The organism is Neomelitea salexigens DSM 19753, from assembly GCF_000422345.1.
GTDB classification, from domain to species: Bacteria; Pseudomonadota; Gammaproteobacteria; order Pseudomonadales; family Spongiibacteraceae; genus Spongiibacter; species Spongiibacter marinus_A.
This window is the reverse complement of the sequence record NZ_AULP01000006.1, coordinates 115,343-172,873: the sequence shown is the minus strand read 5'-3', so window position 1 is coordinate 172,873 and position 57,531 is coordinate 115,343. Positions and strand designations below refer to the sequence as shown.

Here is a 57,531-nt window from a genome sequence, read left to right as displayed (position 1 = left end):
GGCAGCGGTATTGAATTACCCGCGCTGGAAGATTACGCCTACAAAATTTGGGACTACTGGGAACGCAACCTCGACCCCGACCTGTTTAAAGACCGCAGCCTGCGCGGCAATGTTGAAGGCAAGGTCATCGTTATTACCGGTGCCTCATCAGGTATTGGTAAAGCGAGCGCCCTTAAACTGGCCGAAGCCGGTGCAGAGGTTGTACTGGTCGCCCGAACGGTTGAAAAACTGAAAGAGACCCAGCAGGAAATTGAAGAGCTTGGCGGCACCAGCTACGCCTACACATGCGATGTATCTGACCTTGAATCCTGCGACGAACTGGTCGCTACGCTGCTGAAAAACCACGGCCACGTTGATGTGCTGGTGAACAATGCCGGCCGCTCAATTCGTCGCTCGCTCGAGCTGACCTTCGATCGCTTCCACGATTTTGAGCGCACTATGCAGCTCAACTACTTCGGTGCAATTCGCCTGATTATGGGCTTGGCACCGTCGATGCTGGAACGCAAAGCCGGGCATGTTATCAATATCTCGTCGATTGCGGTTATTGTAGGCACCTCGCCGCGTTTCTCAGCATACGCTGCGTCAAAGGCGGCCTTGGACGCTTTTTCTCGCAGTGCTGCGGCAGAGTTCTCCGACCGCAATATCGCCTTCACTACGATCAATATGCCGCTGGTACGCACACCAATGATAGGCCCCACTTCTATCTATAACGCTGTGCCGACACTGTCGCCAGAAGAAGCAGCGGATATGATCTGCGAGGCAATTGTGAAACGTCCTAAGCGTATTGCCACTGGCTTGGGCATCAGTATGCAAGTACTGAATGCAGTGATGCCGAAGGCAACGGAAATTATTATGAATACCGTCTTCCGCACCTTCCCGGACTCCGCCGCTGCAAAAGGCGAAGGGGAAGAAGGCAAAACCGAAGCCTCGTCAGAACAGGTCGCCTTGGCAGCGGTACTCAAAGGTATCCACGTCTAACATATACAGCATCACGCAGCGCGCAAACGCTCCGTAGTGAAACCGCTAAACCGCATTGCTCAACACACGGGCCATGCGGTTTTTTTACGCCTTGCAAATGGTGCAAATGTGCGTGGAATGAATAGCGATGCCCTGCCGCGAAATAGCGCGCCTGCGGCGGCGAATAGCGGCCTTTCTAACACACTTAATACGACGATATTCACGTCGCAAAAAATTCACTGTTTCCGTTTTTCATCGGCAAACTCAGCGCCCATAAGGCGCACTAATGAAAAATATTGAACTGTTTTTCTTAGCGCTGTCATATCCAGTAACGAAGCAACATGGAGACAGTATGCTAGGTTGGACATTGATGTTTCTCGTTATCGCACTGATCGCGGGCGCCTTGGGCTTTAGTGGTGTAGCGGGTGCAGCGACTGGAATCGCCAAAATTCTGTTTTTTATATTTATCGCATTATTGCTTCTCTCCCTTCTTGCGCGCGCCTTGCGCGGCAAACCTCCCCACATGTAGCGCCGCGACGCTCACATTGCGGGAGAAATCCACCGGGCAATTCGCCCAAAACTCTTCACTGCATCACCTTGTTCACCTAAGGAGAACGCTATGAACCGAGATATCGCTGAAGGCAAATGGAAACAACTGAAAGGTCGCATCAAAGAGAAGTGGGCTGAATTAAGCGACGACGAACTAGAGAGCGTGGACGGCAGCAGTGAACGCCTTATCGGTGCATTGCAAGAACGCTACGGCCTGGCCCGCGATGAAGCGAAACAGCAATTTGAAGAATTAAAGAAAAAGTGTCGTGAATCGGCACTACCGAGTCCATGACAAGTGACTCGCACCCGGCAACGATGCACGCATCGTATTTGATTAGAACCGAAATGGAGGTCAACTATGACTATCAAGAAGACGCTAATCACCAGCCTCACCTTGGGCGCTTTGACAACCACTCCCGTACTGGCTGACAGCTGGCAAGGCAAAACCAAAGATGCCTGGCTCGACGGGAAAGTCGAAACCGCAATTATGCTCAATGGCGAGCTCAATAACTTTGACATCGACACGGATGTAGACCAGGGCAAGGTTACTCTCGAAGGCACTGTGAGCAGTGATATCGAAAAGGACCTAGCTGGCCAGCTCGCGAGCAATGTAGACGGCGTTACATCGGTTGAGAACAACTTAAATGTTGAAGGGAGCTATCGCAGCAAGCTGGAGAAAACCAGCAATGACTTTGCCCGCAAGTGGAATGACTTGAGTACCACCGCGGCGATCAATATGAAGTTTGCCGCCAACGATGATATTGCGGCAACCAAGATTAATGTCGACACTCATCGCGGTGTGGTGACCCTGCGCGGCACCGTGAAAAGCGAGGCCGCACACGACTTAGCCATTGAGATCGCCAAGAGCTTCGACCACGTTTCCGAAGTGGAAGATAAACTCGACGTGACCAATAGCTAAGGTCCGGTATCGAAACTTATGATATCAACGGGCCGGTGCATACTCCGCCGGCCCGTTTGAGTAGCACCGACCCTCTAGCTGAGACTTAATGCCACAACGCTAGGACCTGTTAATCCGCCGACATCGCCGCCATGGCTTTGGCGAGGAATTTCTCAGTTTGCTTACTTCCCGCCTCTAGCGGCCGCTGCGCAGCTTCACTGGTAATGGCATCCCAGTTTTCCAGGATTGCCTCAGGCGTCTGTTGTTCAACACCCAAGAACACGCCTTCGGTTTCAAAGATTCGTGAACTCGCATAACCGCCGGCTCCAGCGCATAGAATATGGCGATTGGGTGCAGATTCATGGCACAGCACCAGCGCACCAGCCGTTACCGATTCCGGCGTGAGTAGATCCAGCACTTCCTTCGGTAGCAAGTCTTCGGTCATGCGCGTTGCCGCCGTCGGTGACAGCGCATTGACCCGCACATTCTTCTTGGCACCCTCAAGGCCCAGGGTATTCATAAAGCCGAGCACGGCCATCTTGGCGGCGCCGTAATTACTCTGGCCAAAGTTACCGTACATGCCCGACGACGACGTAGTCATCACGATGCGGCCATATTCCTGCTCGCGCATAATGTCCCACACCGCCTTGGTGCAATTCACCGAGCCCATCAGGTGCACATCCATCACTAAACGAAAGTCGTCCAGCGACATTTTGGCAAAGGTTTTATCGCGCAAAATACCGGCGTTGTTTACCAGAATATCGACGCGCCCCCACTTGTCCATTGCCTGGCGAACCATGTCCTCAACTTCTGCCATTACCGCAACATTGGCGCCGTGGGCGATCGCCTCGCCGCCATTGGCTTCTATGGTCGCAACCACTTCCCGCGCCGCCTCCGAGGACGCGCCGCTGCCATCGCGGGCGCCGCCCAGGTCATTCACCACAACCTTGGCGCCACGCGCCGCCAATGCCAGAGCGTGGCTACGCCCCAAGCCGTTTCCCGCGCCCGTTACAATAGCTACCTGACCATCAAATCTCACATCCATTTTTATTTCCTTTTATGTTTACGCCACTAGTTGCATGGTCAACCACTCTGCGATCAGAGCGGGTTTATCCTGACCCTCGATCTCTATTGTCACCTGAGTGGTGAAGCGAAATTGCCCCGGCTTGGTTTCGGTGATGTCGATAAACTTAGCGCGGGCGCGAATGCGGCTATCGACGGCTACAGGCGCGATAAAACGAACCTTGTCAAAACCGTAATTCAAGCCCATATGGGTGCCCTCGATCATCACCATAAACTCTTCTGCGAAATGCGACAGCATCGACAAGCTTAAAAAACCATGGGCAACCGTACCACCGAAGGGGGTTTGTTTCGCGCGCTCAGGGTCAACATGAATAAACTGATGGTCCAGCGTACAGTCGGCAAATTCGTTGATGGCCGCTTGATCGACTGTGTGCCACTGGGTCGGCGGTGTCTCCCTACCGACGTATTCCATCACCTTCGTTCTATCTACTGTTGTCGCCATTTTTCATCCTTATTGTTTGGGCTTATTAAAACCATTCATCACGCATCACAAAAGCGCTGTCTTCGCCTTGCTCTAACAGCGCCGACCAGCGCTTAGTATGTGGCAGCTCCACTGAGAAGAAATAACGCATGGCCTGCAGTTTGCCACGGTAGAAATTTTGCTCATCACTGTGCTCACTCTCGGCCAGTGCTGCGCTAGCCACAAGCCCTTGCTTCAGCCATAACCAGGCCACAACCACATGGCCAAACAGCTCCAGATATATAACCGAGTTAGCCAATACTTTATCGATATCGGTATCGGCCATGGCTGCCAATAGCGTCTCCGTTGTTTTCGCCAACCGTTGGATTGCCGCTTCAAGCTGCCCCGCCTGTTCCACCAAACCGCTAACATTACTTGCCTTGGCCACCGTTTCGCTCATTAACGCCAGACAGTAGCGGTAGCCTGCCATGCCCTGCATCGGTACCTTCCGTGCCAGCAGGTCGAGGGACTGAATGCCGGTAGTCCCCTCGTGAATGGGGTTCAGACGATTATCGCGGTAAAACATTTCAACGGGGTGTTCATTGATATAACCCGCACCTCCCAATACCTGAATGGCCAAGCTATTGGCCTGAGGGCCGTACTCAGAGGGCCAGGTTTTGATCATGGGAATCAAGAAATCGAGCAATAATTTAGCCTGACTGCGCTGCTCTTCGGTTGGTGCGGTGTGCTGGTCGTCAGCCAACTGTGCGCCAAACAAACAGAGGGCAAACGCGCCCTCGGCATAGGCCTTCTGGGCCAATAACATGCGGCGTACGTCGGCGTGTTCAATAATATTAACCGGTGGCGACAGCGGGTCTTTGCATGAGGGTAAGCGACCCTGCGGGCGCTCGCGGGCATAGTTTAGTGAGTATTGAAAGCCGGTGAGAGCAATGGTTGCGGCACCCGTGCCCACCATAATGCGCGCCTCGTTCATCATGTGGAACATGTAACTCAGGCCGCGGTTTTCCTCGCCAACCAAATAGCCGACCGCCCCTCCGCGCTCACCGAAGTTCAACGATGTAGAGGTTTGTCCGCGTCCCCCCATTTTGTGGAACAGTCCCGCCAAAGCCACATCGTTCTGCTCACCCAGGCTGCCATCGTCGTTAACCAGATACTTGGGCACAATGAACAGCGAGATGCCTTTGGTCCCCTTTGGCGCCCCCTTCACCCTAGCCAAAACCAGGTGCACAATATTTTCATTAAGCTCGTGATCGCCGCCAGAGATATAGATCTTATTTCCGGTAATGCGGTAACTGCCGTCCTCTGCGCGCTCAGCACTGGTAATGAGGTCTGCCAGGCCCGAGCCCGCACCGGGCTCCGTCATTGCCATGGTGCCGGCAAAGCGGCCACTGCGCTGGGGCACGGCCCACTTGGCAATCTGCTCTGGCGTGCCGTGCGCTTCTATCAAACTGGCGTTAGCGGTGGTTAAGCTCAAGTACCCCAGGGTCGTACTGCCTGCGGCGGTAAGGTACGCATTGGCGACCGTGGCCACGGGCAGGGGCAATTGCATCCCGCCCACTTCGTAGTCAGCCGTTGACGAGACAAACCCTGCCTCGGTAGCGGCATCGACCGCCTGTTTGATCTCGGGGAGCATTTCCACACGGCCATTTTCAAAACGTGGCTCATTGCGGTCGACCTTGCCGCGAATCGGCAGGAAGTACTTTTCCGCAACCTGCTTGGCAGTGGCAATCGCGGCATCAAAGCTTTCGCGATTGTGGTCTCGATAACGCTCGCGCGCACACATGCTCTCGCTGTCCAGAAATTCGTACAGCATGAAATCGAGATCGCGTTCGTTGAGTAGCGGAGCAGGCATGGTAGTACCTCATATCGAAAAAGAATTGTGACAGCAGTATGCCCAGCACCCCCAGAGCCAGCCACGACATCTGATGTCAGGCAGCGCCAGAACTAGTAGAACAGCAGCGGGTGACTGAGGTCGGTGTCAGCGAAGGCATCCACATTTAGCTGACGATCTTCCGGGTATAGCGCGGTAACGGTTAACTGAGGCTCGGAAACAAAGGCCGTTGGCCCCAGCGCTCCCACAGTGGTGCTCACACTGAAAAATCGCTGCATGACACCGTCTATCGCCAGCTGTACGCGAAAGCTCGCCATCGGTTCCACCGACGCGGCGCGCTGCTGCCAGTCGCTAGGTACGGAGGGATAACTTCGCAGCCGATCCAGGGTTGCCTTCACCGTTGGGTCATTACTGAATAGCGCCGATTGTTGGATCGACATAAGAATTGCCGACAGTGTGTCCTCCCAATTGCTCACGGCATTTTCGGCGGACTGGGAGCTGAACATAAAGTCGTAAAAATTGCTGATATTGTGCAGTTCATCGGCGGGCATCAGGCGGGAGTAGAACCCCAGCCAGCTGCGGTTAACCATGAGAATATTAGTGGAATTATCCACCAGGCAAGCGGGATAGGGGTCCAGCGCCTGCAGCGTCATGGTCATGGCGCTCCGCAACCACTTGAGTTCTGCTGAGTTAAAATCGACACGATCGTCGCGCGGCGCAAAACCGGCTGCAATCAGTAAATGGCTCTGGTCGCGCCGCCCCAATTTCAGCGCTTTGGCGATCTCCAACACCATCGTTTCGCTGGGGCGACTGCTGCCATTTTCAAGGCGGCTGATATGGCGCGGCGAACTGCCCAGCTCAAAGGCCAGCTGCTCCTGACTGAGGCGATGCACGCCGCGCCAAAACTTTAAAAACCGCCCAAAGCTCGATGCACTCTCTACCACACGCCAACCCTGAAGATATGATGCTCAAGGATACTACTCGCGATAGCCAGTGCGCTCAAACCCTTAGTCATCAATCCAACAGACGTTGCGGAATATCGACCTCCATTGAAAGCAGCATTTGCGCCAGCGCTTTGCCCTGCGAATCAACCCGCAGCGAGGCACTACCGCCCCCGCCCAGCGCGTCGCGCAACAAAAAATTAAAGGCGTGGAAACCCGGCACATCAAAGCGGTGTACACCGCCGCCGAGCAGATGCTCGAAGTACTCCGCCACCGCGCTCTCCGACAAGGCCTGGGCGATGTAGGGCAAATAGCGCTCGTGGCGCGCAATCACACCGATATTCGCGTTATTACCCTTGTCGCCGCTGCGCGCATAGGCCAACTGCTCCAGCGGTACGCGGCCGTCGACATCCTCGCTGACAGCCAGTGATGAGTAACGGCTACCGACCGCGGGGCTGGAACCTGGCGTTGGGTAGCTGCGCTCGCTTAAGCGCTGATCGCCCATTTGTACGGTGACGGGAACACGGTCTTTGGCGAGTAGCGACGAGTGAATGCGAATCAATGGGCCGGGCTTGGCTCGGCCAGCGCCAAAGCCACTCATGCCCGGTGCCGCCGAGGTCGCGAGATAGGCGAACTCGTTGGCGGCGAAGGTAAGCGCCTCGCGGCTGTTGTGGTGCAAACCGTATTTGGCCATCACCTCCCTGCTACCGGTATTGCGCGCGTGACGGCCATAGGTGTCCTCGGCACCGATGACCTCGATGCTGACATCGCGAAAGTCTTCCCAAGCGCGTTCTTTGAAGACGCTACTGCAGCGTTGCAACCAAGCATTAAGGCTACAGCGCGCTTTCTCGGCAGCGCGCAGCCCGCCGATAAAGGCGCTGCCCATTAAGCGATAGCCGTCTACCCAGGTTGCGCAAACCTTGTAGCTATCGCCCGGCGCGCGGCCCTTGGCATTGCTCACCTTAAGCCGGTTTTCTCCGACCTCCTCCAAGCGCACATCACTAAAATCACAGGCAACATCCGGCAGCAGATAGTTTGCCGGATCACCAATTTCATAGAGGATCTGCTCAGCGACAGTGGCGCGGTTGACCAAACCGCCGGTCGCCGGTGGAACGGTCACAATAAAATCGCCCTCTGCCGCAACCTCGGCAATGGGGTAGCTCATCGTGGAAAAGTCCGGCACTTGGTGCCAGTCGGTAAAGTTACCGCCGGTACACTGGGCGCCGCATTCCAGTACGTGCCCGGCCAAGGCCGCTTGCGCCAAACGATCGTAGTCCTGCCAGCTCCAGCCGAATTCATGCATCAGTGGCGCGATCACCACCGCACTGTCGACCACGCGCCCGGTCACCACGATATCGGCACCGGCGGCCAGCGCCTCGGCGATGGGCTGAGCCCCAAGGTAGGCATTCATACTGGCAAGCTTGTCGGGCAGCGGCGCGCCATTCTCCATGTCGCTCAGGCCCTCACGGGCAAATTCTTCCCTGCGTGACAGCACGTCGTCGCCATACACACCGGCAATATTGAGCTGCAGGCCCTGCTCCTCGGCCAAGGACTGCAGTGCGGCAATACAGCCGGGCACATTTACGCCACCGGCATTGGCAATAATCTTAATCCCTTTGGCAGCGCAGTCTGCCATCACATCGCGCATGGCAACGGTGACAAAATCCACGGCAAAACCCAGCCGTTCATCTCGGGCTCGCGCCTTGGCGAGAATCCCCATGGTCACTTCTGCCAGGTAGTCGAACACCAGGTAGTCCAGCTCGCCTTTGTCCACCAACTGCCGCGCCGCAAGCTGACTGTCGCCGTAAAACGCCGAGGCACAGCCAATATGTACTGACGAACGGCTCATAGCGCCTCCTCATTCAGCTCGACAAGCAACTGCCGCGACTTCACTTGATCGCCTGCTTGGCAGTGGATAGCCGCTACCGCGCCGTCCATATCTGCCTTTAGCGGGTGCTCCATTTTCATCGCCTCCAACACAACCAAGGTTTGCCCACAGCTAACCTTCTCACCCTCGGCAACGAGCACCTCCACGATGGCGCCGTCCATAGACGCTTTCAGCAAGCCGCTGCCGGCGGTCGCATCCGCTTTGGCGGCAGCGTGGCTGGTATCATCGAAAATGAAGTGGCCGCTGCCGTCATCCAGGAACAGCTGCTTGCCATCACGCGCAAAGTGGATGCGCCGCCTCACGCCGTCCTCTTCAATAACACAGGATTGAGCATCGCTACCTGCCACCTGCAAGGTATGGCGCTGACCGGCAACACCGAATTCGCGCTGTTTGCCCGTCGCAACAAGGTCGACGCGGTATTCCTGTCCCTCCCAAGCAAGCGTGAAAACGCAACTTTCCGGGGCGCTGCGCCGCCAGGCAGACATTGTTTTAGCCGCCGCGGCATTGCTTTCGTATAGCACCGCGGCTGCCCTTGCCAAGCTGGCAGTGCCGGGCTCTGGCGGAGGCGTGCACTGCTCTCCATACTCAGCGATAAAAGCCGTGGTGGCCTCTCCGGCAATAAAACTCGGATGGCGCAGCACCGCCTGCAAAAACTGCAGATTGTTATTGATGCCCAGCAATACCGTATCTTGCAACATCGACGCCAAACGCCGCAGCGCCTCTTCACGGCTCGGCGCCCAGCAAATCAGTTTCGCCAGCATGGGGTCGTAATGGGCGCCGATAAGCTGCCCTTCGCCAATCCCGCTATCCAGTCGCAGCCCCGGCTCCTGCGGCACTTGCCAGCGGGCAATACGGCCGGTTTGAGGCATAAACTGCTGGCGCGGCTCCTCGGCATACAGGCGCACTTCAACCGCGTGGCCATTGAGGCGGAGCTGGGATTGCGCCATCGGCAGTGGCTCGCCACTGGCAATACGCAGCTGCCATTCCACCAAGTCAACACCGGTAACCATTTCCGTCACCGGGTGCTCAACCTGAAGGCGCGTGTTCATTTCTAAAAAATAGAAACTGCCCTGTGCATCAACCAAAAATTCGACCGTACCCGCACCGCAGTAATTGCAGGCCTTGGCCGCGGCAACAGCGGCGTCGCCCATGCGCTGGCGCAATGCGTCATCGACAAAGGGCGACGGCGCCTCCTCCACCACCTTTTGATGGCGGCGCTGAACCGAGCAGTCGCGCTCGGCTAAATGAATGGCATTGCCTTGGCTGTCGGCGAAAACCTGTATCTCGACATGGCGCGGCTGCTGCACCGCCTTCTCCAGAATCAGCTCATCACTGCCGAAGGCTGACAGCGCCTCCGATCGAGCGCTGCGCAGTTGCTCAGGTAAATCTGCCGCCTGATCAACCAGCCGCATACCGCGTCCGCCGCCGCCCGCCGAGGCCTTGACCATAATTGGAAAGCCAATGCATTCTGCTTCAGCCACCAAGCGCTCGTCGCTCTGATCGTCGCCTTCATACCCAGGCACACAGGGCACGCCAGCGGCGATCATTGCCAACTTAGACAAGCGCTTGCTGCCCATCAATTCAATTGCGTCGCTGGACGGACCGATAAAAGTGACACCCGCCGCCTGACACGCACGGGCAAAGTCGGCATTTTCTGAGAGAAAGCCGTAGCCGGGGTGAATCGCATCTGCTCCGGTTTTTGTCGCGGCGTCAATAATGGCGTCCACGCGCAAATACGACTCCGACACAGCCGCCGGGCCGATATTCACGGCCTCATCAGCAAGCTGAACATGGGGGGCATTGTCGTCGGCATCGCTAAATACGGCGACAGTGCGATAGCCCATTTGTTTGGCGCTGCGTATTACCCTCACGGCAATTTCGCCGCGGTTTGCGATCAGTATTTTGTGCAATGCGGTCATGCTGTTCCCCGTTCCGAATACCAGCTGGGTTTGCGCTTTTCGATAAACGCCTGCGTCCCCTCTTTGCCCTCTGGCCCATTCAGGCATTGGGCAAAAAGATCTGATGCGTGGTCTAAAAGCGGTTCAAGTGCGGTAGTGCCGACATCAAGAAGTAGCGACTTGGTAAGCGCGGTTGCTGCCGGAGCACAACGCCGCAACGCAGAGAGTTGGTCGTTTAACTGCGCGTCAATGTCGTCGTTACTTTCCGCGCAGAAATGCACTAGACCGAGGCGCTGCGCTTCAGCGCCGTCGATGCGCTGCCCGGTTAAAGCCAAGCGCCGGGCCTGCGTCAATCCAACCCGCATCACCACAAAAGGCGTGATCTGCGCGGGCACAATGCCCAGGCCAGTTTCCGGCATGGCAAATTTGGCATCGGCTTTGGCAATCGCAATATCCGAGACACAGGCCAGACCAAAACCGCCACCTAGCACCGCGCCTTCCAAGACCGTGATAACGACCTGGGGGGCCTTATTTACCTCGGTGATAAGGTGACCGAAGCTACGGTTAAACTGCCAGGCCGCCTTATCCGGGGACAAGGGCTTGCCCTCCTCATCTACCGCGCCGTCGTGCATGCCGGCGATATCGCCGCCCGCACAAAAATTCCCCTCTGCGCCGCGCAACACCACGGCGCGCACGCTGCGGTGATCGGCGATGGCGGCGAATACCGCACGCATTTCGTCGACAAGCCTCTTGTTCATGGCGTTGCGTTTATGTGGCCGGTTGAGTGTGATCGACAACACGCCGCCGTCCAGCGACAGCAGCAATTCTTTGCATTCCGGTAACATACTCACCCCCTACAAACGGCCAATGCCGAAGGTGTTGGTCGTGATCTGACGAGCATCGGCATCGCGGCAAATATCAAGCACAAAGCCCAACACGCTGCGTGTATCGCGAGGGTCGATAATTCCGTCATCCCACATGCGTGCGGTATTGGCCAAGGCGTGAGACTTCGCCGCCATGGTATCCACGGTGTCTTTCTCAAGAGCATCGAGCATCTCTTCACTCACCTGCCCTGCGCGGCGCATTTTCGCTTCGGCAACCTGACGCATCACGCTGCCCGCCTGGGCAGGCCCCATCACCGAAACCACGCTGCGCGGCCATGCGAACATAAAGCGCGGCTCCATACCGCGGCCGCACATCGCGTAGTTACCCGCGCCGTAGGAACCGCCGACAACAATACTGATTTTGGGCACAGACGCATTGGTAACCGCCTGAATCAGTTTCGAGCCATGCTTGATGATGCCGCCCTGTTCCGCTTCGGTGCCGACAATAAAGCCGGTGGTGTTATGAAGAAAAACAATCGGCGTTTGCGACTGCTCGCAAAGCTGAATAAATTGCCCGGCCTTCGCCGCCCCCTTGGCAGTAATCGGACCGTTATTGCCAATCACTGCACAGGCAATACCTTGAATCGCCATATGACCGCAGACCGTGCCAATATCGAAGGCACTCTTGAATTCCAGGAAGTCTGAATCGTCGGCAATGCGCGCGATAATTTCCCGCACGTCGTAGGGCGTTTTGGGGTCTTCGGGCACAATACCTAGCAGCTCCTCAGCATCAAAATGCGGTTCGGCATAGGCCGCTTCCGCACTGGCCTGCAAGCGTTTGTCCCAGTCGAGCTTGCCCGCAACTTCGCGGGCAATACGAATACCATCGGCGTCGTTTTCTGCCAGATAGTCGGCCGTTCCGGCGACTTCCGCGTGCATCTCAGCGCCGCCAATCTCCTCGTCGCTGGCCTCTTCGCCAGTTGCCGCTTTAAGCAGTGCCGGACCGGCGAGATACACCGTGGACTGACGACGTATCATAATGACGTAGTCGGACAAGCCGGGTTGATAAGCACCGCCAGCGGTTGCGCTGCCGTGCACTACGGTAATTTGCGGGATACCCATCGCCGACAGTTTTGCCTGCACGGCAAAGCCGGCCCCAGACGGCCCGAAAAAGTCACCGAGCAGCTTTAAATTACCGCCGCCACTTTGCGCCAAGGTGAGCACCGGAAGCTTGTTCTCGATCGCGATACGCATCATCCGCTGACGCTTGGCGCTGCCCAATGGCGTAATGCTGCCGCCCTTGGTGAGATAATCATCGACCATAATCATGCAGCGAACGCCCGCCACATAACCAATACCGGTAATACAGCTTCCGCCGGCGGCACTGCCATCGCGATCCTCTTCCTGCATATAGCCGCAGAGGGTCGACAGTTCGAGAAAGGGGGTACCCACATCAAGCAGGGCACTTAAACGCTCGCGCGGCGGCATAAGACCGCGTTCGCGATAACGCGGTACTTTTTTCTCGGCCGCGGCAATCACTCGCTGTTCGATGTCTCGAAACTCATCAACGGCCGCGCCCATAACCTTGGCATTGCGCTGAAAAGCATCGCTGTGTCGATCGATGTAAGACTCTAATATCGCCATAAACTCGTCCTTTTAGCGCACTACTTTCTGCGGCCCGGATGGGTGCCCATCAATTTACAGATAATGCCCAGCATCACCTCGTCTGCGCCGCCACCAATGGAGGTGAGCCGCGTATCGCGGTAGGCGCGAGAGATGGGGTTGTCCCACATAAAGCCCATGCCGCCCCAATACTGTAAGCAGGCATCGGTAACTTCTCTGGCGAGGCGACCCGCTTTGAGCTTGGCCATGGACGCCTTCATGGTCACGTCGCTTCCGTGGATATATTCCTCCACCGCGCTATAGGTCAGCGCACGCAGCGCTTCGACCTCGGACTGCAACTCTGCCATCCGAAAGTGAACCACTTGATTATTAAGAAGTGGCTCACCAAATATTTCGCGCTCGCGGGCATAGTCAATGGTTTGGTTGATGCAGGCTTCCATGGCCTTGAGTTGTCCCGCAGCGGCATACAGGCGTTCTTCCTGGAATTGCAGCATCTGGTAGATAAAACCCTGCCCCTCTTCACCAATGCGATTGCGCTGGGGTACGCGAACATCGTCAAAGAACACCTGCGCGGTATCCGATGAACGCATACCCAGCTTGTTTAAGCGCTCCGAAAAGGACACCCCCGGCGTGTTAGTCGGCACGACAATCAGCGATTTATTGCTGTGCGCTTTACCTTCGCTGGTATTGGCCAGCAGGCAGAGATAATCCGCCTGAGTGGAATTAGTGATCCACATTTTGCTGCCATTGATAATGTAATCGTCGCCGTCTTTGCGGGCCGTGGTTTTAATCGCCGCAACATCGGAACCGGCATGGGGCTCACTCACCGCAATGGAGAACACCGCGTCCCCGCTTATCGCAGGCGTGAGAAATTCGCGACGCAATTCATCGCTGCCAAACTTTGCCAGCGCCGGCGTTGCCATATCAGTTTGTACGCCAATGCCCATCGATACACCGCCGGTGGTAATCCTGCCCAGCTCCTCTGAAAATACCGTTTGGTAGCTGTAATCCAGACCGAGACCGCCATATTCCACCGGCTTAGAAATGCCCAGCAGGCCCAAGTCGCCCATTTTTTTAAACAGCTCATGGGCGGGAAAAATCCCCTCCGCTTCCCAGGCATCGGCGTGGGGGTTTATTTCTTTGTCGACAAACTGCGCCACGGTATCGCGCAACTTTTGATGCTCTTCTGTCAAAATCATAAAACGCTCCAACTACGCAAAATTATTTAAAAACAGCCTTCAAAGGGATAAGGCGTGGGGACGAAACTGTTTGGTCCAGCGCCCATCGGTTCGGCGCGTTGAAACGCCGGGCGCGCCATCAGACGTTCGAGGTAAGCCTTAACCTGAGGCTCGTAGAACGTATCCAGGCCTAGTCCCTTACCCAGATACAGCGCGTAGCCAACCGCTATATCGGCAATGGTGAAGCGGTCGTCGCACAGGTATTCACGGTCGAGCAAATGGCTATTCACGCGCTTTAGTCGCGCCAGATACCACTTGCTGTAGTCTTCAACTGCCTGGGGCAAGCGGCGCTCCGGCGGTTCCAGCTGCGAGTAACGCAGAACAATGGTCTGGGGGAAGGTCAGGGTCGCATCACTGTGAAACAACCAGTTCAGGTAATCGCCATAGCCGGGGTCGCTAACGCGCAGACCGAAATCGAAGCGCTGGTATTGTTCAACAAGATAGAGACAAATACCGGAGGACTCGGTCATCTCCACGTCGCCGTCCCGGAAAAAAGGCACCGTCCCCAGAGGGTTAGTCTCAAGGTATTCGCGCTGGAACATGCGCGGCGGAAAAGCAAGGTTTACCAGCTCGTAGTCGATACCCATTTCTTCCATCGCCCACAATGGCCGCAATGAACGGGACGGGTAACAGTGCCACAGCGTGGGTTTTTCACTGCTCATAACAACTCCTTACAAACGGTATTGGCGCGACGCCAGCTCACGCATGATTTCTTCGGAACCGCCGCCAATCGCGTTCACTCTCACTTCACGGTAAAAGCGTTCAACGCGGTTGCCGCGCAAGTAGCAGGCCCCGCCTAAAATTTGGCTGGCTTCACGGGCGCAAAACTCCATGGTCTCGCTGGCTTGAACCTTAGCCATTGCCAAGTCACCCGGGTCGCAGCGCCCTTCTATATAGGCTTGGGTTAAATAATTGAGGTAGCACTGGGTCGCATTGATGCGCTGTTTCATCGCGGCAATTTTGTGGCGAATCACCTGGTGGTCGGCCAGACGTTTGCCGAAGGTCTTGCGATTGCGCGCCCACTCCACCGCATCCTCCAGGCAGGCGCGAGCGGCCGCTTCCATGGTGACGATCAGGCTTAATCGCTCCGGGTTGAAGTTACTCATGATGACGAGAAAGCCGTGCCCTTCTTGCCCGATCAAATACTCGGCGGGCACTCGAACATCGTCAAAATAAATGGTGCCGGTATCGGCACACCACCAACCCTGCTTGCGGTCCAGAGGGGTGCGCGAAACGCCGGGCAGGTCGGTGGGAATCAGCAGCATAGAAACACCACCAGCGCCCTCACCGCCCGTGCGTACAGCGGTACTCACCCAATCCGCTCCCATGACTCCGGAGATAAAGGTTTTACTGCCATTCACAATGTAGTGGTCGCCATCGCGCTTGGCAGTCGTTTGGATGTTGGCAACATCCGAGCCACCGGAAGGCTCGGTAATTCCCAGTGAAATTCGCTTTTCACCGGCTAACACGCGCGGTGCAACCATTTCTTTCAGCGCATCACTGCCGCAGTTCGTCACGGGTGGCAAGCCAATGCCATGAACGAGCAAATTACTGATCAAGCCCCCAGCGCTGCCCGCTCGCGTAATCTCTTCGTTGGCAATATTGATATGCCATTGGTCAATACCCTCGGAAATACCGCCATAGGCCTCAGGGTAGCCGAGCTGCAGCAAACCGATATCCGCCGCTTTGGCCCACAGTTCATCGGGAATTTTTCCCGCCTCTTCCCAGTCGTCGAGAAAGGGGCTGATTTCAGCGTCGACAAATTTACGCAGTTGTACTCGCCACGCTTCGTGCTCGGCATTGAGGTAGGGGTTGTGTAGACGGGCGCCGTCAAAATCCAGTGACATGCGAACTCCTGAGTTAGTCATTATTAGCCTACTCAGTCTATAAGCTCTGTTGGGGCGCGCTTAGGATTTGGTGCCAGACTAGGGGATATTTGGTGCCAGAAGGCGTTATTTCCGGCGATGTTCTCGCGGCGACTTGCCGAACCACGCTTTGAAGGCACTGGAAAAACTGCCGTGGTCAGCGTAGCCCAGCAGCAGCGCAATATCGGTAATACTCAAGCGCTCATCACTGAGATACTGCAATGCCAATTCGCTGCGCAGCTCTTGCAGCACTTGGCCGAACTGGGTGCCACTGTCGGCCAGTCGCCGCTGCAAAGTGCGTCGGGATATATTCTGCGCTGCCGCCGTTTTATCAATAGTCACCCCACCCGCCGGCAGCATTTTTATCAAGGTGTTGCGCAGTGATCGCAACACCGGATCGGGCTCACCTTCGCCGAATAAATGCTGGGTAGATTGCCGGATCGACATACTCCATTCCGAGTCCAACTGAACAAGGCGATAGTCGAGGCTCGCCGCATCAAAATACAGAGAGCTACGCGGCTGGGAAAAATGCAGGTCGCAGCCAAAAATGCTTTCCAACAGCTCGGTATTAGCGGGCTGCGGGTAACTGAAGTGGGCGCGCAGCACGGGAATTGGCCGCACACACAGCGAGCGCACAATAGCTGCAGAGGTGGTAAGCAGACAGTCACTTTGATACCGCCAACGGCCCGATGCCTCCCACAGGGGTAGCCAGTCCAAGCGCAGGCGTTCATCCTCGCGGCGAATGCGAACCTCGCCGATGTCGCCGGCAAAGTGCAGCACGCTGGGCATCAGGTTCAAGTAGTCGCGGAAGGTTTCGCACACACCACAGGTGTAGAGCTGCATATTCAGACGGCTGATATAGTCCACACGGCCGGTGTAGAGGCCAATATCTTCGCCGCAGTGCTGCGCGGCAAGCTCATACAAGCGATGCATCGCCGACACGGGGTGTCGAGCCTCGGCGTCACTGAGGGCTTCCGGCAGGATACCGACCGACCTCAGCAGCGCTTCACTGTCGCCACCCAGTGCGGCAATCGCCTGGGCAATACTGCGGATACTGGTGCTGTTAACGGTCCAATTGGGGTCGATCGTATTCATCGCCACGTCTTCAAATACATGCTCGCAAAGTGTACGTGAATGCCGACGATGGCGGTACCGGCCAGACTCACGGCGGGGCGGCTGCGAGGTCGCGCTTAAGATGACGGCTGCTCAGATAAAAGTGCAGCGCCGATAAACTCACCATCAATGGCACCAGTGCCAGCATGGCATAGCGCAGCGACTCATCGCCAAATTGCGGTGCCAATAGGTCACTGAGCAGCCCGACAGACCAGGGCCCGGCACCCAAGCCCACCAAATTGAAGATGAAAAACAGGATGGCCGAGGCCATCGCCCGCATACGCAAGCCCACAAGTGAATGGCTAACCGCCAGCGTATTCCCTAAAAACACATTGGACTGTATGGCGGGAATAATCATCAACAACAGCGAGGCATAGACATTGTCGACCAGGTAAACCCCGGCGGCAAAAGGCAGTGAAATCACACCGGCCAAAGCCGGCAATAGCACATACCAACGCGTGTCTTTAGCGGCGAGTTTATCGGCCAGCAAACCGCCACCGAATACCCCGACCGCACCACCAATACCAATAATGAGCGCCAGCCACGTACCCAGCTCCCCGGTGCTCATGCCGTAACTGCGAATAATGAAAGACGCCGACCAATTGGCGACCGAATAACCGGCAAAGGCGCTCAAGGCACCCGCCCAGGCCATATGGCGAAAACTGCGCCGCGACCACAGCAGCGCCACCACTTCTTTAACGGCAACGGGTTCGGGGTTGTCATCGCGATTCTCGGACAAACCGCGACGCGGTTCGCGCAGGGTATAGCGCACCACTACTGCCAGCAGAACCCCCGGCACACCCACGACAAAAAACGCTACCCGCCAACCAAAAAATTCATTGAGCCAACCGCCCATTAAAAAACCGAACAAGATGCCAATACTGACGCCCGTGGAATAGAAACCCAGCGCCGAAGCGCGGCGCTCCGCCGGGAACATATCAGAAATCATCGAATGCGATGGTGGGCTGCCACCGGCCTCGCCAACGCCAACACCAATTCGCGCCATTAACAATTGCAGGTAATTCTGGACTAAGCCACTGATGGCCGTCATAAAGCTCCAGATAAACACCGCCAGGGCGACAATATTTCTGCGGTTTCCCGCATCGGCCCAGCGGGCAATGGGAATCCCTGCCGTGACATAGAACAGCGCAAAGGCAAAACCTGTTAACAGCCCCAGCTGGGTATCACTCAGCAGTAATTCAGCCTTGATCGACTCCTGCAAAATCGCCAGCAGCTGCCGGTCAATAAAATTGAAGCTATAAACAATGGTCAAGATAAACAGGGCGTAATAGGCGCGCCCATCGCTGCGATAGTGCTGAGAGTTCATGCCGCCATCCTTATTATTTTTTGAGGCTGGTATGAGTATTTATTTGCCTTCTGTACAGGCAATAAGACGCGAATCCATGAGCGCTGCCGTGCGGTGCTCGGTGATTGCCTGATAGTCCGGATTGCGCAGCATCGTTACAAAGTGCTCAATGCTGGGATAACGCACTAGCATTACCTTGTGCCAGTCCTCACCGGGTGGCGCAATGAGCGGCGCATGGGCCGCCGCCAACCACTGGGGTTGTCCGTCAACGGCGCTGAGAAACGGCATAATTAATTCGCTGTAGCGTTGATAAGCCTGCCGACCAGTAAGCCCTCGGTCGCCATCGGCATACTGCGCGCGATCGTGAAAACACAGTAAATTAAGCATAACAATCGGCTCGTCACTGGGGATTCGCGCCAGCAGCTCACCTAATTCAGCCGCCCGTGGATCAATACTGTAACGATTATCTGACATTGGCCTGTCCTCACTGCGTCTCAAATATCTGGAAAGCTTGGTTGCCGCGCTGCTGCGCCTGCAGGTATTCCTCGGCTAAGCGATCTACAAGCTGGGCAACACCGGGGCAGTTATCAATGCTGCCCGCCCCTTGCCCGGCGGACCAAATGGCCTTCCACGCTCCGCTGGCTTTTTCTGCACGCTGCTGGTCGCCATCCACCGTCAACTCCGCCCCGAAGTCGATGTCTTTTTTTGGAGCCAAATTATCGGGGTCCAGGCCAGCGGCAACGATACTGGGGCGCATAAAATTCGCGTTCACACCGGAAATATTCGGCGTATACACAATATCTTCTGCACGGCAGTCCATCACCATTTGCTTGTAATCACTGTCGACCTGACACTCCTGTGTGCAAATAAAACGGGTGCCCATATAAGCGAGATCGGCGCCCATCATCTGAGCCGCCGCGATATCCGAGCCCGACGACATAGCGCCCGCAAGCAATAGCGTTTTATCGAAGAACTGACGAATTTCAGCCACCAGCGCAAACGGACTCGTACTGCCCGCGTGGCCACCGGCTCCTGCCGCAACGGCGATCAAGCCGTCGACACCAGCTGCCGCCGCTTTTCGCGCATGACGAGCGTTAATCACATCGTGAAACACCAGACCACCATAGCTGTGAACCGCGTCAATCACTTGCGCGGCAGCCCCCAGTGATGTGATGACAATCGGCACCTGGTACTGCACGCACAGTGCCAAATCAGCCTCCAACCGTGGATTACTGGCGTGCACAATTAAGTTCACTGCATAGGGCGCCGCCTCGCGCCCCGAGCTGCGCTCGAAATCGGCAAGTGCTGTCTGAATTTCTTTAAGCCAAGCCTCGAAGCCTTCGCTGCTGCGTTGGTTCAGCGCCGGGAACGAGCCAACGGCCCCGGCCTTACAGGTTTCGATAACAAGTTCGGGCCCCGAAGCCAGGAACATCGGCGCCGCCACAACGGGCAGGCGCAGGCGGGATGCCAAAGAGTCAGGCAGAGACATATCAACCTCGTTTGTTATTGCTTTTAGCAGAGTCGATCAAGCTAGCGCAGCGGGCGCAGGAATACCAGCGGCAACGAGGGCGGAAAATTCAGGGAGCAAGGCAATGGCGACGAGATAGTGGCGAAGAGATAGTGACAGGGGCAAATAATGTTTAAGAAACAGCAACAAAGAAGTAACGACGGGGCATTGCCAAGCGAGCTGGCACACCCCGGATTTCAGCAAAACGCTTACACGCCAATGCTGGCGAGCTTAACCATAATATCTTTTAGCAAGCCTGAGATCGTCGGGTGGTCAACCTCAAAGCTCGACACCATTTCATCAAGGCGCTCTTGCAAGCCGGTGTCTTCCAGCACTAACTCTGGGCCGCTGCCCAGCTCGCGGTCGATATCTTCAACCAGCGCGTGCAATTTAGCCCGCTCGCCGCTCTCTACCGGTAAATCATCAATCTCACTTTGCAGACGGTTAAGCTGCTCGTGAACATGTTTTGGGTCCATGACCGTGCTCCTGTGTTTCAGGCTTACAGCATAGCAAGAGCCGAACGTCACGCCTAGCTAGTGCTGAACACGGCACTAGTGGTAACAGCTGCGCAGTAGCCGACGACTCTCCCGCTGACAGTGAGCCAGTTCATCCATACGACCACCGTCTCGGTAAAAGCGCTCGAGCATTTGCAGTGAGATCTCAACATTTTTGTACAGCGGCAAGCGCCGGCCTAAACCGTTGCGCAGGGCTTGCAGCAGACGATGATGGACCGCAAGTAAACAGTGTTGCTGTAACGACTGATCACCACAGCGGGCAAAACACTCCGACAGGTAGTGGCCCGACAGCATATGCCGGTCTACGTCCTCCAGCGCCAACTCGCGCTCACCCGATAACATCAATTCACTCAGCTCAAAACAGCAACCCAAATACCGCAGCGCCGGCACCCAGTCTCGCTGCGCGTAGGCCTCTCTGCCGGCTTCCATCCACTCTTCCCAACGCTGGCTGGCCACCGCCTCGCTGCGCTGCAACTGCTGGCGGTGACTCTCACATAGAAATCGTATGCTCATCATTATCTCCTGGACTAAAGCAAATCTGGCAACACCTACAAACGATAATGATTATCATTTGTAAATTCAAGTCCAAAAATACAAACCGCCGCCTACCGCGTTTAGGCAACGCATTGCCCATCCACCGAAGAACAGTAATGCTGTGCATAAATTTCGCCGCTAAGGCCAACAATAATAGGAACTTCAGATGTCTCTCGACGCACTATTTTCTCTTTCAGGACAAGTGGCCATTGTGACTGGCGCAGGCCGGGGTATCGGCCGCGGCATTGCCGAACACTTTGCACAGGCCGGGGCGACCGTTATTTGCGCTGCGCGCACACTGGAGGATTTGGAAAAGACCGTAGCAAGCTGCAAAGCCGCCGGCGGCAACGCCCTTGCTCAGGTATGCGATGTTGCGCAGGAAGAGCAATTACAAGCGCTTGTAAACACCGCAGTTAATGAGTTTGATCGCCTGGATATCGTTGTGAACAATGCCGGCGGCGCCTGGCCAAACGATCCGCTGAAGACCGACGCCAAAACCTTTAATCGCGATTTCGACTTCAACGTCACCAGCGCATTTAACCTCTGTCGGCTCGCCCAGCCCGCGCTTGAAAAAAGCCGCGGCAATATCATCAATATCACGTCGGCATCGGCGCGCTACGCTCAAAAGGGCTTTAGCAGCTACGGCACCGCGAAAGCGGCATTGACGCAACTCACGCGCTTATTGGCTGCCGATTTCGCGCCGACTATCAGGGTAAACGGCATTTCCCCTGGCACCATAATGACCGACGCGCTGAAACAATTTCTCGACGAGAATACCCGCGAAAAAATGTCGGCGCTAACGCCAATGCAGTGCCTGGGCGAGCCTCGGGATATTGCTGCCGCTGCCGTTTACCTGGCGTCGCCAGCGGCACGCTGGGTAACAGGAAAGATCATTGAAGTTGACGGTGGCGCGGAATCGACCACCTGGCCTTTTTAGCAGCCACTGATCCAATATTCACTACAATACGTTTCGGCTTCCCGCACTTGATGGCGGGGAGCACATCGTGTCTATAATCAGCGTTTAATTCTACTCACAACGAGGTTTGCATGGATCCACAAGCATTATTGGAACAGTATGGCCCCGAGGCAATCGATATGGGCATTCGCGCGGCGGGCGCGCTGGCGATTGTATTGGTGGGCTACTGGATGGCGAAACTGTTCTCTGGCTTCACACGATCCGGATTAGAGAAGCGCAATTTCGACCCGACCCTGAATGCCTTCATCAGCAAATTAGTCTTTTTTATTATTTTCGCCGTCGCCCTGATTCCCGCTCTGGCGCACGCTGGCATACAAACCGCATCGGTGATCGCCGCACTGGGTGCCGCCGGCTTGGCCGTTGGCTTAGCCTTGCAGGGCTCGCTGGCAAACTTTGCTGCAGGGGTGTTATTAATCGCTTTCCGCCCGTGCCGGGTCGGCGACTGGGTAGACGCCGGTGGCTGCTCTGGCACCGTGGAAGACATAAGCTTGTTTTCGACGATTTTGGTGACCGGTGATAACAAGCGCATCGTGATCCCCAACTCTCAGGTTATGTCCGGTGCAATCACCAACTACAGTGTGAAGCCCCGTCGCCGCGTCGATCTGCTGGTGGGTATTTCCTATGATGCTGATATTAAGCTCGCTAAGGAAACGCTCGAACGACTGGTCAACGCCGATGAGCGCATACTGAAAGACCCCTCTCCACGCATCGCGGTTGCCGCCCTTGGGGCGTCGTCAGTCGACCTGATCTGTCGCCCCTGGGTAAAAACCGAGGACTACTGGCCAACATACTGGGATCTCACCGAAAAAATTAAACTCGCTTTCGACGAAGCCGGCATCGGTATTCCCTACCCGCAAATGGATGTTCACTTTCACAAGGAAGACTGAGGCAAACGGTAGGAATACCAGAGAAAGGGCAGCATTCGCTGCCCTTTTTAGTTGACCTGAACGCAGGTCTGATTACCATGCACACGCTAAATTCCCGCATGGTAGACATAAGGAAAATCGATGAGAGTTCCCGTAAGCATAGTATTGAGCCTTCTCTGCGCAAATGCTGCCCAGGCAGATGAAACGCCAACATGGGAAGGGGATGTTGAGTTTGGTTACTATCAAACCGATGGCAACAGCAACGAAACCAGCCTGCTGGCCAAAGGCACAGCCAGCCGCAGAAGCGGTCTGTGGACCAATGTGGTAAAAGCCAACGCCCAAAACAGCGAAGTAGAAGGTGTACGTTCGGAAGAGCAATACTTTATCTCTGACCGCCTGTCTTACGATATCAGTGACTTCAATTACAGCTTCGGTTACGTGTCGGTCGACAAAGATCGCTTTAGCGGCTACGTGTATCAAGCCACTGTCGCTGGTGGCTACGGTCGCCGTCTTTTGAAAAATGACCGCGTGGTCTGGGACGCTGAAGTCGGCCCGGGTTTCCGTATTAGCGAATTCGACACCGGCAGTGCCGAGGGCGACGGCAAAACAGAAGAAGCCATTTTGCGTCTGTCTACCGATCTGAAAGCCAAGGTGTCCGAAACCGCGACATTCGAGCAAAGCCTGTCAGTTGAAGGTGGTGATAAGAACACGGTGAGCAAATCCGTTACCGCGCTGAAGACCAAGATTATCGGCGGCTTCGGTTTAAAAATTAGCTACACCATGGAATATAACGAAGTCGTGCCCAACAGCAACGTCCACATGGACAAGCAAACGGCAGTGACTCTGGTCTACAGCTTCTAAAAATCTCTGCGGGGCAATTATTGCCCCGCGCTCTCCGCCTGCGCCTCAGCGCGCAGGCCCTCGCGATCAAGCACTCGCAACTTACCGTAAGACAACGCAATCAATCCGGCCTTTTCCAGGCGCTTCAATTCCCGGCTCACTGCCTGACGAGACACCGCCAGCATTTTCGCTAAGTCTTCCTGAGGAAGGTGCATATTGATATCGTCCCCCTCCTCGCTGCCGTAGTACTGCTGCAGATCCAACAGTCGCTGCGCGAGCCTGGATGACAGAGAGTACAGCGCCGCGGACTCGACATAGGACAGAGCAAGGCGCAATTTTCGGCACAGCATAAGAAGAAAATAACGATACAACCTCGGCTGGGCGTCCAGCAGGGTATCAAGCTGATGCCTGGCGACCACCAGCACCTGCGTATCACCCAGGGCATAGGCATCCTGGCTGCGCGGCTCGCCATCAAATAGCGATACTTCGCCAATCCAGTCGCCGCGCTCCGCCAACATCACCAGCAATTCTCGGCCATCGGGGCTGCTATTACTCAGACGGATGCGCCCCTCAAGAACGCCGTACATCGCCTCGCCGGCTTCGCCCTGCTCGTAGAGAAACTCGCCATCCTTCAGCCGCCGGATTTTGCACTGCGACAGCAGGATTTCCACCAACTCCGCAGGCAAACCGACCATTATCGGGTTACCCCGCAGAATATCGCGCTTGTCGACCACCCTTCCTCCGCTACACTCAGGCTATTGAGAATAATTAGCCAATTGTCAATTTCGTGACAGTTGCCATGCCGCCTCGTCAGGCAAACTGAGACCCAATCATAATAGTAAACAGGAGCTCAACCATGACAGCAGAGATTAAATCACAGGTTTCCGCCGAAGAGTGGCAATTGCGTGTCGACCTTGCCGCTGCCTACCGTCTGGTCGCATTATTCGGTTGGGACGACCTGGTTTTCACTCACATTTCCGCCCGCGTGCCCGGTGCCGACAACCACTTTTTGATCAACCCCTACGGCATGATGTTTGAGGAAGTGACCGCGTCCTCGCTGGTGAAAGTCGACCAGAATGGCGAGAAAGTCATGGAGTCTCCCTATCCCGTCAATCCCGCTGGCTTCACCATTCACAGCGCCGTGCACGCCGCCCGCGACGACGCCCACTGCGTGATGCACACCCACTCCATCAACGGTGTCGCCGTCTCTGCCCAAGCTGAAGGTGTGCTGCCCATTTCCCAGCAAGCAACCCTGGTACTGGCATCATTGGGCTACCACGACTACGAGGGTATCGCCTTAAACGAGGAGGAAAAGCCCCGCCTTGTCGCGGACCTCTCGGACAACACCTTTTTAATGTTGCGCAATCACGGCCTACTCACTGTGGGCATGACACCCGCCGATGCCTTTTTAGCCATGTACATCTTCGAAGCAACTTGTATGATTCAGGTACGCGCCCTGGCTGGCGGCCGCGAGCTAACACCGGTGCAGCCAGAGATTGTCGATGGCGTTAAAGAAGCCGCGCGCATCGTTACCAAAGGCCTATTCGGTGATCTGGCTTGGCCGGGACTGCTGCGCCGCTTGAATCGCCAAAACCCCGGCTATGACGCCTGAGGAGGACCGTATGGAAAACACCAGTGAAAAACGCCACTTCAGCAGCTTTGCAGAGTTCTATCCCTACTACTTGGCGGAGCATGAGAATCGCACTTGCCGACGCCTGCACTTGATTGGCAGCCTGTTAGTACTGGCACTGCTGGCATTTAGCGTGAGCACCGCGCAATATGCCTTGCTGTGGCTGCTACCTGTTGTCGGCTACGGCTTTGCCTGGGTGGGACATTTCTTCTTTGAAAAAAACAAACCGGCCACCTTTCAGCACCCGTTGTATAGCTTTATTGGCGACTGGGTTATGGCAAAAGATCTGTTGACCGGCAAGCTGGCGCTTTAAGCAAAGGAGGCCGCCATGACGCTACTTCAGTTAGAAGCCATCCTCTATTACTGTTGCTTGATCAATGGCGGCCTACTACTCATTAGCAGTGCCGTGGCACTGCAATGCCCCACCGCGATTTTGCGCCTGCAAAGCCGCGTATTGAACATCCCTGCTGCGCGCTTGCAACTGTTGTACGCACAGGGGTTAATGCTATTTAAAGTGTTCTACATCTTTTTTAACCTGAGCCCCTGGCTCGCCCTTATGCTAATGCGTTAGCACTTCCACACTCGACATTCCTTCACACATTTCTGCTACAGTGCGGCGTTAAATTTTCCAGCGCCTGGCGCGCTGAACGTTGAGTAACGCGCAATGAGCAGAATTATTATCCTTGCATCCCCGGGCAGCGGCCACGGGAAAACCCTTGTCACCGCAGGGCTAGCCAAAGCCCTTGGCGGCGGTAAGCGGCGTATCCGCGTCTATAAAATGGGGCCGGACTATCTGGATCCTCAATTTATCGAGGCCGCCACCGGACTAGAGGTTCGCCAGCTGGACTACTGGATGCTCGGCGAAAGAGAGATTGCCGCAGAACTTTGCCGCGCTCAAAATGAAGTGGACGACATTATCATCGAAGGCGTAATGGGCCTGTTTGATGGTGAACACAGCGTCGCACGCCTGGCGCGCGACTACCGAATTCCGGTGTGTATCGTTGCCGATGCCAGCGCCATGGCACAGACCTTTGGCGCCCTGATGTATGGTCTGGCCAATTACGATCCCGATGTAAACGTTGCGGCGGTGATCGCTAACAAAGTAGGCAGCGACCGTCACGCCTCACTTCTGGCAGAAAGCGTACGCCCGCCGCTGACGATGCTCGGCAGTATCAAACGCGACAAAGCGCTGGCCGTCCACGAGCGCCATCTGGGCATCGGCGCAGAAGATCGCAGCGCTGCACAACATGCCGCCACAACAATGGCCGAGCAGTTGACGGAGATCGCGCAATCGCTGCCGTGGGGAAAACTGCGCATTGAAGAAGACAGCTTGAGTCAGCCGGATGTTCAGCACGAGGGCCCGCGACTGCAAGGTATGCGCATCGCGGTGGCCAAAGACGCGGTATTTAGTTTTATCTACCACGCCAACATGGATTTTTTGCAGCGCGAGGGCGCCACGGTTCACTATTTTTCGCCCCTCTCAGATACCCGGTTACCGGACTGCGACGCCCTCTACCTGCCCGGCGGCTACCCCGAGCTACACTTGGAGACCCTAGCCAACAACCACGCAATGATCAGTGCCATTCGCCAGCACATTGAGGCTGACAAACCCTGTATGGCCGAGTGCGGCGGCATGCTCTATTTGCTCGAGAGTCTCAGCCACGACGAGCGCTGCGCGCCACTGTGCGGGATATTTCCACTGCGCGCCAAGGTGAATGAACGGTTGGCTGGTTTAGGCTATCAGTCTCTGCCCGGCACCCGTTTGCGCGGCCACAGCTTTCATTACGCCAGTATTGTCGACGAGCCCAGCAATGCCGACGAGCTGCCGCGCAGCGCCTACTCAGACGGTCGCAAAGGCGAATTGATCTTGCGTGAAAAACGCACTATCGCCAGTTTTGTACACTGGTATTTTTCCTCCGAGCCACAAAAAATTTGTGACTGGTTATCCGGTAAGCCCGAGCTCTGACCGCACACCACTCTGATCGCACAACACATTGCCGCCCCAAAATGGGGCTCGGCTTTGTGGCGCAAATGCTATAAAGTGTGCCATGCGAATTGCCCCGACGTTTAATAATTATTAGGGGGACAAATGAAACGGACAATTCCCGCGGTGCTTACTCACCTTGGACTGCTGAGCCTGTTGCTCTTGCCGCTGTGTGCGTCGGCAAGCACGGAGGGCTTTCGGGAGCGCTATAGTTCAGACGTTGACGGACAAACCTGGATGCTCCACATCGATTCGGGGCGTAGTTTCCCGTCGATGATCAGCGCCAAGTTGCAGATGGGCGATGCGCTCAACCGCTATATCTTGCTGGGCAGCGTAAACGGCACGGTCATTACCGGCAGCTATAAACCGCTGCGCGCCAGCGCGATGGCAGAAGAAAAACCCTTCAGCCTAACCCGCATTGGCCAGGACAGTGTGGCACTCACGCTGGACGGCGAGCGCTATACCCTATCGGCCAATGACCAACTGGCCGCCGTGGACGACGCGCTTATTGGTACCTGGAGCAGTGACACGAAGCTCGGCGGCAGCATCGACAACCCCTACATGGGCGAGCAGTGGAGCATTCACTTTCGCGCCGACGGCACCGCCTGTGAGGCGACGAGAATGATAGATAGCCGACGCGCCTCCAGCTACCAAGACCCTTGCAGCCATGCCGACAGCCACCGCTGGAAGGCGGAAAATGGCAAGATTCTATTTGCCGATGACCGCGGCGAATGGCGAGAGCAGTTTACCTACCGCATTATGGGTGGGCGCATGGTAGTGAGCTACCCTGGCGGTCAACGCCGCGTAACGTCACCGGTCGAACCGACTCGAATCAGCGCGCAGTAGTGGTGGGGCGACAACTTAATCGCTGAGTAAAGCCCACAATTCCTCACCACTGTAGTCTCGGCGCCCCCCCTGCTCTGCTTTTTTTACCAAGTCGAGTACCCGGCTATTGGCCGACGCCTGCGTGCCGTGCTGCGCCGCCAGCCTCACAACCTCACCGTTGAGCCAATCAATCTCGGTGCGCCGCCCGCGCTCCAAATCTTCCCACATCGACGAGCGAGCCAGCGGGTCCATCGCCAGCATCGGCTGGGCAATTTTGGTAAACAGCCAATCGGGGGTATCCAAAACGCGTGGCAGCCAGCGCGGCGGCACCGCCGTCAGGCGTTGCAGAGGAATACCGGCCTGGCGAATTGCGGCCAGCGCCTCGCGCTGCAAGCGCGCCAAACAGCGCCGGTAATGCCGCTGAGACAACTCTTCTTTTAGTGGCAAGCCCGACAGCGCATTAATCGGGTTATTGAGGTTAAGCAACAGCTTTGACCACTGCACCGAGCGCATATCGCTATGCCACTCAAAGGGGGTGGCACTGGCGGCAAACAGCGTATCGATATGGCCAATACGCGCGCTGCGCTCAACCATAATTGCGCCATCGGTTCCCGCGTGAAAGACTCCCTGCCCGCGCTGCAGCACATTAAACGCGATCATGCCGGGCAGTACACAGCACTGGGGCAGAGCCGCTGACAAGCGCGACGCATTATCGATCCCATTTTGCAGACTAATCACCACCGTATCGGCGCCCACATGGGGTGCCAACTGCGCAGCCACGACATCGGTATCCGCTGACTTCACCGTCACGATCAAACAGTCCAATCCCGCCATCGCCGCCACATCGGTATGCAAATGCAAGCTCTGTGGGGGGCAGTGATGATGCAGGCCTCTGAAGTCGCTAACCGTTAAACCGTGATCCTTCAGCTCATCCACCATGCGCGGGCGAGCTAACAGGTGCACCTCTGCGCCGCCCATCTGCAGCGCACCACCGACGTAACAACCGATACTGCCCGCCCCAACAATCCCGACTGTAACTGTCACAATCTCTCCCTTAACGCCTGCATTATCCACAGTATTTATTGAGTAAAGCCCGTATTGGCACTCAACCAGGCTCCCGCCAGACTATAGCCTAGAATGACCCAATGTCATCTGTTTGTAACTGTCATTGCTTCCTGGCATTGGGTAAACTGATCCGCTAATAAAAACGCCCGTGCCATTTTGTCTTTACTTTCGTTTAACGGTGACCGTATGCCTGAAGAAATTCCCCAGACACAGCAGAACGATAGCAAACCGCCCCTGCTCTGGCTGCAAACCATTTTATTCAGCGTGACATTCCTGATCGCTGCGATCGGCGTGCCCTGGTACGGCCTGACTCACGGCTTTACGGCAGCGGGCTGGATCGGCTTTGTGTTGGTATTGGGTGCGAATGGCATGTCTATCACCGCCGGCTACCACCGCCTGTGGGCGCACAACGCTTACAAAGCTCACTGGAGCCTGAAGCTGTTCTTTGCACTATTTGGCGCTGCTGCCACACAAAACAGCATTCTTATTTGGGCTAGCGGCCACCGCCGCCACCACCGCCATGTTGACGATGTAGAACACGATCCCTACTCAGCCAAGCGCGGCCTGTGGTTCTCGCATATCGGCTGGATGCTCCGCGACTACCCCGCCAGCGCAGAAGATTTCTCCAATGCCCGTGACCTGCAGCGCGACAAAATTGTCATGTGGCAGCACCGTAACTATCTGGCGCTGGTGATCATTATGAACTTCCTGCCAGCACTGGCGTTGGGCGTTATCACAGGCAATATGCTCGAGCACATCCTGCTGGCCGGCGTACTGCGCTTGGTGGTTAGCCACCACACCACTTTCTTTATCAATTCCCTGGCCCACTACTGGGGCCGACGCCCCTACACCGATGAAAACACCGCCCGCGACAATGACCTGCTGGCGCTCTTTACTTACGGCGAGGGCTACCACAACTACCACCACATTTTTCAAAACGACTACCGGAACGGCATTCGCTGGTGGCACTACGACCCCACAAAATGGCTGATTAAGTCGGCGTCGTGGGTGGGCCTAACCTGGGACCTGAGAAAAGTACCCGACTTCAAAATTCAGCGCGCCGTGCTAACCATGCAGTTCAAGCGCACCGAGCAGGCCCTGCTTAACCGCACTGCCGACGCCCCCCACCTGCGCGAATTTCTCGAGCAGGAATATCAGCAATTCCGCAAGACACTGGCCGATTGGAATACCGTTAGCCAGCAGTGGATGGACGCCAAGCGCGCGTCACTTGCCGCGCAAAAATCAGCGCTGCAACAAAACCTCACTGAGCATAAAGAACAGCTTCAGCACAATCTGGCCGAGGCCTGGGAGCACGCAACGTTGCGCAGCCGATTTAAAGAGCTGGAATACACATTGAAGATGCAGCGCAAACGCCTGCAAATGCTCAATACACAGATGGCGTAATCGCCTCAGTATTGTTGATGTAAAAAAGCGCCTTAGGGCGCTTTTTTTATTCCTGCCCAGAGCCAGACAAGCGCGGCAAGTTAAACGGCGGAGACCAAAGCTGTACCTGCGCGCCGCCAGCAGCGCTAGGCCGCTCTTGGTATATCAAGCGCAAACGTGGCAGGGGCCTCTGGTACCAGAGCGGCCGTGCGGCTCCGTCATTCCCCAACACGGTCCAGCGCTCAGCCGACAAATCAATGCGGAGCAGAGTCTCCTGCCCCGCCGCAATTGCCTGTCGCGACGACGCTCCCGGGGCGTCGCAGAGTGAAGTGGAAATCGCTAATGACTGCGGCTGGGGGTCGCTAAACACAATGTCAAAAGCACAGTGCTGGGCGTCACTGGAAATATACACGGTGTCGTCCGCGTAGTTGCGAATACGCACCTCTAGCACCGGCGTGTCGCCATTAACCACCGTAACGGCCATACCCAGCTCGGCCCAGCGATACCCGCGAATTAATGCTCGGCCGCGATCGTCGACCGCAAGCTCAATATCAAGACTGCGAGGCACACCCTCCTCGCCGCCTTGCATTAGCTCCATCTCCAGGGCGCGGCCTTGCTGACGATAAAGCTGCCCCAAGCCATAGGCTATACCGAGTCTTTCACCCTGCGGCGACCACGTCAGACGCCCCTTGATGAACAGGCCCGACGACGGCGGCTCGCTGCTTACCGATGTTACCGCCGCGACGCCGCCAACGGATTCGAAGGCCGTGTAAACGCTGTCGCCGCGCTCGAGGCTCGACAGCGGCGCCAGCCCGCGATACAGGTGACTGGGTATATTATTCGCGGCGTAATTCAACCGCAGATAATCGCCACGCATCGGGTCGCGAGGATCGACCGGCATGCTACGAAGAAAAACGCTCTGGCCATTGTGCAAAAGGTTTTCCCAGCCATAGGTCTGCCACACCAACAGCGCGAACTGCGCGAGAATCGCAATGCCTAACCAACTAGCGCGCATGGTTCACCCCCAACTTCTGACGCTCTTGCTGGCGGGAAAATCGTAGCCCAGCCAGAATAAGCAGTGTGCCGAGTAGTAAAAATAGTGAGGCTCTGGCGAGTAAGCTGTGGAACAGGTCGTTGAAACGCAGCAGCAATAATAGCGTTAACAGCACGCCACCTGCCGACAGACTGCCCTTCATCAGGTATTCGGTGCCGCGATAGATAAACAGTAGGGCATATGCCAGCAAGGCGATATTGGCCGAGATCTGCACCGCCACCGGCATTGGGTAAACACTATAGCTCGCGCACAGCACCAGCAGCGGCAACGCCAGGCACGCCAACTCAAGCCATTGTGGCCCGCTGCGCGGCCGCAGCGACGAACGGCCAAAGCAGAGCCCCGCAAATACCAAAATGACCAGTAGCATACTGGCGCTGATCAACTGCGCCGGGGCGAGCCCCAACAGCGCATCGCCGCTGCGATGACCGACCGAAAAGGCCCAGCTGACATCTTGAATGCTCAGCAGTAACAGACAAGCCCACCACAACAACAGGCCTGTCTGATGCAGCGCGGGAACGCTCTCTCGCCATTGAAGTACCGGCGCCAAACGCTCTGCCCACAAGTAGATCGCGGCAATTAATACCGCGTGTAACAGGACAATATCGCTGTCGAAAATCCAACTATTGAACAACAGGCTAACGGGTAGCAAAGCCAACACCGCACGCAACAGCAGTGTAGAGCGCTGCTGCCAAGCCAGCGGCAACAACCCCAGCAACAGAGCTGCCGTGCCCGGCAGGTGTGGCCGCTCAAAGGCAAACACTTGCATCGCCGTCCAGCCACAAATCAATAGACAGGCAAGTATTCCGTGCGCCGTAGATGGCAATACCCAAGCCATTGCCAAGGCCGCAGCAGACCACAGCATAAAGCCTTCAGGGTAGTTTACGTCGACGTGATAAATCTGAGCGATCAACCACAATGCCGCACCAAACAGCATGGTGCCCAATAGGTGGAACACCTCTGCCAGACGCGAGTCCTGGCGCCACCACCATGCCAGCAGATGACTGATGGCAAAGCCGCCGGCAACCGCAGACAGTTTGGTATAGCGATGCATCGCCTCCCAGTTATAGGCAAACAGCAAAATAACGCCCAAGCCAAACACCACCGCGCCAATTGCTGCAAAGATCAGCTTACCCCACGCCCGCGGCGCCTGCTGAGGCGCCAGCGGATAGCGAGCGTATAGCTGCGCTGCTTGTTGGTCGTCGATGAGGCCATCGCGCAACCACTGCGCAATTTCAGCACGCAACCAAGGTTTGTGACTGTCCATCCGTTGAAATTCGCTCCCTGCTCACTCGCCGCCGCGTTTAGCGCGTGGCAATCTCTAACTCTTCCAATACCCGCTCGGCAAAGCCATAACCCGCCTCGGCATACAAATTGAAGCTAATGCAGCCCATCGCCTGCAGTTCCCGCTGCTGATCCGGGAAGCGAGAAATCGCCGCAATTTTCCCGTTATAGCCAAGGCTTTGCAGCATTTTCACAACCTGAACATTTTCACTATGGTTGCTCAAACACACTAAAATCACCTGGCGGCGCGCCAGTGCTGATCGCTCCAGAAAGTCGCGATCGCTGGCATCTCCCGCTACACAGCGCAGGCCCTCACCACGCATTTGCTGGGCTTTGTCGGCACTTTCTTCCACACCCACGATCCGCCCCGGATAGTGGCGTCCCAGATAATCGTAGGCGCCGCTGCCGATACGCCCCATGCCCAGAATCAATATATCGGCGTCGCCCAGGTCAGCCGGACGCTCAGACGGCAACAAGCAGCGGCGCTCATAGCGTTGCAATAAGTCGCCAAAGCGGCTGTATAGGTCACCGGCGCGACGGTTTAACGACGAGGCAATAAAGAGAGACAGCGCCATCGCCATTGCCAAAATCGTCAACCACTGCGGCTCCAGCATATTCTCCTGTACCGCCAATGCAGCAACAATCAGGCCAAACTCGCTATAGCTACTCAGCGACAGGCCGGCCAACAAGCCCGTGCGGGCTCTAAGCCGAAACAACAACAGCAAGCCGAAATAGAGAAAGGGGCGGATCAACACCAGCGCCGCCAGCAGTATGGCAATCAGCGCCATGTCCCACGATGGTAGCCCGTAATAGCCGATGCTGAGGAAAAAAGCCGTGAGGAAAATGTCTTTAAGACTTACCAGGCTCTTATACAGCTCAACACTCTTGTCGCTATTCGCCAGCAGTATGCCAAACAGCAGTGCGCCCAAACCGGCCTTTAAATGCAGCGTCTCAAACAACCACGCCCCTGCCAGTGCCATCGACAAACCGTAGAGCACCAGCAGCTCACCGTGCCCCGCCCAGTTCAACAAACTCAGCAGAGGCCGGCGCAACAGCGGCAGTGCCAACAGCGCGAGCGCCCAAATACTGGGCGGATGGTCGGCAGAAAATAGCAGGAACGCCACGGCCATCAGATCCTGAACGATCAGGATGCCCACTGCGATCTGCGCATGCAGGGCCGCGCCCTCACCGCGCTGTTCAAAAATCTTTACCGCAAACACTGTGCTCGAAAACGACAGCGCGAAAGCAAGAATCCATGCCGTTTGACTCGGCAGCGCTGAATAGTGGGGCAGCAAGTAATGCAGGCTGAGCAGCACCACGGTGGTTAACGGAACCACTAACAGAGCGTGCAAACTGGCGCTCGCCCATATTTGCGGGGCCAATAGTTCGCGCAACTTCAGTTTCAGACCAATGGTGAACAGCAGCAGCACCACCCCGATATCGGCCATCAGCTTGACGACATCCGGATCTCCCAGCTCCAATGCCCCGGCGAGAAAGCCCGCAACCAGAAAGCCCAGCAACGGCGGCATATCCATCCGGCGAAAAACCAAACCAGCCAAAAATGCCAGCGCCAGTAGTAGGGGCTCAATCATTCCATCGTTCCATTGTTTACAACTCGGTGGTGCGACCCGTGCGCGGCAGCGATACGTCGCAAGACACTATCATACCGTGGTAAATCACTCCGCTCCTACCGTCCATTCTATGTCGGCTGACGTATACTCAATATGAAAGTGTGGCAATTTCGCCTCACGAGGACGACAGGAAGCGCAATATGTCCGACAAACACCGCCTGCACGATGCCAATTTTCCTTCCGCACGGGAAGAGCTTGATCACAGCGAAACTGACCATCCGCCGGCCTATAAGCTCGCGTTCACCGACCAGGATTTTCTACTCAGTGAAGAGCTGCGCGGCGTGCGCTTCCATCTGGAACTGCAAAAACCGGAAATGATTCTGCGCCAACACGGCATCGAATCCACCATTGCGGTATTTGGCAGTGCGCGCTTTCCATCACCCGAAGACGCCAAGCAAAACCTTGCCGCCGCCGAAGCCATTGGCGACCCCGCAGCCATTCGCGCCGCCAAGCGCAACCAACGCAACAGCCGCTATTACGAACAGGCGCAGCGCTTTGCAAGACTGGTTACCGAACATTCGCTGAATTGCCCGAGCGCGGAACAGCTGCATATCGTCACCGGTGGCGGCCCCGGTATTATGGAAGCCAGTAATCGCGGCGCCAGTGACGCTGGCGGTCGATCGCTAGGGCTGAATATCGTCCTTCCCCACGAACAGCATCCCAACGCCTACATCAGCCCCGAGTTTTGCTTCCGCTTTCACTACTTCGGCATACGCAAAATGCACTTTATGATGCGCGCCAAAGCTGTGGTGGTATTTCCCGGCGGCTTCGGCACCCTCGACGAGCTGTTCGAAGCGCTGACATTAATACAAACCGGCAAGTCCAGAGATGTCCCCATTATTCTGGTGGGACACGAGTTTTGGCAGCATGCGATAAACCTGGAGTTTCTCCGCGACGAGGGGGTGATCAGCCCCGAGGACGTCAATATGATCAGCGTTGTCGACAACGCCGACCAAGCCTGGCAAACCATTATTGATTTTTACGACCTCAGCCCCGGAAAATGCCCGAGCTGCTAGCGCCTTGCCGGACAGCGACTATGGTATAGTCGCTGTCTGTAGTCTGAAAGTCGCTTGCTGCCCATGTCTGACAACCTCGTTTGCCTCAACAACGTCCGCTTTGCTCACCAACTCGAGCCTGTTCTGGATGACTTCAACTGGTGCTGGCCCAAGGGAAAACACCTCGCCATTCTCGGCAGCAATGGCTGTGGCAAAACCACTCTCGCGCAGCTTATTATCGATACGCTGCGCCCCAACCGCGGCCAATGCAGCTACGGCGAGCGTATAGGGCCAGGGGATATTGCTCATATCTCCTTCGACCAACACCGCCAGCTGATGGAGCACGACCGCCGCTTTGACGATAGCGAAACCCGCGCGGATGCCTTTGATGTTGGCACCCGCGTGCGCGACGCCATTTTGCAGGGCGGGGTTGCCGATGAGAACTTTGGTCAGCTGTGCCAACGCCTGCGCATCGAGCACATCCTGGACCGGGGAATACGTTTTATTTCCACCGGCGAGAGCAGAAAAACCTTACTTGCCCGCGCCTTGCTGGCAAAGCCCGCCGCGCTGATTATCGACAATCCGCTAGAGGGGCTGGACGCCCAGGCGCAGGCGGATATTCGCCAGTTACTTGACGAGCTGGTCGCCTCCCCCATCCCGGTACTGCTGCTCACCAAAAGCGCGACAGACATTCCCGACGGCATCGACGAGGTGCAGGTTATGTCTCAGGGCAGTATTACCGACCACTGCTCGCCCGCTGAGGCGAGGCGCAGGTTTGCACCGCGCCCACATTTCAGCCGCGCGCTGCCACTGGCAGACATTGCGCCCTGGCCCGAAGGTGAAGCGCTTTTCGAGCTGCAACATGTCGATGTGAATTTTCGCGGTACGTCGGTGCTAAGCGACATAAACTGGCGCTTTATGCCCCACCACCACTGTTGGATAAGCGGCCCCAACGGCGCGGGAAAGTCGACCCTACTCGGACTGCTCTGCGGTGAAAACGACAAGGCCTACGGCCAGAACATTCGCCTGTTTGGCAAGACCCGCGGCAGCGGCGAAAGCCTGTGGGATATTAAGTCGCAATTTGGCCTGCTCAATACCAGCATGCAACTGAATTCCCTCAAACGGGTAAAGGCCAGCGATGTGATCGCTTCCGGCTTCTTCGACTCTGTCGGTCTTTACGACCAACCCAGCCCCTCACAGCAGCAATGCTTGCGCGAGTGGCTCGCCGCGTTGGAGCTCAGCGACTTTGCCGAACAGCGCTTTGAACGCCTTTCCTTCGGCCAGCAGCGCATGATTCTTTTAGCCCGGGCAATGGTTAAATCGCCCCGCATCTTGATTTTGGACGAACCCTGCATCGGCTTAGACGAAGAACAAAAAGCCCGCCTGCTTGGCGCCGTCGATTACATTGCCGAGCACAGCCAGACTCGGATCTTGTTTGTCAGCCACCGGGAAGAAGAGATTCCGGCCTGCATCAATCAACACTTGATGCTGCAAGCCGCCGCAGCAGGTGGTTACACCGCGGTTATTCGCGAGCGCTGAATATCAGTCAAAGATACCCTTAAACCAATTCCACATCTTCTCGCCGTCGGGTGCGCAGCCGCCACTTTGCTGTGGCTCACTGCCTTTGATGAAAGGCACATAGCGGGCGTTCTCGCACCACGATTGCGTGCGCAGGCCCGACTCGGCATCCACCCATAAGTACTCCATATTGCTGCGCTGAGCAAAGGGCATTTGCTCTGTGCTGGCCTCGGCCATAAATTGCCGCCACACGCGCAGGGCGCCACTGGCGCCGGTCAGCCCGGTTGACGCATTGTTATCCAAGCCCATCCACACCACCGCCAGATAGTCACCGGCAAATCCAGCAAACCAACTGTCGCGTGTGTCGTTACTCGTGCCGGTTTTGCCCGCCACGCGATAGTCTTTGGGGAGAACCCGGTAAACCGATTTACCGGTTCCCTCGCGCACGGTTTCCAGCATGGCGTATTGCAGCAAGTGCACCGGCGCGGCGTCGATCACCTGTTTGGGCTGCTGCGGGTAGCGCGCCAGCGGCTTGCCCCTGGCATCGGACACGGCGTAGATCGTGCGCAATGGCGTATAGCGTCCATCGGCGGCAATGGTTTGATACATCGCGGCCACCTCAATCGGGGCCAACTCAGCGGCGCCCAGCAGCATGGACGGCACCTCCAGCAGTGGCCGGTGTACACCCAGACGCTGAAACATATCCATAACATCACTCAAGCCAAGGTCTAGGCCCAGGTTTGCCGTTGCCAGATTGTAAGAGTGCGACAAGGCCTTGTGTAAGGGCACCATGCCGTGCGCTTTGCGACCGTAATTTGACGGTCGCCACAGGGTGCCATCGGCATTGGGAACACTCAGCGGCTCGTCGCGCAACTTGGTTAACAAGGTGTATTTGTCAGGTTGATTTAATGCGGTTAAGTAGACCGCCGGCTTCGCTAACGAGCCTATCGGTCGCAGTGCATCAAGGGCGCGATTAAACCCGGCATAGCGAGGTTGTCGGCCGCCAATCACTGCCACCACATCACCACTATCAACGGCGGTCACCACCATCGCGACTTGCAGATCCTTCTTGCGTTCAGCCAATTGCGAGAGCGCCTTGGCGGTTGCCGCTTCAGCGCGGCGCTGCAACAGCGGGTCGAAGGGCGTAAAGATCCGCAGGCCCTTTTTCTGTAAATCCTGACGCGCATAATCACGGCTCAACTGACGCCGAACCAAGTCGACATAGGCGGGGTACACACCGGCAAGCGCTGAACTTTTGGAGAGACTCAGCGGTTCTTTTTTCCAGGCTTCAAGTTGCTCGGCGTTCAGCCAACCCTCTTCGGCCAGCTCGGCCAATACGGTATTGCGGCGCGACGTGGCGCGCTGCGGATGACGCCAGGGGTCGTAATAGGAGGGGCCTTTGACCAGCCCTACCAGCATCGAGACCTGAGCGAGATCCAGTTCCTGCAGGGGGCGGTTAAAATAATGCCTGGCCGCGAGGCCGAAACCATGAATCGCGCGATTGCCCTCTTGCCCGAGATAGACCTCATTGATGTAGGCTTCAAGGATGCGGTCCTTGCTGTAGTGCAGCTCGGTGAGCAGTGACATCGCCGCTTCTTTGAATTTTCGCCACAGGCTTCGCTCATTGGTAAGCAGGGTGTTTTTCACCAGCTGCTGCGTCAGGGTGCTGCCGCCCTGCACCGTGCGCCCGGCTTTTATATTCACAATCAGGGCGCGGGCAATACTGCGCGGCGACAACCCAAAGTGGGAATAGAAATGCCGGTCTTCCACCTGTAACAGGGTTTCCACCAACATTTCCGGCACCTCGTCCAGAGACAGCATCAGGCGGTCTTCGTGACGCCCGGGATAGACGCCACCAATTACCGTTGGGTCCAGCTGCTCTTCAGCGATACGCTCGCCCAGCGCGTTGCGCACGACGCGTACCGTGGTTGCCGCCATTTCCACGGTGATTTTTTTCGCTTTGCGATGACCATCGGCAAAATCGAAAGGCCGCAGGTAAATCGTAAACGTGTCGCCTTGGCGCAAATAGCTGCCGGGCTCATTCACCAGACGCAGCTGGCGGTAGCCTAAATTTCGCAGTTCTTCTTCCAGCTCGTAACTGGTGAGCACCGCGCCGGATGCCAACACCAATGGCCGGGCATAGACCTTAGCTGGCTGGTCGTAGCGCTGCGGGTCGAAGGCGCCGCGCACCTTGGCGTCGCAATAGGCAAAGAAGACCAGCAGCGGAACCAGCCCGGCGATTGCCAGTTTGACAAACAGTCCTCGCCAGCTGGCGGGGCGAGGTAGCCGAAAGCGGCGCCGATGGTTATTTTTCTGGGGCATGAAAACTCTCGTTGAATTGCAAATCCCACGTGGGCGCGGATAATAGCGCGCACTTTACTGCAAGTTATTGGCAAATAAGATGAAAAAATATCACGTTTACGGCATCGGCGCGGCACTGGTCGACACGGAAATTCAAGTCCAAGACAGTGAACTCACTGAAATGGGTGTTGAAAAAGGCTTGATGACACTGGTCGATGAGGCCCGCCAACAGGAATTGTTGGACAAGCTTGAAGGCCACCTGGTTCACTCTCGCCAGGCCAGCGGTGGTTCGGGCTGCAACTCGGTTGTTGCCGCCGCCTACTTTGGTGCCAAGGGCTACTATTCCTGCAAGGTCGCCGCCGACAGCCACGGCGACTTCTTCCTAAACGATATACGCGACGCCGGCGTTGATTCAGGTTTCGACGCCGAGCGCGATGGCGGCATTACCGGAAAATGCCTGGTATTGATCAGCCCAGATGCCGAGCGCAGCATGAATACCCACTTGGGCATTAGCGCGGAGCTTTCGGTCAAAGAGCTCAACGAGGCCGCCCTTGCCGACTCTGCCTACTACTACATGGAAGGCTACTTGGTTACTTCTGACTCAGGGCGCGCAGCGGCAATTCGCGGCCGCAAGGTTGCAGAACAAAACGGCGTTAAAACCGCGTTGAGTTTCTCTGACCCAGGCATGGTGGAGTTTTTCCGCGACGGCCTCAGCGACATGCTCGGCGACGGTGTCGACCTGCTTTTCTGTAACGAAGCCGAGGCCTTGCAGTGGGCCGGTAGCGAGTCACTGGATGACGCGGTGAGCGCAATCAAGCAGATTGCCAAACAGTTTGCCATCACTTTGGGCGCCAAGGGTGCATTGGTTTTTGATGGCGAGCAGCTGCACTCCATCGCGCCCTGCAAAGTCAACGCGGTAGATACCAACGGCGCCGGCGATATGTTCGCTGGCGCCTTCCTCTACGCTATCAGCCAAGGCCACAGCGCGGAAGCGGCCGGTAAACTTGCCAGTCGCGCCGCAGCGGAGGTGGTGTCTGACTACGGCCCTCGCCTGCCTGGCCCCAAGCACGCCGAGCTGCGCCAAGAAGTACTTGGCCAGTAACGACAAAAGGCGCCTCACGGCGCCTTTTTTATTGTTTCTCGTCAATCATTTGCCAAGCAGAAAACTCTGCAACTGCGGGTCGGCAAGCATGCTTTCCAGCACATCAACCACCAAGCTGTTTACCAGCTCCTCATTGTGGGGTTCGCTGGGGGCATTAAAAAACTTCTCTTTGCGTTTGACTCGGTAACGCCCTTCATAGCGGCTGTCACTGCGCGTTGCCTCAGCCTTCACCACCGCCAACATATCCATATCGTGCCCAACCCCTTCTTGCTCGGGGTGATTGTAAACCAGCGACTCAAACACAATATGCAGGTCGACGGTGTCTGCACTCAGGCTATCAACTTCAAAACCCATGGCCTTCATTCGCGCCTTTAACACCGGCTGCACGGCCAGCGACAGGCTGTTTTGCAGGGTGATCAACGCCGTCTCCCGGTAGGCACCGCCGCGGCTGCCAAGTACCTTATTGCTGCGTCCATCGCTGACACGCACATGCACTGGCTGGCCCTGGGCAAGCTGCTGCTCGGGCGCTTGCTCAAAGCTAGGCGCAACGGTAATTTTTTGCGGACTTTGCGCACACGCTGCCAATACCAAAACAGCGAGCACCGTCGATACGTTTACTACTGCACGAGAAAGAACCATGACTTATCCTTGAGCTAACAGATCGCGTAAATCAATAATGGCAGCGTTGGCGCGAGAAATGTACGACGCCATTACCAAAGAGTGATTCGCCAATAGGCCGAAACCACTGCCATTCAACACCATTGGGCTGAACAACAATTGTTGAGTTCCCTCCAGCTCACGAATAATTTGTCGCAAGCTGACGGTCGCATTTTTATTGTCCAGCACATCGGCAAAGTCTTGTTCGGCCGCTTTCAAAAAATGAATCAGGGCCCATGCACTGCCACGCGATTCAAAGAACACATTGTCGATCTGCAGCCACGGTGTTTTCACCCGTTGCTCAGAGGCCGACGGCGTAGACTGGCGCGCACTGGGATCATTTGCCAGGTCGGTGTTAACCCGCGGACGCCCGACGCTGGAACTGAGTCGCTGCGAGAGGCTGCCCAACCGCGACTCGACCACAGACAGCCAGTAACGCAGGTTATCGGCGCGAGCATAGAATTGCGCCTGAGGCTGGTCGACATCGCTGAGGCGGCTGCGGTAGGCCTTGAGATAGCGAATACCCTGGCGATACTCCGATTCGGAAGCCGGTACCGCCCAACTGTTCGAGGAAAAATTGAAACGCGGCTCCGCCTTCGCAAGGTCGGGATCTTCCTGAGACTGCGACTGCGAACGGCTGTAACTTTCTCGCATGGCTCGACTCAGATCGCGCACCTGCATCAACACGCCGTATTCCCATGCGGGCATATTGTCCATCAGTACGCCCGGGGGAGTAATGTCGTTGCTGAGAAAGCCGCCGGGCTTGTCGAGCAATATTTCAGCAACGTCAATCAACGCAGAGGTGGTCGCAGTGCCAACCACCGCGCGACTGCCATTGTCGCGGTCGTATTGCAGGGGTGGGTGATCCGGCGTCAGGCTCCAATACATACCGAAACCGGTTACCAAAAGAACATAAACGAGGCCGACAATACCGGCCAAACGCGCGACATTGCGGTTGCCAAGCCAGTCCTGCAGCGCCTCCTTAGCAGCAAAATAACCGTCGCTTAAACGCTGTTTTAACATTAGTGCGCTCCTCCGTGATGATGGTGATGCCCAGACGCAGGCTCGTTCAGTACGCTGCGCACCGGCGCTTCCACCTGCACGACATCGCCATCAATCAGCAAACTGAAATGCACCCGCTCGCCATGGCGCAGCGGCTGCTTCAAATTAATCAACATTAAATGGTTACCACCGGGCACAAAATCCAGTGTTTGCCCCGGCGCAATCGCCACACTATCTTCTTTGCGCATCGCCATCATGCCGTTGCGCTGCGAGTTGCTGTGAATTTCCACGCGGCCGGCAACGTCACTGGTTCCGGCCCGCAGCGTCACCGTTTGCGACGACGGATTGGTAACCGAAAAAAACGCCGCAGTGTTTTTTTGCCCCGGTGGCAGGCCGCGCACCACCGGATCGCGCAGCTCAACAGCCGCTGCACTAAACGGCAAAATTGCGGTGAGTAAAAGCAGCCATTTGCGGGTCATAACGTTCTCCAGGTTTCGCGGTGCAAGACAGCACCCTCGATCTGACTTACCATGGGCGCCGTCGGAGGCTTAAGCCGTGAGGCAACGCCGCGTATTGCGCCCTATGATAACGCCACTTTGCAGCGATAGTATTTATGAACCGGTTTTTATTACTGTTTTGTATAGTCAGTGCCAGCTTCTTTAGCTACGCCAGCGACCCCTTTAGCTCCTCCAGCAATACCGACCTTAGTGCAAATGGCTTTGCTCAAGGCGCGCAGTTTTTACCAGTAGAACAAGCCTACAAAGCCAGCATTAGCAGTGACAATGGGCTGCGCATCGATTGGCAAATCGCCGAGGGCTACTACCTTTACCGCGAACGTTTTGCCGTAAGCCTCAGTCGCGATGGCCAACCCGTCGATGCCACGGTAGAGTTTTCACCAGGCAAGGTCAAAGACGACCCGTATTTTGGTAAAACCGAAGTCTACTATCACGGCACAACGCTGCAGCTGGACGTCAGCGACACTGCCAACCTCCAACTCACCGTGGTCTCTCAGGGCTGCGCAGACGCAGGTCTGTGCTACCCGCCCCGCAGCCAAACCTTCAGCAGCGATGCCCAGGGCGTGTTCACTGAAGTTGATACTCCGGCACCTACTCCCGCCGCAGCGCTTTCTGCACCAGCTGAGAACCGCGGCCTGCTGATCACCCTGATCCTTGCCGCTATTGGCGGCGCGATTCTCAACCTGATGCCCTGCGTATTCCCGGTACTCGGCTTAAAGGTGCTCAGTTTCAGCAATGCTCACCAGGGCAGCCCGGCCAGTCACGGCCTCATCTACAGCGCCGGCGTGGTGCTGAGTTTTGTGCTGGTCGCCGCATTACTGATCACCCTTCAAAACGCCGGACAAGCAATCGGCTGGGGCTTCCAACTGCAGTCTCCGCTATTTGTTTCGCTGCTCGCCAGCCTCTTTTTTGTGCTGTCACTCAACCTGCTCGGACTCTTTGAGTTGAGTGGCAAATGGATGAATGTCGGCGCCGACATCAGCCGCGAACCCGGCTATCGCGGCAGCTTCTTCACCGGCGTGCTCGCCACACTGGTTGCCAGTCCCTGTACCGCGCCCTTTATGGGCAGCGCTATCGGCTACGCCGCCAGCCAGCCACCCGGCGTCGCGCTGCTAGTGTTCGCGAGCTTGGGGGCCGGTATGGCAGCGCCCGTGCTGCTATTAACCCTCTTCCCGCAATGGCTAAAGTTGTTACCCAAGCCCGGCGACTGGATGTTACATCTGCGCCAGTTTATGGCTTTTCCCTTGCTGGCCACGGCCATTTGGCTGGCGTGGGTGGTCGGTCGTCAGAACGGCGCCGATGCCATGGCAGCCACGCTGATTACCTGGCTCCTGCTGGGCTTTGGCATCTGGCTGTGGCCCCTGGGTAAACGCGGGAAAGCCTTGGCAGCCATCACCGCGCTGGCCATCCCGCTGTTGCTTCACAGCGGCCTGCAACGCCCGGCGCCCGCAAACAGCCAAACCGGTTTCGACCGCAGCCAAATACAAAGCCTGCGTGAATCAGGCCGCAACGTTTTCCTCGATGTCACCGCCGACTGGTGTATCACATGCGCGGCCAATGAAGCGCTGGTTCTCAATACCGATGACATCCGCGACGCATTCGAGCACGCCAATGTGAGCTATGTGGTTGCTGACTGGACCCGCTACGACCCCGTGATTACCGAGCTGTTGGCCGATTTCCAGCGCAACGGCATCCCCCTGTACATCTACTACCCCGCCGATCTCAGCCAGCCGCCACAGGTCTTGCCACAGATTCTCAGCAAAGACACAGTAATGGCCATTTTGCGTCCTTAAAGGCGTGTTTTCAGTGTTAGCACTGAAAACACTTACTTCGGGGAAAAACCTGCCATTGTCTGCAATCTTGCGGGAAACTTGCGGCCATCTTAAAAAATTCACCAAATTCGTTGGACTCGCTTTTTCAATTGCGGCAAACTACGCGAAATTTCTCTAGCAAACCCCGGTGAAACATGGCATCGATACTCGTGCTGCACGGCCCCAACCTCAATTTACTTGGCACCAGAGAGCCCGAGGTCTACGGCCACCACAGCCTCGAGGACATCAATCAGCAGCTGCAAGACGCTGCCAGCGCCGCGGGCCATCACCTCCAATGCTTACAGAGCAATGCCGAAGTAGAGCTGATCGAGCGAATTCACCAAGCCCGGCCCGAAGGCATTAATTTTATTATTTTCAATCCGGCAGCCTTCACCCACAGCAGTGTGGCCCTGCGCGACGCACTGTTGGGTGTCGACATTCCGTTTATCGAAGTGCACCTGTCGAACGTTCACGCCCGTGAACCCTTTCGCCAGCACTCCTATTTTTCAGATATTGCCCGCGGGGTGATTTGCGGTCTGGGGCCACAGGGTTACCTGCTGGCACTGCAGGCCGCACTGTCACAACTGCAGGACTAGCCCTTCACAACACATTAAAAAAAGAGAGTGACTATGGACATCAGGAAAGTAAAAAAACTGATTGAACTGCTCGAAGAGTCCAACATCGACGAGCTGGAAATCAAGGAAGGCGAAGAATCGGTGCGCATCAGCCGCAACAGTGGTAGCGTGCAGATGGCGGCGCCGCAGTACGTTAGCCAGGCGGTACCTGCAGCGGCGCCTGCCGCAGCAGCGCCTGCACCTGCCGCCGAGGCCGAGCCAAAAATTAACGGCCACGTTATTAAGTCGCCCATGGTCGGCACTTTTTACCGCTCGCCGTCACCGGGCTCTCCCGCTTTTGTTGAAGTAGGTCAGCACGTTAAAGCCGGCGATGTGGTTTGCATTGTCGAAGCAATGAAAATGATGAACCAAATCGAAGCCGACAAATCCGGTGTGGTAGAAGCTATTTTGCTGGACGACGCGCAGCCCGTGGAGTTTGACCAGCCTCTGATCACCATCGTGTAAGCACACCATTCACGCACACACGATCACTGCACAGAGGACAGCACATGCTTAAAAAAGTCGTTATCGCCAACCGTGGCGAAATCGCGCTGCGCATCTTGCGCGCCTGCAAGGAGCTGGGAATAAAAACCGTGGCCGTGCACTCCATCGCCGACCGCGACCTGATGCACGTTCGCCTCGCTGACGAGTCGGTTTGCATTGGGCCAGCTCCCTCACCCGCTAGCTACTTGAACATTCCTGCCATTATCAGCGCAGCAGAAATCACCGACGCCGTCGCCATTCACCCCGGCTACGGCTTCCTCGCTGAAAATGCCGACTTTGCCGAGCAGGTTGAGAACAGCGGGTTTACCTTTATCGGCCCGACTGCCGACGTCATTCGCATGATGGGCGACAAAGTGTCGGCCATTCAGGCCATGAAAAAAGCCGGCGTTCCCACGGTGCCGGGCTCTGACGGGCCCATTACGCAGGACAATGACCGCACCCTGAGCATCGCCCGCAAAATTGGCTATCCGGTAATTATCAAAGCGGCTGCCGGTGGTGGTGGACGCGGCATGCGAGTGGTTCACAGCGAAGCCGCACTGCTTAACGCGGTATATGTTACCCAGTCGGAAGCCAAGGCGGCCTTTGGTGACGATACCGTATACATCGAGAAATTCCTGGAGAATCCACGGCACGTGGAGATTCAGGTACTCGCCGATGGCCAGGGCAACGCCATTCACCTCGGGGATCGCGACTGCTCTTTACAGCGCCGCCACCAGAAGGTGCTGGAAGAAGCCCCCGCCCCGGGTATTCCCGATGACGTGCGCAACGAAGTGGCGATGTCTTGTGTTGAGGCCTGTAAAACCCTCAACTATCGCGGCGCAGGCACCTTTGAATTTCTCTACGAGGACGGCCAGTTCTTCTTCATTGAAATGAACACCCGTATTCAGGTTGAGCACCCGGTTAGCGAAATGGTCACCGGCGTCGACCTGATCAAAGAGCAACTCAAGATCGCAGGCGGTGAACCCCTGAGCCTTCGTCAGGAAGACATCGTGGTTAGCGGCCATGCTTTCGAGTGCCGGATCAACGCCGAAGATCCAAAAACCTTTATGCCCTGCCCGGGTAACATCAAGCACTTCCACGCACCCGGCGGTCTTGGTGTGCGCGTCGACTCCCACCTCTACAGCGGCTATACCGTGCCTCCCCACTACGACTCGATGATCGCCAAGATCATCACCTGGGGCGACGACCGCGAGTCGGCATTAAGCCGCATGCGCACCGCGCTGGACGAGCTGGTCGTAGACGGCATCCGTACGAACACCGAGCTGCACCGCGATTTGGTGCGCGACAATGCCTTTGCCAAGGGCGGCGTCAGCATCCACTATCTCGAAAAGAAACTGAAAATCTGATTTACTCCGGTTTTCATTGACACCGACAAGGGGCCAACAGGCCCCTTTTTTATTTTTGCTACCGAGACCTGACATGAGCTGGCTACAGATCCGCCTCGACGCCAACCCCGACTCCGCCTCTGCCCTTGAGGATGCCCTACTGGACTGCGGCGCCGCATCGGTGACCCTTGAAGACAATGCCGATCAACCGCTTTTTGAGCCTCCCATCGGCCACACCCCAATCTGGCAGCACACCCGCGTCACCGGTATGTTCCAAGCCGACACAGACATGGTCACGGTCCTGGCACAATTGAACGCTCTCGTAGGCGAGCTCCCCAAGCATCGCATCGAGATTCTTGAAGATCGAGACTGGATTCGCGAGTGGATGGACAGCTACCAACCACTTCAATGCGGCAAGCAACTATGGATTTGCCCAAGTTGGCGCGAACCCGTCGATCCAACGGCAGTAAATATACTGCTGGACCCCGGCCTGGCTTTCGGAACCGGCACCCACCCGACGACCTGGCTGTGCCTCGCCTGGCTAGACAGCCAACCCCTGACCGGCAAAACCGTCGTCGACTACGGCTGCGGCTCAGGTATTCTCGGGATTGCCGCGCTGCTACTGGGCGCAGAAAAACTGATTGCCGTCGACACCGATCCACAAGCGCTGCAGGCCACCAGCGAAAATGCCACGCGCAATAATATCGACCCCGACAAACTGGCGTGTTATCTCCCCGAGGAGGTTCCACCGGGCCTTCACGGCGACGTGTTGCTCGCCAATATTTTAGCCGGGCCGCTGATGGAGTTGGCGCCGACCCTTGCCGGCTGCCTGGACCCTGGCGCGCCCATTTGCCTGTCGGGCATACTGGACAGCCAAGGCGACACGATTAAGCAATGCTACCAGCGCTGGTTTGTCGGCCTGGCTAGCGAACAGCGGGAAGAATGGCTCCGTATCAGCGGCAAGCGCAACAGCGAGCCGGCCAAGTAGCATCGACTGAAGACAGCCCCTATACTCTGCTCCACGAATCGCAGTGAGGACTGCCCAGCCCCGGCACCACAGATATGCCAGACGCCCATAACGCAAACGACAACTTGCTCGACAGCGTGTGTTGCCCAGCCTGCGACACCCGCTTTCGCTGTCAATTTTCCGACCTTGCCATCGCCAATGGCCTGCTTCGCTGCGGCGTCTGCCAACACGTGTTCAATGCCACCGAGCAGCTAACCCCCGCTCAGCGCGAGGCCTTTGACGCGCTAGTGGCGCCGACGACCAGCCCCGCACCCGCAAAAGACTCACCCGAACCGGACTCAAACAATTCGGACGAAACCACCGCAGCTGGCAGCGACAAGCAGCTCGGCCCCGAACTGCTTGAAGGCTTGTCCACCAACGACCACGGCTTTGAATTTCATCAACCGCGAGCGCGACGTCGCTGGCCTTGGCTACTAGTAAATAGCCTGGCGCTGATAGCCCTACTGGCTCAGTGGACGTACTGGCAAAGGAGCTACTTACTCAGCCACCCAAACCTGCCACCAGAGATTAAAGCGTTTGCGTTATCCCAGTGTGCACAGCTGGCGCTGACCTGCCTGCCAAATCAACCTACACCCGGACCGCAGCCAAGTCGCGACATTATTAGCCAAAAGCTCCTTGTTCGCCCCCACCCCGACGTTGCCGATGCCTTCAAGGTAGATGCCATTCTGCTCAACAAGGCAGATGGCGCACGCGACTTCCCCCTGCTACAACTGCGTTTCAGTAATATTCACGGTATTGAGTTAGCCAGCCGCCTGTTCTATCCAAGCGAGTACCTGGCCGGCGAGCTGAACGCCCTGTCCCAGCTCGAAAGCGGCCAGCCCGTGCATATTGCCTTGGAAATCGCCGCCCCGGCGGCCGATGCAGTCAACTACGAACTCCGCCTTTTCAGTCGACCTTAGCGGGGTCGTTACACTGGTTATTTTCTGAGCGCAAGACTACCGAAAGCAAAATCTAGCGAGTAGAATAGCTGCCCTGTTTTCCCACGGTCTCTCCTTTAACGGGGCATGGCGATGATCCGGATTGGTCCTCACAAGCTCCCCGCTCGCGCTGTTTTGGCGCCGATGGCGGGCATTACCGACCTCCCCTTCCGGCAACTGTGTCTGCAGTTTGGCGCCGGCTTGACCGTATCGGAAATGCTGATTAGCAATAGCGACTTGTGGCACACACGCAAAAGCCACCTGCGCCTCGCTAAGGACGACGATGCTCTGCGCTCGGTTCAAATCGCCGGCGCCGAGCCGGCCATGATGGCTGACGCCGCACGTCGCTGTGCGGACGATGGCGCCCATATTATCGATATCAATATGGGCTGCCCGGCAAAGAAAGTTTGCAAACGCGCGGCGGGATCCGCCCTGCTACGCGAACCCGAACTTGTCGAGGCGATTCTTCGCGAAGTCACCGCTGCTGTCTCGGTACCGGTAACGTTGAAGATTCGCACTGGCTGGTCGCCCGAGCAACGCAATGGCGTCGATATAGCCCGCCTGGCAGAAGACTGTGGCATTGCTGCGCTGGCCGTACATGGCCGCACGCGCGCCTGCCGCTTCAACGGCAATGCCGAGTACGACACGATAGCGGCGATCAAGCAGGCCGTATCAATGCCAGTACTGGCCAATGGCGATATCGACAGCCCTGAAAAGGCACTCGCGGTCCTACAGCATACCGGCGCCGACGGCGTCATGCTGGGACGCGCTGTTCAGGGCAAACCCTGGCTGTTCCGGGAGATCAATGCAGCATTGGAAGGGGGTGAATACACTCCCGTTCAAACTGCGGAAATGCGCGAGGTCATGCTCTCGCATATCAAAGCATTACATCACTTTTACGGTGAACATCAGGGCCTGCGCATCGCGCGCAAACACTGCGCGTGGTATTTGCAGGGCTTTAACAACGTGGATTTCAGGCGCCACTTCAACCGCCTGGAAGACGCGAGTGCACAACTAGATGCTGTACAGAGCTTTTTTGAACAGCACAGCGACAAATTACAGGATGCAGCAGCATGAACCTCAGCCCATTAAGCGCTGCCGAGAGCAGCCCAGTCAGCACCGCTCCGGCCGATGATATTTCGCAAGCCAAAACTCTGCGCGACAGTGTCGCTATCGCCCTGAACAATTACTTCTCAAACCTCGACGGCCAAGATGTCAGCGACGTCTACAATATGGTGTTGTCTGAGATAGAAGCGCCACTGCTCGAAGAGGTAATGAAGTACACCCGCAACAACCAAACCCGCGCTTCGCAAATGCTCGGTCTCAACCGCGGTACGCTGCGCAAAAAATTGAAACAATACGACCTGCTATAAACCCGCCATCGCACCCAGAGGAACACCGCCCGGATGACTACCGAGACGACTTCACGCCCCGTTAAACGCGCGCTAATCAGCGTATCCGACAAATCTGGCATCGTCGATTTTGGCCGCCAGCTTACCGAGATGGGGGTAGAACTCCTCTCCACCGGAGGCACCTACCGCCTACTGCAAGACAACGGCATTAGCGTCACGGAAGTTGCGGACTACACGGGCTTTCCTGAAATGATGGATGGTCGGGTGAAAACCCTCCACCCGAAAGTTCACGGCGGCATTCTCGGCCGCCGTGGCACCGACGATGCTGTTATGAGCGAACACGGCATTGACGCTATCGATATGGTAGTTGTTAACCTCTACCCCTTTGAAGCCACCGTTGCCAAGCCAGATTGCAGCCTGGAAGATGCGATCGAGAATATCGATATCGGCGGCCCGACCATGGTTCGCGCAGCGGCGAAGAACCACCGCGACGTTGCCATTGTGGTAAACGCGGGCGACTATGACGCCATTATCGAGGAAATGCGTGCCAACGACGGAGCAACCATGCACAGCACCCGTTTCGACCTCGCCATCAAAGCCTACGAGCATACGGCATCGTACGACGGCGCCATCGCCAATTACTTCGGCAGACTCGTTCCCGGCGGCAGCGACAAATTCCCTCGTACCTTTAACAGCCAGTTCGTTAAAGCCCAGGAAATGCGCTACGGCGAAAACCCCCATCAAGACTCAGCGTTTTATGTTGAGCGCCACCCCAGCGAAGCCTGCATTGCCACCGCCACGCAGCTGCAGGGCAAGGAGCTGTCATACAACAATATTGCCGACACCGATGCCGCACTTGAGTGTGTGAAGAGCTTTACCAAGCCCGCCTGCGTGATTGTTAAACACGCCAACCCCTGTGGTGTCTCGGTGTCGCTCAACGGGATTGGCGAAGCCTATGACCTGGCCTTCGCCACCGACCCTGAATCGGCCTTTGGCGGCATTATCGCCTTTAACCGCGAGCTCGATGCCGCTACGGCGCAAGCCATTTGCGAGCGCCAGTTCGTCGAAGTGATTATCGCCCCAAGCGTCAGCGAAGACGCGCGCGCCGTTGTGGCCGCCAAGAAAAACGTGCGCCTGCTGAGCTGCGGAGAGTGGGATAGCCCACAAGCTGCCTTTGACTATAAACGCGTCAACGGCGGCCTGCTGGTACAAGACCGCGACCTCGGCATGATTACTGCCGGTGAGCTGAAAGTGGTGAGCAAGCGCCAGCCCAGTGAAGACGAGATCAACGATTTGATCTTCGCCTGGAAAGTCGCCAAATTCGTCAAGTCGAACGCGATTGTCTACGCCAAAAATCGCCAGACGATCGGTGTCGGCGCCGGGCAGATGAGCCGAGTGAACTCCGCGCGCATCGCCGCTATTAAGGCCGAGCACGCGGGCCTGCAAGTTGAGGGCGCCGTGATGGCATCCGACGCCTTCTTCCCCTTCCGCGATGGCATCGACAATGCGGCGAAAGTTGGCATTAGCTGCATCATTCAGCCGGGCGGTTCAATTCGTGACGAAGAAGTCATTGCCGCCGCCGATGAGCACAACATGGCAATGGTATTCACTGGCATGCGCCACTTCCGCCACTAACGCTGAAATATCGCCGGCAGCTGTCTGCCGGCGACGCCAGCACCGAATCGATAGAAAAAAGATAATTTCTTCGGCCTTGAAGCAACCATTGCTCAAGGCCGTTTAGCTAAATCACGCAGCCGTGATGGCCGTAGAGAAATAGGACGCAGTTGAAATGAACGTATTGATTATTGGCTCCGGTGGCCGTGAGCATGCTCTGGCTTGGAAGGCGGCCCAGTCTGCCAATGTTGAAACCGTTTATGTCGCACCAGGCAACGCCGGCACTGCGCTGGACCAGGGCATAGAAAATGTCGAGATAGGCGTAGGTGATTTCGAAGCACTGGCAAACTTTGCCGAGAGCAACGATATCGCGCTGACCATCGTCGGCCCCGAAGCGCCATTGGTTGACGGTGTGGTGGATTTCTTCGCCAAACGCGGCCTGCCATGCTTTGGCCCCAGTCAGGGCGCTGCACAACTGGAAGGCTCCAAAGCCTTTACCAAGGACTTCCTTGCCCGACACAACATCCCCACTGCGGCCTATGGCAACTTCACCGAACTCGAGCCAGCGCTTGCCTACCTTCGCGAGCAAGGCGCACCGATTGTCGTAAAGGCCGACGGCCTGGCGGCGGGCAAAGGCGTTATTGTTGCAGAGACACTGGAACACGCTGAAGAGGCCGTGCGCGACATGCTGTCCGGCAACGCATTCGGCGACGCTGGCTGCCGCGTAGTGATTGAAGAATTCTTAGTCGGCGAAGAGGCCAGCTTCATCGTGATGGTCGACGGTGAAGACGTTTTGCCGATGGCAACAAGCCAGGATCACAAACGTGTTGGCGATGGCGACACCGGCCCTAACACCGGTGGCATGGGCGCTTACTCACCCGCGCCAGTGGTAACGCCAGAGGTTCATCAGCGCATTATGGAACAGGTTATTATGCCAACCGTTCGCGGCATGGCAGAAGAAGGCAACCGCTACACGGGCTTTCTGTATGCCGGTTTGATGATCAGCCCCGAGGGTGAACCAAAAGTTATTGAATACAACTGCCGGTTTGGCGACCCAGAAACACAACCCATCATGCTGCGCTTGCAGTCTGACCTTGTCGCCCTGTGTCAGGCGGCGCTCGGTGGCACGCTGGCCAATGCTGAGGCGCAATGGGACCCACGCCCTGCTGTCGGTGTTGTACTCGCCGCCGGCGGCTACCCCGGCAGCTACAACAAGGGCGATGAAATTACCGGCATCCCCACAGAAACCGGCAGCACCAAGGTCTTCCACGCCGGCACGCAATTAGACGGCGACAAGCTGACAACCAACGGCGGGCGAGTACTGTGCGCTACCGCCATGGGCAATAGCGTTAGCGAAGCCCAGGCACTGGCCTACGACGTCGCCAAACAGATCGACTGGCAAGGTGTATTCTTCCGCAGTGACATCGCCTATCGCGCCATCGCTCGGGAATAGCGGTCAGTTGATTATGTGCAGGATGCCCATCGCGATACGCCTTGATTTGAGGCTGCTGCTCAGCAGCCTGCTACTGTTTCTTGCCACAAGCCACATTGGCCACGCCGCCGTCATCCTGGATCCGGCCGTGGCGCGGGTCGACATCAGTCAATCCGGCGAAATATACGAGGATCGCAGCGGTCAGTTGTCCATCGACGACCTGCTTCAGCCGACCTTTCAGCGCAGCTTTCGGCCACTTGAAAATGGCGATTTAATGCTCGATGGCAGCACCCAAACCTACTGGCTGCTGTTTCGCTTTCGCAACACCCACAACGAAACCCTGCGCCGCATACTGGAATTGCGCCCGGCGCATTTGGGCGAGGTAACCGTCTACGCCCATCGCAGCGGCACGCCCGCCGAAGAGCGGGCCACGGTTTTCCCTCCGCAAGATATGCTGCGACCCCAGCGAATCTACCGCTTAAACCTGCCCGCCGGCAGCGCTACCAATATTTATGTGCGCATCGACAAGCACGCCGATATCCGAGTGTCTGCCAAACTCTTTAGCGATATCGCGTTTATTTCAGAAAGCAGCCAACGCGATATTGGGAATTTCTTTCTGCTTGGCGTGCTCAGCACCGTCAGCATCTACTGCCTGGTTGCCTTCCTGGTATACAGGGAACCGCTATTTGCCAATTTGTGCATATTTGGCGTCTTGGTGATGGGCTCGCAGCTAATGGCCTGGGGCTACCTTGGCCAACCCCGCGGTATGCTGCCCCCCTGGGACAGCCCAATTATGTTCATTTCAGCGATCGGCATCTTGCTGACCGAAGTGATCTTTGCGCTAGGCTTCCCCGTGTACCCCAAGCAGCGTCCAGGCCATTGGCCAAACATCTTGCGCGGAATCCTTTTCCTGCTCGTCGCAGCGCTGCCCTTCAGCATTATCACCGACGCCCACTACAGCGGCATTCTGTTGAGCATTTTGGTGCCACTCACCGCCGCGTCGACGCTGTTTGCGGGCTTGAATGGCTACTTTATCAGCTACAGCCAGCTCCTGTTGTTTTACCTGCTAGGTAAAAGTCTCACCCTGGTCATTTATCTGTTGGCCCACCTCAGCTACTTGCTTGGCGTTCTCGATATCTACGACATGAATGCCCTGCTCTCGCTGGCCGCTGTGATCGTTGCTCTCGCTCACGCCATACTGCTCATTACCCGCACCCGTAAGCGCTGGCGCATGCAGCACAAGGATGCTCAGCGCATCGCCGTGGTCGATGAGGTAAACCGTGCAAAAAATGAAGTGCTGGCGCGCATCACGCACGATATCCGCACCCCCATCAGCGCAATGCTGGGCGTGACAGAACTGCTTCAAGAGACCCAACTGACCGCCAGCCAGGAAGATTATTTGCGCAGCCTGCAACGCTCCAGCCATGAGTTACTGCAGCTGCTCGAAGAAGCGGGGCAAGCCGCACGATTTAGCGACAGCGATATCGACCTCAACAGCCAACTCATCGCACTACCTGAATTGGTCAGCGACGCCCTGTCCAGTTTCCGAAACATGGCTGCAGAACGCGACCTGGAGTTGATCAGCGACTTATCAAACACCCTGCCAATGCAGCTGCTTGGGGACCTGTCGCGGCTGCGCCAATTGCTTATTCACAGCCTGAACAGCGCCTTCGAACACGCCGAAGGCAGCTTTATCCTGTTAAAAATTGGCCCGGCCTCCCCTCGCCCCGGCCACCTTCAGGTGGAAGTCTCCCACCGTGGCAGCAATTTCACTGGCGATGAGCGGCAGGCGCTTCAGCGCCCCAAGGTTGATAAAAAAGACAGCGCAATGAGCACGCGATTTGCCATTATCGCTCGTCTCGTCAGCCTCATGGGCGGGCAAATTAGCTTGCGTAGCAGTGCCAGTCGCGACGTACACACCCTGTGTATGACACTGCAACTGGGAGTGATCAGCAATAAGCTGCCAAGCCCCGAAGCAACCGACCTGCTGAACAATAAACGCCTTCTGGTGGTGGACAGCAACCGCACCTTTTGCGAGGTGGTCAATAAACAATGCTCGCCTTGGGGGGTGGGTGTCTTCTCCGCCACCAATGAGCAGGCTGCGCTGGCCATCATGCGCAACCAACGCCTGATCAATGCCCCCGTCGATTTTGTATTGATCGACCACCGACAAAGCGATAACGGCCTGCTGCTGGCACGCCGGGTAAAAGAAGAATTCGCCAACGCCGACCATCAACCCAGCGTGCTACTGCTTGCCCATGCGAATATTTCGTATAGCAGAGAAGAGCTGCAAGCGGCAGGGGTGCAGCGGGTACTGAGTAAACCGCTGGGCAATATTGCCCTGCGCAGCGCACTACTGGGCGAATCGCGTGTTGCCGAGCGCGGTCACGACATAGATCAATACAGCAGCGACGCCTTGAATTATCATTCTCTGCGCTGTCTGATCGCCGAGGACAACCCCAGTAACGCGCTGGTGCTGTCGCGCATGCTCAAAAGCCTGGGAATCACTGTTCAACATGCGGAAAACGGCCAGCAAGCCCTGAACTTTTTTATTCGCGACCACTACGACTTAGTTATACTCGATGTGGAAATGCCGGTGATGGACGGCATTGAAGCGGCGCGCCAAATTCGGCAATTTGAACAGGAAGAGGAGCGCGAGCGCACACCGATTTTCGGGCTGACGGCAAACGCTCTGGACGAGCAGCGCGACAGCTACCTCAACGCCGGCATGGACCTTCACTTGGTGAAACCGATCCGCCTGTGGGAGCTGGCCGAGTCGATACAGCGCTGGACGGGCTACCAGCATCAGAAAGACTGAGTTTGCCGTACAATAAGGCGAGATTGGAGGATATGATGACCAGAAGCTTTTCCGCCTTGGACCGACTACTGATTGGCGCAGACCGCAGCCTGAAAACCCTAGTTCGCGGCAGTGCCACACCGCAACGCGAAAACCCCGCCAGCGGCCGCCGCGACAGCCAGCATCAGGACGCTCGTCACACAGCGGGCCTTATGCGCATCAACCACACTGGCGAAGTATGTGCCCAAGCTTTGTACCAAGGGCAGGCGCTGACAGCCAAGCGCCCCGATATTAAACAAGCCATGAGCCACGCCGCCGACGAAGAAATTGATCACCTAGCGTGGTGTGAGCAACGCCTGAAGGAGCTAGGTAGTCACACCAGCCTGCTCAACCCCCTGTTCTATGCCGGCTCCTTTGCTATCGGCGCGACAGCGGGAGCGATTAGCGACAAAATCAGCCTAGGGTTTGTTGCCGCCACCGAGGACCAGGTATGTGAGCACTTGCGCAGCCACTTGGACTCCCTGCCCAACGACGACGAAAAATCGCGAGCCATTTTGGAACAAATGCTGGAAGACGAAGCGGCTCACGCCACCGCAGCGATAGAAGCCGGCGGTAGCGTTTTTCCAAAACCGGTTAAGAAGGCCATGACCCTTCTCTCAAAAGTCATGACCCGAACGACCTACTACGTGTAAAGGCGCGCCAGCCAGCGACGCTATACAGCGCTGGCGATAGGTGGGTGGTGAATGATCTGTACAAGATTGCCATCGGGATCGAGGCAATAGAAGCTGCGCGCACCATCTCGATGGGTTCTCGGTGCGGCTTTAATGCTAACCCCATTCGCAACGAGGAACTCGTGCCAGGCATCGACATCGTCAGCTTCCCGAACGATAAAACCCAAGTGGTCTAAGCGCTGACCTGCAACCGGTCGCTCAGCACCGTGATAACGGTGAATGGCCAGGTTATCGCTACCCGAGCAAAGGTAGTAATTATCCTCGTCGGGCTGCCACTCGACCGCCATACCCAGCAGGTCGGTATAAAACTGTACGGTCTCCTCCAGCTTTTCTACAAATAACGCCAAGTGGCGCATGCCCGCATGGGGATTGGGGCGCTGCATATATCCTACTCCGCTTCAATAATCTCGTGACTATGCTCGATCACCACGCCGGCTTTTTCCATCATAATGGACGCCGAACAGTATTTTTCAGCCGACAGCTCAACCGCGCGCTTCACGTGACTCTCCTTCAAGGCAGAGCCGGTAACGACAAAGTGAAGGCGTATTTTTTCAAAAACGGCGGGCACCGCATCCACACGTTCGGCCACCAGCTCGCACCGGCAATCTTTCACTTGCTGGCGCGACTTCTTCAGCATACTCATCACATCGAATGAGGCGCAACCACCCATACCCAGCAGCAACATTTCCATAGGCCGAACGCCCATATTACGGCCGCCGTGGTCTTCTGGACCATCCATAACCACACTGTGGCCGCTTCCGGATTCACCCAAAAACATTGCACCGTCAACC

At 56.6% G+C, this 57,531-nt stretch carries 56 protein-coding genes (2 of these 56 only partly in view); 28 read left to right on the top strand and 28 right to left on the bottom strand.

Features of this window, described 5'->3' with window-relative positions; genetic code table 11:
* The 4 genes from H573_RS0110985 to H573_RS0110970 form a co-directional block, all read left to right on the top strand.
* Positions 1–978, top strand: the 3' end of a protein-coding gene (locus H573_RS0110985) for an SDR family oxidoreductase (RefSeq protein ID WP_027874324.1). The gene continues 1,011 nt to the left of window position 1, outside the view; the window shows 978 of its 1,989 coding nt (coding positions 1,012–1,989); its start codon lies beyond the left edge, outside the window; the stop codon is at positions 976–978.
* Between the two features lie 265 nt (positions 979–1,243).
* Entirely contained in the window at positions 1,244–1,486 is a 243-nt protein-coding gene (locus tag H573_RS0110980) for a DUF1328 domain-containing protein (RefSeq protein ID WP_051171213.1), read from the top strand.
* A gap of 90 nt (positions 1,487–1,576) precedes the next feature.
* A complete protein-coding gene (locus tag H573_RS0110975) occupies positions 1,577–1,798 on the top strand; it encodes a CsbD family protein (RefSeq protein WP_027874322.1) in 222 nt (73 codons plus the stop codon).
* A gap of 66 nt (positions 1,799–1,864) precedes the next feature.
* The gene (locus H573_RS0110970; protein ID WP_036256533.1) at positions 1,865–2,425 is read left to right on the top strand and encodes a BON domain-containing protein; all 561 of its coding nucleotides are present in this window, start codon (positions 1,865–1,867) and stop codon (positions 2,423–2,425) included.
* A 109-nt stretch (positions 2,426–2,534) separates the two neighbouring features.
* On the opposite strand, the gene H573_RS0110965 is transcribed toward H573_RS0110970, so the two are convergent.
* From H573_RS0110965 to H573_RS0110885, 17 genes are all read right to left on the bottom strand, one after another.
* Entirely contained in the window at positions 2,535–3,449 is a 915-nt protein-coding gene (locus H573_RS0110965; protein WP_027874320.1) for an SDR family NAD(P)-dependent oxidoreductase, read from the bottom strand.
* 18 nt (positions 3,450–3,467) lie between these two features.
* A complete protein-coding gene (locus H573_RS0110960; RefSeq protein WP_027874319.1) occupies positions 3,468–3,929 on the bottom strand; it encodes a MaoC family dehydratase in 462 nt (153 codons plus the stop codon).
* Positions 3,930–3,954: 25 nt separating this feature from the next.
* Entirely contained in the window at positions 3,955–5,760 is a 1,806-nt protein-coding gene (locus tag H573_RS0110955) for an acyl-CoA dehydrogenase (protein WP_027874318.1), read from the bottom strand.
* A gap of 92 nt (positions 5,761–5,852) precedes the next feature.
* Complete coding sequence (locus H573_RS0110950; protein ID WP_027874317.1) at positions 5,853–6,683, bottom strand: helix-turn-helix domain-containing protein; 831 nt, start codon at positions 6,681–6,683, stop codon at positions 5,853–5,855.
* 70 nt (positions 6,684–6,753) lie between these two features.
* Positions 6,754–8,529 (bottom strand): acyclic terpene utilization AtuA family protein, encoded by a 1,776-nt coding sequence (locus H573_RS0110945; RefSeq protein WP_027874316.1) that lies wholly within the window; start codon positions 8,527–8,529, stop codon positions 6,754–6,756.
* The gene (locus H573_RS0110940; protein ID WP_027874315.1) at positions 8,526–10,487 is read right to left on the bottom strand and encodes an acetyl/propionyl/methylcrotonyl-CoA carboxylase subunit alpha; all 1,962 of its coding nucleotides are present in this window, start codon (positions 10,485–10,487) and stop codon (positions 8,526–8,528) included. Before H573_RS0110940 ends, H573_RS0110945 begins: the two co-directional genes overlap by 4 nt.
* Complete coding sequence (locus tag H573_RS0110935; protein ID WP_036256529.1) at positions 10,484–11,311, bottom strand: enoyl-CoA hydratase/isomerase family protein; 828 nt, start codon at positions 11,309–11,311, stop codon at positions 10,484–10,486. Before H573_RS0110935 ends, H573_RS0110940 begins: the two co-directional genes overlap by 4 nt.
* 9 nt (positions 11,312–11,320) lie before the next feature.
* Positions 11,321–12,934, bottom strand: a complete 1,614-nt coding sequence (locus tag H573_RS0110930) for an acyl-CoA carboxylase subunit beta (protein WP_027874313.1) — start codon at positions 12,932–12,934, stop codon at positions 11,321–11,323.
* 20 nt (positions 12,935–12,954) lie between these two features.
* On the bottom strand, positions 12,955–14,112 hold the full coding sequence (locus tag H573_RS0110925) for an acyl-CoA dehydrogenase family protein (protein ID WP_027874312.1): 1,158 nt from the start codon (positions 14,110–14,112) through the stop codon (positions 12,955–12,957).
* Positions 14,113–14,138: 26 nt separating this feature from the next.
* Positions 14,139–14,813 carry a glutathione S-transferase family protein gene (locus tag H573_RS0110920; RefSeq protein WP_027874311.1) on the bottom strand — a complete coding sequence of 225 codons (675 nt, stop codon included), beginning with the start codon at positions 14,811–14,813 and terminating at the stop codon, positions 14,139–14,141.
* Between the two features lie 9 nt (positions 14,814–14,822).
* Positions 14,823–15,998 carry an acyl-CoA dehydrogenase family protein gene (locus tag H573_RS0110915; RefSeq protein WP_027874310.1) on the bottom strand — a complete coding sequence of 392 codons (1,176 nt, stop codon included), beginning with the start codon at positions 15,996–15,998 and terminating at the stop codon, positions 14,823–14,825.
* Positions 15,999–16,103: 105 nt separating this feature from the next.
* Complete coding sequence (locus H573_RS0110910; protein WP_027874309.1) at positions 16,104–17,111, bottom strand: AraC family transcriptional regulator; 1,008 nt, start codon at positions 17,109–17,111, stop codon at positions 16,104–16,106.
* Positions 17,112–17,178: 67 nt separating this feature from the next.
* Positions 17,179–18,456 (bottom strand): spinster family MFS transporter, encoded by a 1,278-nt coding sequence (locus H573_RS0110905; RefSeq protein WP_036256527.1) that lies wholly within the window; start codon positions 18,454–18,456, stop codon positions 17,179–17,181.
* 39 nt (positions 18,457–18,495) lie between these two features.
* Positions 18,496–18,909 carry a DUF1330 domain-containing protein gene (locus H573_RS0110900; RefSeq protein WP_027874307.1) on the bottom strand — a complete coding sequence of 138 codons (414 nt, stop codon included), beginning with the start codon at positions 18,907–18,909 and terminating at the stop codon, positions 18,496–18,498.
* 10 nt (positions 18,910–18,919) lie between these two features.
* Positions 18,920–19,924, bottom strand: coding sequence for an NAD(P)H-dependent flavin oxidoreductase (locus tag H573_RS0110895; RefSeq protein WP_027874306.1), 1,005 nt, complete (start codon positions 19,922–19,924; stop codon positions 18,920–18,922).
* A gap of 227 nt (positions 19,925–20,151) precedes the next feature.
* Positions 20,152–20,418, bottom strand: a complete 267-nt coding sequence (locus tag H573_RS0110890; protein ID WP_027874305.1) for a DUF4404 family protein — start codon at positions 20,416–20,418, stop codon at positions 20,152–20,154.
* A gap of 75 nt (positions 20,419–20,493) precedes the next feature.
* Entirely contained in the window at positions 20,494–20,970 is a 477-nt protein-coding gene (locus H573_RS0110885) for a hypothetical protein (RefSeq protein WP_027874304.1), read from the bottom strand.
* 187 nt (positions 20,971–21,157) lie between these two features.
* On the opposite strand from H573_RS0110885, the gene H573_RS0110880 reads away from it, so the two are divergent.
* The 3 genes from H573_RS0110880 to H573_RS0110870 all read left to right on the top strand — a co-directional run bounded on the left by H573_RS0110880 (position 21,158) and on the right by H573_RS0110870 (position 23,694).
* Entirely contained in the window at positions 21,158–21,928 is a 771-nt protein-coding gene (locus tag H573_RS0110880; RefSeq protein WP_027874303.1) for a glucose 1-dehydrogenase, read from the top strand.
* Between the two features lie 110 nt (positions 21,929–22,038).
* The gene (locus H573_RS0110875; RefSeq protein WP_051171212.1) at positions 22,039–22,854 is read left to right on the top strand and encodes a mechanosensitive ion channel family protein; all 816 of its coding nucleotides are present in this window, start codon (positions 22,039–22,041) and stop codon (positions 22,852–22,854) included.
* 120 nt (positions 22,855–22,974) lie between these two features.
* Positions 22,975–23,694, top strand: a complete 720-nt coding sequence (locus H573_RS0110870) for a DUF481 domain-containing protein (RefSeq protein WP_084498024.1) — start codon at positions 22,975–22,977, stop codon at positions 23,692–23,694.
* Between the two features lie 17 nt (positions 23,695–23,711).
* On the opposite strand, the gene H573_RS0110865 is transcribed toward H573_RS0110870, so the two are convergent.
* Positions 23,712–24,407 carry a Crp/Fnr family transcriptional regulator gene (locus H573_RS0110865; protein ID WP_051171211.1) on the bottom strand — a complete coding sequence of 232 codons (696 nt, stop codon included), beginning with the start codon at positions 24,405–24,407 and terminating at the stop codon, positions 23,712–23,714.
* Between the two features lie 122 nt (positions 24,408–24,529).
* Here H573_RS0110865 and H573_RS0110860 point away from each other — a divergent pair, with 122 nt between their 5' ends.
* The 5 genes from H573_RS0110860 (at position 24,530) to H573_RS0110840 (ending at position 28,133) form a co-directional block, all read left to right on the top strand.
* On the top strand, positions 24,530–25,285 hold the full coding sequence (locus H573_RS0110860; protein WP_027874299.1) for a class II aldolase/adducin family protein: 756 nt from the start codon (positions 24,530–24,532) through the stop codon (positions 25,283–25,285).
* Positions 25,286–25,295: 10 nt separating this feature from the next.
* A complete protein-coding gene (locus H573_RS0110855; protein ID WP_027874298.1) occupies positions 25,296–25,616 on the top strand; it encodes an Mpo1-like protein in 321 nt (106 codons plus the stop codon).
* Between the two features lie 15 nt (positions 25,617–25,631).
* Entirely contained in the window at positions 25,632–25,874 is a 243-nt protein-coding gene (locus H573_RS0110850; protein WP_027874297.1) for a DUF6868 family protein, read from the top strand.
* Positions 25,875–25,967: 93 nt separating this feature from the next.
* Positions 25,968–27,269, top strand: a complete 1,302-nt coding sequence (locus H573_RS0110845) for a cobyrinic acid a,c-diamide synthase CobB (protein ID WP_027874296.1) — start codon at positions 25,968–25,970, stop codon at positions 27,267–27,269.
* A gap of 123 nt (positions 27,270–27,392) precedes the next feature.
* Positions 27,393–28,133, top strand: a complete 741-nt coding sequence (locus H573_RS0110840; RefSeq protein ID WP_027874295.1) for a hypothetical protein — start codon at positions 27,393–27,395, stop codon at positions 28,131–28,133.
* A gap of 15 nt (positions 28,134–28,148) precedes the next feature.
* Here the strand turns inward: H573_RS0110840 and H573_RS0110835 are convergent, their stop codons facing one another.
* A complete protein-coding gene (locus tag H573_RS0110835) occupies positions 28,149–29,156 on the bottom strand; it encodes a 2-dehydropantoate 2-reductase (protein WP_036256597.1) in 1,008 nt (335 codons plus the stop codon).
* 207 nt (positions 29,157–29,363) lie between these two features.
* On the opposite strand from H573_RS0110835, the gene H573_RS0110830 reads away from it, so the two are divergent.
* The gene (locus tag H573_RS0110830; RefSeq protein ID WP_036256526.1) at positions 29,364–30,581 is read left to right on the top strand and encodes an acyl-CoA desaturase; all 1,218 of its coding nucleotides are present in this window, start codon (positions 29,364–29,366) and stop codon (positions 30,579–30,581) included.
* A 46-nt stretch (positions 30,582–30,627) separates the two neighbouring features.
* Here H573_RS0110830 and H573_RS0110825 read toward each other — a convergent pair whose 3' ends face one another.
* Genes H573_RS0110825 through H573_RS0110815 form a run of 3 tightly spaced genes read right to left on the bottom strand, consistent with a single transcriptional unit; the run spans position 30,628 to position 34,487 of the window.
* Positions 30,628–31,575 carry a GDYXXLXY domain-containing protein gene (locus H573_RS0110825; protein WP_027874292.1) on the bottom strand — a complete coding sequence of 316 codons (948 nt, stop codon included), beginning with the start codon at positions 31,573–31,575 and terminating at the stop codon, positions 30,628–30,630.
* Complete coding sequence (locus tag H573_RS0110820; RefSeq protein ID WP_027874291.1) at positions 31,565–32,878, bottom strand: DUF2157 domain-containing protein; 1,314 nt, start codon at positions 32,876–32,878, stop codon at positions 31,565–31,567. Before H573_RS0110820 ends, H573_RS0110825 begins: the two co-directional genes overlap by 11 nt.
* Positions 32,879–32,915: 37 nt before the next feature.
* Positions 32,916–34,487, bottom strand: a complete 1,572-nt coding sequence (locus tag H573_RS0110815) for a cation:proton antiporter family protein (RefSeq protein WP_084498023.1) — start codon at positions 34,485–34,487, stop codon at positions 32,916–32,918.
* A gap of 179 nt (positions 34,488–34,666) precedes the next feature.
* On the opposite strand from H573_RS0110815, the gene H573_RS0110810 reads away from it, so the two are divergent.
* Positions 34,667–35,542 (top strand): LOG family protein, encoded by an 876-nt coding sequence (locus H573_RS0110810; RefSeq protein ID WP_027874289.1) that lies wholly within the window; start codon positions 34,667–34,669, stop codon positions 35,540–35,542.
* 63 nt (positions 35,543–35,605) lie between these two features.
* The gene (locus H573_RS0110805) at positions 35,606–37,060 is read left to right on the top strand and encodes an ATP-binding cassette domain-containing protein (RefSeq protein ID WP_027874288.1); all 1,455 of its coding nucleotides are present in this window, start codon (positions 35,606–35,608) and stop codon (positions 37,058–37,060) included.
* Positions 37,061–37,063: 3 nt separating this feature from the next.
* Here H573_RS0110805 and mrcB read toward each other — a convergent pair whose 3' ends face one another.
* Positions 37,064–39,361, bottom strand: coding sequence for a penicillin-binding protein 1B (gene mrcB / locus H573_RS0110800; RefSeq protein WP_027874287.1), 2,298 nt, complete (start codon positions 39,359–39,361; stop codon positions 37,064–37,066).
* A gap of 79 nt (positions 39,362–39,440) precedes the next feature.
* On the opposite strand from mrcB, the gene H573_RS0110795 reads away from it, so the two are divergent.
* On the top strand, positions 39,441–40,442 hold the full coding sequence (locus tag H573_RS0110795; protein WP_027874286.1) for an adenosine kinase: 1,002 nt from the start codon (positions 39,441–39,443) through the stop codon (positions 40,440–40,442).
* A gap of 45 nt (positions 40,443–40,487) precedes the next feature.
* Here H573_RS0110795 and H573_RS19055 read toward each other — a convergent pair whose 3' ends face one another.
* From H573_RS19055 to H573_RS17860, 3 genes are read right to left on the bottom strand one after another with little or no spacing between them, the layout of a single operon-like run.
* The gene (locus tag H573_RS19055; protein WP_051171209.1) at positions 40,488–41,081 is read right to left on the bottom strand and encodes a YajG family lipoprotein; all 594 of its coding nucleotides are present in this window, start codon (positions 41,079–41,081) and stop codon (positions 40,488–40,490) included.
* Between the two features lie 3 nt (positions 41,082–41,084).
* Entirely contained in the window at positions 41,085–42,122 is a 1,038-nt protein-coding gene (locus H573_RS0110785; RefSeq protein WP_027874285.1) for a DUF2333 family protein, read from the bottom strand.
* Entirely contained in the window at positions 42,122–42,580 is a 459-nt protein-coding gene (locus H573_RS17860; protein WP_036256523.1) for a copper chaperone PCu(A)C, read from the bottom strand. Before H573_RS17860 ends, H573_RS0110785 begins: the two co-directional genes overlap by 1 nt.
* A gap of 134 nt (positions 42,581–42,714) precedes the next feature.
* Between H573_RS17860 and H573_RS0110775 the strand changes: the two genes are divergently transcribed.
* The 12 genes from H573_RS0110775 (at position 42,715) to coq7 (ending at position 56,701) form a co-directional block, all read left to right on the top strand.
* On the top strand, positions 42,715–44,409 hold the full coding sequence (locus tag H573_RS0110775) for a protein-disulfide reductase DsbD family protein (protein ID WP_027874284.1): 1,695 nt from the start codon (positions 42,715–42,717) through the stop codon (positions 44,407–44,409).
* A gap of 173 nt (positions 44,410–44,582) precedes the next feature.
* The gene (aroQ, locus tag H573_RS0110770) at positions 44,583–45,023 is read left to right on the top strand and encodes a type II 3-dehydroquinate dehydratase (protein ID WP_027874283.1); all 441 of its coding nucleotides are present in this window, start codon (positions 44,583–44,585) and stop codon (positions 45,021–45,023) included.
* 33 nt (positions 45,024–45,056) lie between these two features.
* Positions 45,057–45,506 carry an acetyl-CoA carboxylase biotin carboxyl carrier protein gene (accB, locus tag H573_RS0110765; protein ID WP_027874282.1) on the top strand — a complete coding sequence of 150 codons (450 nt, stop codon included), beginning with the start codon at positions 45,057–45,059 and terminating at the stop codon, positions 45,504–45,506.
* 44 nt (positions 45,507–45,550) lie between these two features.
* Positions 45,551–46,891: an acetyl-CoA carboxylase biotin carboxylase subunit gene (gene accC, locus H573_RS0110760; protein WP_027874281.1), complete on the top strand. Its 1,341-nt coding sequence runs from the start codon at positions 45,551–45,553 to the stop codon at positions 46,889–46,891.
* A gap of 73 nt (positions 46,892–46,964) precedes the next feature.
* Entirely contained in the window at positions 46,965–47,858 is an 894-nt protein-coding gene (prmA, locus tag H573_RS0110755) for a 50S ribosomal protein L11 methyltransferase (RefSeq protein WP_027874280.1), read from the top strand.
* A gap of 74 nt (positions 47,859–47,932) precedes the next feature.
* Positions 47,933–48,796 carry a zinc-ribbon and DUF3426 domain-containing protein gene (locus H573_RS0110750; RefSeq protein ID WP_027874279.1) on the top strand — a complete coding sequence of 288 codons (864 nt, stop codon included), beginning with the start codon at positions 47,933–47,935 and terminating at the stop codon, positions 48,794–48,796.
* A gap of 111 nt (positions 48,797–48,907) precedes the next feature.
* On the top strand, positions 48,908–49,891 hold the full coding sequence (gene dusB / locus H573_RS17855; protein WP_234701865.1) for a tRNA dihydrouridine synthase DusB: 984 nt from the start codon (positions 48,908–48,910) through the stop codon (positions 49,889–49,891).
* Positions 49,888–50,187: a DNA-binding transcriptional regulator Fis gene (gene fis / locus H573_RS0110740; RefSeq protein ID WP_027874278.1), complete on the top strand. Its 300-nt coding sequence runs from the start codon at positions 49,888–49,890 to the stop codon at positions 50,185–50,187. Before dusB ends, fis begins: the two co-directional genes overlap by 4 nt.
* 33 nt (positions 50,188–50,220) lie before the next feature.
* On the top strand, positions 50,221–51,801 hold the full coding sequence (gene purH, locus H573_RS0110735) for a bifunctional phosphoribosylaminoimidazolecarboxamide formyltransferase/IMP cyclohydrolase (RefSeq protein WP_027874277.1): 1,581 nt from the start codon (positions 50,221–50,223) through the stop codon (positions 51,799–51,801).
* A 154-nt stretch (positions 51,802–51,955) separates the two neighbouring features.
* Positions 51,956–53,233: a phosphoribosylamine--glycine ligase gene (gene purD / locus H573_RS0110730; RefSeq protein ID WP_027874276.1), complete on the top strand. Its 1,278-nt coding sequence runs from the start codon at positions 51,956–51,958 to the stop codon at positions 53,231–53,233.
* Positions 53,199–56,030, top strand: a complete 2,832-nt coding sequence (locus H573_RS0110725) for a hybrid sensor histidine kinase/response regulator (protein WP_154653874.1) — start codon at positions 53,199–53,201, stop codon at positions 56,028–56,030. The genes purD and H573_RS0110725 overlap by 35 nt, the downstream gene beginning before the upstream one ends.
* 35 nt (positions 56,031–56,065) lie before the next feature.
* Positions 56,066–56,701 (top strand): 2-polyprenyl-3-methyl-6-methoxy-1,4-benzoquinone monooxygenase, encoded by a 636-nt coding sequence (gene coq7 / locus H573_RS0110720; protein WP_234701864.1) that lies wholly within the window; start codon positions 56,066–56,068, stop codon positions 56,699–56,701.
* Positions 56,702–56,721: 20 nt separating this feature from the next.
* Here the strand turns inward: coq7 and H573_RS0110715 are convergent, their stop codons facing one another.
* The gene (locus H573_RS0110715; protein WP_027874273.1) at positions 56,722–57,123 is read right to left on the bottom strand and encodes a VOC family protein; all 402 of its coding nucleotides are present in this window, start codon (positions 57,121–57,123) and stop codon (positions 56,722–56,724) included.
* A 5-nt stretch (positions 57,124–57,128) separates the two neighbouring features.
* Positions 57,129–57,531 carry the 3' portion of an OsmC family protein gene (locus H573_RS0110710; RefSeq protein WP_027874272.1) on the bottom strand. Its footprint extends 20 nt past the window's final position, so only the last 403 of its 423 coding nucleotides appear in the window; its start codon lies beyond the right edge, outside the window; it ends in the stop codon at positions 57,129–57,131.

Excerpts from the sequence above, each read along its gene's own strand:
- H573_RS0110980 (WP_051171213.1), top strand. The coding sequence starts at position 1,244 with ATGAAAAATATTGAACTGTTTTTCTTAGCGCTGTCATATCCAGTAACG.
- H573_RS0110975 (WP_027874322.1), top strand. The coding sequence starts at position 1,577 with ATGAACCGAGATATCGCTGAAGGCAAATGGAAACAACTGAAAGGTCGC.
- H573_RS0110970 (WP_036256533.1), top strand. The coding sequence starts at position 1,865 with ATGACTATCAAGAAGACGCTAATCACCAGCCTCACCTTGGGCGCTTTG.
- H573_RS0110965 (WP_027874320.1), bottom strand. The coding sequence starts at position 3,449 with ATGGATGTGAGATTTGATGGTCAGGTAGCTATTGTAACGGGCGCGGGA.
- H573_RS0110960 (WP_027874319.1), bottom strand. The coding sequence starts at position 3,929 with ATGGCGACAACAGTAGATAGAACGAAGGTGATGGAATACGTCGGTAGG.
- H573_RS0110955 (WP_027874318.1), bottom strand. The coding sequence starts at position 5,760 with ATGCCTGCTCCGCTACTCAACGAACGCGATCTCGATTTCATGCTGTAC.
- H573_RS0110945 (WP_027874316.1), bottom strand. The coding sequence starts at position 8,529 with ATGAGCCGTTCGTCAGTACATATTGGCTGTGCCTCGGCGTTTTACGGC.
- H573_RS0110940 (WP_027874315.1), bottom strand. The coding sequence starts at position 10,487 with ATGACCGCATTGCACAAAATACTGATCGCAAACCGCGGCGAAATTGCC.
- H573_RS0110935 (WP_036256529.1), bottom strand. The coding sequence starts at position 11,311 with ATGTTACCGGAATGCAAAGAATTGCTGCTGTCGCTGGACGGCGGCGTG.
- H573_RS0110930 (WP_027874313.1), bottom strand. The coding sequence starts at position 12,934 with ATGGCGATATTAGAGTCTTACATCGATCGACACAGCGATGCTTTTCAG.
- H573_RS0110925 (WP_027874312.1), bottom strand. The coding sequence starts at position 14,112 with ATGATTTTGACAGAAGAGCATCAAAAGTTGCGCGATACCGTGGCGCAG.
- H573_RS0110920 (WP_027874311.1), bottom strand. The coding sequence starts at position 14,813 with ATGAGCAGTGAAAAACCCACGCTGTGGCACTGTTACCCGTCCCGTTCA.
- H573_RS0110915 (WP_027874310.1), bottom strand. The coding sequence starts at position 15,998 with ATGTCACTGGATTTTGACGGCGCCCGTCTACACAACCCCTACCTCAAT.
- H573_RS0110910 (WP_027874309.1), bottom strand. The coding sequence starts at position 17,111 with ATGAATACGATCGACCCCAATTGGACCGTTAACAGCACCAGTATCCGC.
- H573_RS0110905 (WP_036256527.1), bottom strand. The coding sequence starts at position 18,456 with ATGAACTCTCAGCACTATCGCAGCGATGGGCGCGCCTATTACGCCCTG.
- H573_RS0110900 (WP_027874307.1), bottom strand. The coding sequence starts at position 18,909 with ATGTCAGATAATCGTTACAGTATTGATCCACGGGCGGCTGAATTAGGT.
- H573_RS0110895 (WP_027874306.1), bottom strand. The coding sequence starts at position 19,924 with ATGTCTCTGCCTGACTCTTTGGCATCCCGCCTGCGCCTGCCCGTTGTG.
- H573_RS0110890 (WP_027874305.1), bottom strand. The coding sequence starts at position 20,418 with ATGGACCCAAAACATGTTCACGAGCAGCTTAACCGTCTGCAAAGTGAG.
- H573_RS0110885 (WP_027874304.1), bottom strand. The coding sequence starts at position 20,970 with ATGAGCATACGATTTCTATGTGAGAGTCACCGCCAGCAGTTGCAGCGC.
- H573_RS0110880 (WP_027874303.1), top strand. The coding sequence starts at position 21,158 with ATGTCTCTCGACGCACTATTTTCTCTTTCAGGACAAGTGGCCATTGTG.
- H573_RS0110875 (WP_051171212.1), top strand. The coding sequence starts at position 22,039 with ATGGATCCACAAGCATTATTGGAACAGTATGGCCCCGAGGCAATCGAT.
- H573_RS0110870 (WP_084498024.1), top strand. The coding sequence starts at position 22,975 with ATGAGAGTTCCCGTAAGCATAGTATTGAGCCTTCTCTGCGCAAATGCT.
- H573_RS0110860 (WP_027874299.1), top strand. The coding sequence starts at position 24,530 with ATGACAGCAGAGATTAAATCACAGGTTTCCGCCGAAGAGTGGCAATTG.
- H573_RS0110855 (WP_027874298.1), top strand. The coding sequence starts at position 25,296 with ATGGAAAACACCAGTGAAAAACGCCACTTCAGCAGCTTTGCAGAGTTC.
- H573_RS0110850 (WP_027874297.1), top strand. The coding sequence starts at position 25,632 with ATGACGCTACTTCAGTTAGAAGCCATCCTCTATTACTGTTGCTTGATC.
- H573_RS0110845 (WP_027874296.1), top strand. The coding sequence starts at position 25,968 with ATGAGCAGAATTATTATCCTTGCATCCCCGGGCAGCGGCCACGGGAAA.
- H573_RS0110840 (WP_027874295.1), top strand. The coding sequence starts at position 27,393 with ATGAAACGGACAATTCCCGCGGTGCTTACTCACCTTGGACTGCTGAGC.
- H573_RS0110830 (WP_036256526.1), top strand. The coding sequence starts at position 29,364 with ATGCCTGAAGAAATTCCCCAGACACAGCAGAACGATAGCAAACCGCCC.
- H573_RS0110825 (WP_027874292.1), bottom strand. The coding sequence starts at position 31,575 with ATGCGCGCTAGTTGGTTAGGCATTGCGATTCTCGCGCAGTTCGCGCTG.
- H573_RS0110820 (WP_027874291.1), bottom strand. The coding sequence starts at position 32,878 with ATGGACAGTCACAAACCTTGGTTGCGTGCTGAAATTGCGCAGTGGTTG.
- H573_RS0110815 (WP_084498023.1), bottom strand. The coding sequence starts at position 34,487 with ATGATTGAGCCCCTACTACTGGCGCTGGCATTTTTGGCTGGTTTGGTT.
- H573_RS0110810 (WP_027874289.1), top strand. The coding sequence starts at position 34,667 with ATGTCCGACAAACACCGCCTGCACGATGCCAATTTTCCTTCCGCACGG.
- H573_RS0110805 (WP_027874288.1), top strand. The coding sequence starts at position 35,606 with ATGTCTGACAACCTCGTTTGCCTCAACAACGTCCGCTTTGCTCACCAA.
- mrcB (WP_027874287.1), bottom strand. The coding sequence starts at position 39,361 with ATGCCCCAGAAAAATAACCATCGGCGCCGCTTTCGGCTACCTCGCCCC.
- H573_RS0110795 (WP_027874286.1), top strand. The coding sequence starts at position 39,441 with ATGAAAAAATATCACGTTTACGGCATCGGCGCGGCACTGGTCGACACG.
- H573_RS19055 (WP_051171209.1), bottom strand. The coding sequence starts at position 41,081 with ATGGTTCTTTCTCGTGCAGTAGTAAACGTATCGACGGTGCTCGCTGTT.
- H573_RS0110785 (WP_027874285.1), bottom strand. The coding sequence starts at position 42,122 with ATGTTAAAACAGCGTTTAAGCGACGGTTATTTTGCTGCTAAGGAGGCG.
- H573_RS17860 (WP_036256523.1), bottom strand. The coding sequence starts at position 42,580 with ATGACCCGCAAATGGCTGCTTTTACTCACCGCAATTTTGCCGTTTAGT.
- H573_RS0110775 (WP_027874284.1), top strand. The coding sequence starts at position 42,715 with ATGAACCGGTTTTTATTACTGTTTTGTATAGTCAGTGCCAGCTTCTTT.
- aroQ (WP_027874283.1), top strand. The coding sequence starts at position 44,583 with ATGGCATCGATACTCGTGCTGCACGGCCCCAACCTCAATTTACTTGGC.
- accB (WP_027874282.1), top strand. The coding sequence starts at position 45,057 with ATGGACATCAGGAAAGTAAAAAAACTGATTGAACTGCTCGAAGAGTCC.
- accC (WP_027874281.1), top strand. The coding sequence starts at position 45,551 with ATGCTTAAAAAAGTCGTTATCGCCAACCGTGGCGAAATCGCGCTGCGC.
- prmA (WP_027874280.1), top strand. The coding sequence starts at position 46,965 with ATGAGCTGGCTACAGATCCGCCTCGACGCCAACCCCGACTCCGCCTCT.
- H573_RS0110750 (WP_027874279.1), top strand. The coding sequence starts at position 47,933 with ATGCCAGACGCCCATAACGCAAACGACAACTTGCTCGACAGCGTGTGT.
- dusB (WP_234701865.1), top strand. The coding sequence starts at position 48,908 with ATGATCCGGATTGGTCCTCACAAGCTCCCCGCTCGCGCTGTTTTGGCG.
- fis (WP_027874278.1), top strand. The coding sequence starts at position 49,888 with ATGAACCTCAGCCCATTAAGCGCTGCCGAGAGCAGCCCAGTCAGCACC.
- purH (WP_027874277.1), top strand. The coding sequence starts at position 50,221 with ATGACTACCGAGACGACTTCACGCCCCGTTAAACGCGCGCTAATCAGC.
- purD (WP_027874276.1), top strand. The coding sequence starts at position 51,956 with ATGAACGTATTGATTATTGGCTCCGGTGGCCGTGAGCATGCTCTGGCT.
- coq7 (WP_234701864.1), top strand. The coding sequence starts at position 56,066 with ATGACCAGAAGCTTTTCCGCCTTGGACCGACTACTGATTGGCGCAGAC.
- H573_RS0110715 (WP_027874273.1), bottom strand. The coding sequence starts at position 57,123 with ATGCAGCGCCCCAATCCCCATGCGGGCATGCGCCACTTGGCGTTATTT.